Below are 57,671 nucleotides of genomic sequence, written 5' to 3'. Positions count from 1 at the left end.
ATATGACAGCATTTGCCGGTATCGACTGGGGCGGGGCTTATCACCAGGCCGCAGTCGTCGATGACTTGGGGCGGGAGCTGGTCAACCGGCGTTTCGCCCATGACCGGGCGGGCGTCGACGGTCTCGTCGCTTTGCTGGGAGATCACGACGGGCTCGTGGGGGTCGCGGTCGAGCGAAGCGAGGGGCTGCTCGTCGAGCGGCTCCTCAGTGAGGGCTTCGCGGTGTTCGCGGTGAGTCCAAGGGTTTCGGCTGCTGCTCGTGAACGCCACCAGGCCGCGGTTCGCAAGAGCGACCGCTTCGACGCGTTCGTGCTGGCTGATCTGATGCGCACCGACGGCTGGAAGTGGCGGCCCCTGGCTGCGGAGTCCGCGCTGCAAGCCGAGCTGCGGGCGGTGACGCGGCACCGCCGTCAGTGCGTGGACAGCCAGATCGCTGTCGAGGCGCAGCTTCGAGAGACCTTGGTCGCCTATCACCCTGCGGTGACCGCGCTGTTCTCCAGCGTCGACCGCGACGCCACGATCGCGTTCTTGCGCGGCTACCCGACCCCAGAGGCCGCAGGCCGGGTCGGCGACAACCGCATGGCCGGTTTCTGCAGTCGCATCGGCTACTCGGGCCGGGTCCCGGCCGGTGTGCTCGCCGAGCGGCTGCGCGCCAATCTGCTGTGCGCAGCACCCGGCAGCGTCGCCGGGCACAGCTACGCAGCCCTGGCGCTGGCCGACCAGCTCGAACTGCTGAACCACCAGATCCGGTCCTACAACCGGCGCATCGGCGCACTACTCGCCGACCACCCCGACCATCGGATCATCGACAGCTTCCCCGCCGTGGGCCGCGTCACCGCAGCCGAGCTCATCTCAGAAATCGGCGAGGACCGCGGCCGCTACCCCACAGCACAGGCACTGCTCGCCGAGGCAGGCGCCGCGCCGGTCACGCTGTCATCAGGCAAGATCCAACGCGTGCGGGTCCGGCGGGCCTGCAACCGCCGACTGCGAGCCGCCACCACCAGCTGGGCCTACACCCTCAAGCGCATTGACCCCGTCTCAGCAGCCCGCTACGCCAAAGCCTGCGAACGCGGCGCCACCAAGCACACCGCCCTGCGTGCCGTAGCGTCGAGCTGGCTGCGCGTCCTGTGGCGCTGCTGGCAAGATCGCACCCTCTACGACCCCGCGATCCACCGACCCGACACGCCACGCTGAACCGGCCGCCCAACACCAATCCGGCTCCCGCCGACACAACGCCGGCCCCGCCAGCGCGCCCCCGCACAGCCCGCTCCCCGCCAAAAGGTTGACAACAGGAGTCTGCGTCGTGCACATGGTCCCCAACAGCCTGCGGTACGCGTCCCCCAAGCACTGGAGCCCCATCACCAAAGCCATGCGCGACATCTACACCTCAGCGACCGTCGAGGCCGCCGAGCAGCGCTTCGAGAGCTTCGCCGACGACTCGCAGGACACCCTGCCCCGCGATGATCCGGTCGTGGCGCAACTCCTGGGACGAGTTCGTGCCGTTCGGGGAGTTCCCCGCCGAGCTGCGCAAAGTCGTCTACACCACCAACGCCATAGAAAGCCTCAACGCCAGATTCCGACGGGCAGTGCGCCATCGAGGGCACTTCCCCAACGAACAAGCAGCGATGAAGGTCCTCTATCTTGTCGCCACCGCCCGACCCAAGAACCGAACCAACCTCACCGGCAAGACCAACGGCTGGAAAGCAATCCTCAACGCGCTCACCGTCCACTACGGCGACCGAATCGCCGACCACATCCGATGAAAACCACCACGACCGGATACACAAAAAATATGACAGGCCCCGCACCGCATCGCCCGACGACGCCCGCTACAACACCTGGCAGCGATGGGAGCTCTACTTCACCGCCCGCTGCGAACGCCTCGAAATCCTCTACAGCGACACCAACCTCGACGTCGAAGCCACCTTCAAACGGCCCACCGGCAAAGGCGACAACGACCCCACCACCAGCGCCGACATCAACAAAGCCAGCCCCCAACCGGCCGCAGCAGGCAGACCCCAGGCCCTCTGCAAACGCAACACCTGATCTCGCTGCGCTCGTCGTACGTTCCCGAGGCCGAGACGCTGCCCGCCCGGCCCATCCCGGCCAGCGACGCTCGTGCCCCGCCTACAGTGCTCGCCGTGGTGGCCGTACCGATACGACGCCTCGATCCGGGCCTCCCGCTGCCGAGCTACGCGAAGCCTGGAGATGCGGGATGCGACCTGCTCGCCGCTGAAGCGGTCACGCTTGCTCCGGGCGGCGGGCGTGCCATGGTGCGAACCGGCATCGCGGTGGCCATCCCAGAGGGTTTTGCGGGTTTCGTGCAACCCCGCAGCGGGCTGGCGCTGCGGCACGGTGTGACCTGCGTGAACTCACCCGGGTTGATCGACAGCGGCTACCGGGACGAGCTGCGGGTACTGCTGCTGAATACCGACCCGGCCGAGCCCTACGAGATCCAACGCGGCGACCGCATCGCCCAGCTGGTGATCCAGCGCATTTCCCAGGCCGAGTGGTACGAGGTGGATGCGCTCGACGAGACCGAACGCGGTCTCGGAGGATTCGGGCACTCCGGTCGCTGAGCGCGTGCGATCATCCCGGCTCGGCCCGCCACTGGACCGTCCGCGAGCTTGGCCGGAATGCGACCGCGACTGGTGGCTGCTCGTGCCCTAAGGCGCCACTACATGGGTCTCATCAGGCGGCTCGACCAAACGCACCGTGCGCATCGCAGCGCTGCCATGGACGGACTTCATCTACGGCTGAGCGGCGCCCGGCTGCGGGACCCACCACTGGTCGATCTGCTGCTGATACACGACATGCGCTGTGCGTCCACGAGGGAACCATGCAAGTTCGCGGTTGCCTCCTGGTGCCGCTGATCTGCAGTCGACTCCGTCCAGTTGGGCATCGAAAGCGGCCTGGCCGATGGGCTGGCACTGCTCGTGTGGGACTGCTGCGCTCTTGGCATCGAGCGGATAGGTAGCCGGCAGCCCGAGCGCTTGGACTCCTTGGGGTGTGAATGCGTCGGCGGCGATCCCCTCCGGCAGTCCGACTTCGACGATCATCGGCGCCGTTTGCGGGTCAAGGAGGGTTGCGAAAGGCTGGATGTCGATCTTGCGCCGGATATTCGCTTGGGCGGTATGCCGGTCGTGGTTGAGATACAGGCACGGCATCCCGGGCGGATTCCATCGCTGCCCGTTCCCGCGAGCTGCGTACGACGCGTCGACCGGATCGTCCCACTCAGGGTCAGCAACGCGAAAGTACGTGCCTCGGATCTCTGCCGTTTGCATGTTCAGGCCACGTCGCTGAAGTCGAAGCTCCACCGGATGAGGTCCAGCAGCCATTGATACTCGTCGTCCCTGAACACTTCCAGAATGTTGCGGCCCCCATAGGTGTCCGACTTCATCCGTACAGCGGCTGGCTGAGTCCCTTCGCGCAAGCGGTACTTCAAGGTCTCAGCGATCTCCGCGAGAGCGCCGATCTTCTCGAGTCGGTCGGCCGGAGGGCCTGAGACGAGCCATTTGTCGACGGCTTGGCGACTCACCCCCATCATCTCCGCGACATCGGCGCTTGAGAGGTCACAGATGGCCATCGCTCGTTTCAGCGGCCCGCCATGTGTGCGCTCAAGCTCCACACTGGCGACCGCCTTGCGCGCCCGAGCGAACTGATCCTCATCGATGTCGTCACGCGTCGTGACGCACTCATGGGGGATGCCGCCGAAATGGCCACGCAGGCGATCCACGACAATCTTCACGAATCCCGCGCCATCAGGAGTCGGGGCCATCCACAAGTACACCGGGATGTCTCGTTGCAGCAGTTGAAGGACAACTCTCGGATTCGTCTCGCTCAGTGCGTCCGCGGCCACTCCTTTGCTGGTGCCCACTGGTTTCTCGGCGAGCGCTCGGATCGCGAGGTCGGCCATCTCGTAGTAGCGGTGCCAGATGGCAAGACTGCCCTCATGCACGACACGCGGCACAAGCAGGTCGAAGGCAGCTACGACGTCAGGGATCTCCTTGGTGGCTGCCGCGGTCGCCTCATCAAGGTCGCCCTGCAGCAGCTGGTCGACATTCCACATGACGACACGCTACCCCGCGCGAGCCTCTAATGCAAGTTCATTCGGTTGCTCACAGGTTGCGACAAATGCCATTGGTCTCTGCCGGCGCTGGTGGTCGAAGGCATCCCGGCCCGTCACACCCAGGCCCGAACTGCTGACCCCAAGATCATGACTGTCACACCCCATCGGTAGCCATGACGCCATGACGACGAAGCCGCCGACACGGCAACCGCTGACCTTGTTCGACGTCTCGCAGTTCGAGTTCGAGGACGACTGCGCTGCCAAGACGCCGGCTCGGCCGTCGCTCAAGGGGGCCCGAGCCAGCGGCTTTGCTGTCGCAGGCAGCGCCCGGAGGGTCGCAAGTGCCGAGGCGGCCCAAGCCCGCAGGCGCCGCGCCCGGGCGCGACTGGCGAAACGTCGCTACCTCGCCGACACCGACGGCTACGAGCGCATCGAGCAGACTCGTCGGGCCCTGCACCTCGTGGCCGACTAATGCTCGCCGTCTGCGGCTGCGTCCTGGTGCAAGGCAGCCGCGGCCATGTGCGCTCCGCCGATCAGGTGGGGGTTGATGACGCGATCGGCGCCTGCTTGTTGCAGTTTCGGCAGCGCGTCCGCCGAGTTTGCTCTCGCCACTATGAACAGATGTGGGCACAGCGCGCGAGCGCTCAGGGACACGTAGAGATTGTCGACATCGGAGTCCATCGCCAGCACCAGCGAATCGGCCCGCTCGATGCCGGCATTGCGCAGCGTTGCGTCGTCGGTGGCGTTGCCGAGCACCATGAAGCGATCCTCAGGGCCCACGTCGGGGTCGCGGTCGATGACGACCACCTCGGTGCCGGCGTCAGCCATGACCGCGGCGATAGCCCGGCCGACCTGGCCGTAACCGCAGATGACCGAGTGACCGGACAGGTTGTCAATAGAACGCTGCATGCGTCGCCTCCTGACGTGATCGTCGAGCCGCCCCTCGAACAGCATCTCGATGACAACGCCGATGGTGTAGAGCGAAGTGCCGGTGCCGAGCAGGATGAGCACGATCGTGAAGAGCTGGTAGCGACCTCCCACGTCCTCGGGGTCGCCATAGCCGACGGTCGAGACTGTGATGACGGTCTGGTACAGCGCGTCGAGCACATCGAGGCCGAGCAGCACATAGCCCGTCGTGCCGGCCGCCAAGATGGCCAGCAGCACCGAGAGGCCGGCAACGAGCCGCTCGACAGGTTCAAGCCCTCCCGAGACAAGACGCCGCCGCGATTCGCTTCGGGTTCGCGAACGGCGGCGCGACCGTCGTCGTCGCAGCACGCCTTTCATCGATTGCACGCTATTGCGGTCGACAGCGCAGGTCGTGCCTACGATGCAGCCCGTGATGGTCTGGCTGGATCTGGAGATGACCGGGCTGGATCATCGGCGCCATCGAATCGTGGAGATCGCGACCGTGATCACCGACGATGCACTCGACGTGATCGCCACGGGTCCGTCGTTGGTCATCGGGGCGTCACAGGCCGATCTCGATGCGATGGATCCCGAAGTCCACACGATGCACACCAAGACCGGGCTGCTCGGCGAGATCAGGGCGTCGCAGATCTCCGTGGCCGAGGCAGCCGAGCGCACGCTCGCGTTCGTGACCGAACACATCCCGAAGCCGCGCACGGCGCCGCTGTGCGGGAACTCGATCGGTACCGACCGCCGCTTCTTGGACCAGTACATGCCGGCGCTGGAAGAGCACCTGCACTACCGGGTGGTCGACGTGTCATCGATCAAGGAGCTCGCCAAGCGTTGGCGACCAAACGTCGCTGAGGCGTGGGCAGAACAGAGCCGATCCCGGGCCGGTACCACCAAGCATCGAGCCCTCGACGACGTGCTCCAGAGCATCGACGAGCTCCGCTTCTACCGAGACCAGTGGCTGGAGCCGGTCGCGACCGGTGCGATCGCCGACGTGGCCGACGAGCCCGGCGCAGAATCGAACGCTCCTTAGAAGTCGAAGGCCGTTCGCTAGCCTGCACCCCGTGTCACGCCCGACGCGCGAGGAGCAGATGCCGCCCGACGGCAAGGTCACTGAGCTCGCGCCGGACGTGCGCCGGCTGCAGCTGCCGATGTCGATGCCAGGACTCGGCCATGTGAACTGCTACATCCTCGACGACGACCGCGGCGCCGCCCTCGTCGATCCCGGCCTGCCGGGCCCGGCCAACTGGAAGGCGCTCATGGCAGGGCTGGCACAAGCTGAGGTGCCGCCCGAGCGGGTCCACTCGATCATCGTCACCCACAGCCACCCGGATCACTTCGGGGCGGCGGGACGCTTCGTCCGTGAATTCGGTGCCGATCTGGTGACCCATCGCCGATTCCGGTTGTGGTGGGACACCGCGGACGAGGACGAGGAAGCTCTCGAACCGGTGTCGTCCGACGGCGAGAACAACGAGCTCGTCGCCGATCCGGTGCACAGCGGACGCGACACCGGACCAGGCGGCCCTACGCCATGGGGCGGCCAGCGTTACAAGATGCCCATCCGGGCGAAACTCGGCTACTGGGCGATGCGCAATGGGTGGGGCGGCCGCTGGTTCGCCACCCCGCACCCCACGCACCACGTCGAAGATGCCGACCGGATCAAGCTGGCGCGGCGTGAGTTCGTGGCGGTCCACACCCCGGGTCACACCATCGACCACCTGTGCCTGTTCGATCCCGAGGGCGGCCTGATGATCTGCGGCGACCACGTGCTGCCGACGATCACGCCGCACATCTCGGGCATCACGACAGCGCGCGACCCGCTCAAGGATTTCTTCTCCAGTCTCGATCGGGTCGCCAGCTTTGACGGCGTGACGATGGGTCTGCCGGCTCACGGCCAGCCGTTCACCGACCTGTCTGGCCGGGTCGAAGACATCAAGCGTCACCACAACGAACGTCTGGACCTGCTCCGTTCGTCGTCGGACCGGCTCGGTCGCGCACCCGTGCAGGACTACATGAAACAGCTCTTCAAGGAGCGTTCGTGGGGTCCGATGGCGGAGTCTGAGACCTTTGCCCATCTCGAGCATCTGCGCTACATCGGCGAGGTCGACGTCTCCCGGCGACCCGATGACGTCCTCGAGTACGAGTTCGACTGAAGACTGCCTCTGTTCGCAGCATCCGGAGCAGATGCCATAGCTGCGCAGGCGGCAGGAGACTCTGCGACGTTGCGACCTGCCGGATCGCTGGAGCAGAGGGTTCTGCCGCCTGCACAGCGAGCGCGCTGAAAATAACTTGACGCGGCCTGCGGTGAAGTGATGTTCTTGGCGCCGCTGCGGCCTATCGTCGGGATTCCGCAGCTGGCCACCAGCCCCGACCATTCGCTCGATTGGATCCTCGATGTCCGACCTCGGCACCTACACCACGGCGCGTGCCTGCGGGTACCGCGTACGGGTGCCTGCACCTGACGCGCGTTGCCGCTGGCAGCCCGCCACGCGGTCCCGGACGAGCGGCACGGCCATCGACGTGCTCACGGCGGTGGGTGCCATGCCGACCATGTTCCAACATGCGGTGCGCGGTCACGGTGCCAACCCAGCGGCAACCGTCAAGCGTCACCGCCTGCGGCCTTCGGAGTGTCTGATGTAGTCCACTGAGACACCAGAACTCTCCGAACGGCCGCCGGGACAACCCGGCGGCCGTTTCGCGTTTCTGCCACCTCGGCCGAGATCAGCACTCACTACCACCGACCACTTCACAAATCACAAGGCAGAGGAGAAAGCTCATGCTGGCACTCGTCATCGACAACACACCGACCCTCACCACTGAGGGTTGGCGCGCACAGGGCCGCTGTCGCGACCTCGTGGGCACCCTGACCCCCTTGTTCTTCTCGGAGAACTTCTACGAGATCGCTCGCGCCAAGGCCATCTGCTCGGCATGCCCAGTGATGAGCGAGTGCTTCGAGGCCGCGGCGCAGCGCCATGAACCTTGGGGCGTCTGGGGCGGCGAGCTCTTCGAGAACGGGCAGGTCCGCAGGGACAAGCGCCCACGCGGCCGTCCGCCCAAACGGTCCCGGCCGCCGATGATCATCGAGGAGGTGCCACTGCCCCCCGAATTGGTCCGCGCCTGAGTCTTCCCCTGCTCAGGCGCGTCCTCCGAGTGGATCCGTCCCCCTTGTCGGGTCCCTCCGCTGGGCTTGCCGCCCCCCTCCGGCAAGCCCAGCCGCCATGGCCTGCACTGCCCCCGCAGGCCTCATCAGACGGTCTGCTCCGGTGGACTGAGGCTGCCCGAAATGGGCGGCCGGCAGCCCCGGAGCAGGCCGTCAAGCGGTGATGCAATGCGGCCGTCACCCGACGATGCCGCAGCCATTTCACCGTCGGGTGCCTGAACTAGCGCCGCGTCAGCGAACGTTTGCGGGGTTGCAGGTGCTGTCTCGCCGCTTGGAGTTGGGGGGGTTCCCGCAATCGCGGGCACTTCGAGCGCTGCCTCACGCGGCACTGGCCGCTCCCAAGAGCGCAAGTAGCCTCACGTCTGCATGGAGGCACCGAGAGGCGCGAGCTGGCGAGCACATCTCAGGGGTTGGCGCGGGGGCTTGTTCGCCCTGCTCGGCCTCTACGCGCTCGGTGTGGCGGTATTCCTGCTCGCCGGCGGCGCCCAGCCCGCGATGACCTCGCTCGTGGCGATGGAAGCCGAAGTGGAAAGCGGCGAAGTCGGCGTCGCCGCCGGCCAAACCTCTCCGGACGACTCAGCTTCCTCCCAGAGGACGGCGACCGACGCGACGGAGGCTGCTTCGACTGCGGCCACAACGACGGAACCCCCTCCGGCGTGCAGTGACATCAACCCCGTCGATCACGGCGTGAATCCGGGCCTCACCGGCGTGCACGCGCTGGAATTTGTCACGCTCGAAGAACAGCCGGCAGCGTTCGCCGGGTACGAAGGCTGCCCGCTCATCGTGAATTTCTTTGCGTCGTGGTGTGTGCCATGCGTCACCGAGATGCCCGACTTCGAACGTTTCTGGAATACCCACGGCACACAGGTTGCAGTGCTGGGACTGGCGGCGAATGATCGGCTGGAAGACGCCATTGCTACGGTCGCTGAGCGGGGCGTGACCTATCCCACCGGGCTCGATGAGGGCGAGCTGTTCATCGACTTCGGCGGGCTGGGAATGCCCACGACAGTGTTCGTCTCGCCCCAAGGCCAGATCCTCGAAACACACAGCGGCCTGCTCACTCTGGAAGACATCACCACCCGCGCAGAGGAGCACTTCGGGCTATGAGCCCGAAGCAACAACACAGCGGGCTATGAGCCCGAAGCAACAACACAGCGGCCTCCAGGCCGAAACGGCCAACACAGCGGCCTCCAGGCCGAAACGACCAACACAGCGGGCCATACACCCAAAACAACAACACAGCGGGCCATACACCCACAGCAAGGAGACAGCGGACTATGAACGGCGCTCGCCTCACCTTCGCCTTCACCGCCGGCATTGTCGCGACGGTCAACCCGTGCGGGTTCGCGATGCTGCCCGCCTACCTGTCGTTCTTCCTGGGAATCGACCGCAGGGCTGGTGAAGGCAGTTCCCGAGCAGGTGTCGGCAGGGCACTGGCGACAGGCGCCGTTGTCACCACCGGCATCGTCGTTGTCTTCGGTGTCGTCGGCATCGCCCTGTCGGCGGGGTTGAGCGCCCTGCGCGACTACGTGCCGTGGGCAGCCATCGTCATCGGTGTCGGACTCATCGCGCTCGGCGTCGCCATTCTCGCCGGCTTCCGCTTGACGGCATACCTGCCCAAGTTCGAGCGCGGCGCCTCGGGGCGAGATGTGCGCTCGCTCTTCCTGTTCGGCGTCAGCTACGCAGTGGCATCGGTGTCGTGCGGGTTGGCGACGTTCCTCGTCGTAGTCACCGCGTCGGCCGGCGACGACAGCTTTGTCGGCGGCATCGTGTCGTTCGTGCTGTATGCGCTGGGCATGGGCCTCGTGCTCACCTCGCTGGCAGTCAGCCTGGCGCTGGCCCGCGGCTGGCTGCTCGGCAAGCTGCGCGTGCTGATGCGTTACACCGACGCCATCGCCGCTGTGCTGATGATTGCCGCCGGCGCCTTCACCATCTGGTATTGGTTCATCGACCTGACCGACCGCGGCGGCGACGGACTGGTGGTGACGGTCGAACGCTGGAGCAGCAGCCTGAGCAACTGGGTCGCCTCGGTCGGCGGATTGCGGCTGGGTCTGGTCATGAGCATCGTGCTCGCCATCGGAGGCATGGCAATGCTCGTGTCAGGCCGTGGCGACGAGCCAGCCACGGCGTCGGGCGTCTCCGATGAGTCCTCCGGGCCAGACCAAGCGGGCACTGCCACTGAGGTGCTGAACTAAGCCACTGTGGCACTGCACCTCAAGGACCGCACGCTCCTCGATGCCGAGCGGCCCTTCGCCGAGCTGCTGGGCCGTCCCGGCGTGACTGAGGTGCGCCAGCTCGGCTCGCGATTCGGCTTCATGGCGTTTCACGGCGGCTGGCTCGAGGAGATCACCGACGACATCGCCACGTCCGCCGCCGAGCGCAGCGGGGCCTCGATGTACGCCTGCCTGCAAGGCCCCGACGATCAGTGGCACCTGCCCAGCCATTGCTTCGATCCGGCCGATTCGCCGGTGCTGCGCGAGTTCCTCGATCACGTGGATGTCGTGGTGGCAGTCCACGGTTTCGGCAGCCCTCGCCTGCTGCGGGCAGTGCTGCTCGGCGGACGCAATCGGACGCTGGCCGCCCATGTCGCCGTACACCTGATCGGTCGGCTGCCCCACTATGAGATCCTTCACCGTCTCGACGAGATCCCCAAGTCACTGGCAGGCCAGCATCCCCGCAACCCGTGCAACCTGCCCCGCGGCGGAGGGGTCCAGATCGAGTTGCCCCCGCGCATCCGCGGCAAGAGCCCGATGTGGACAGGATTCCGTGGCCCCGGCCGTGTACCGCATCACGAGGCACTTATCGAGGGTCTCGCGGCGGCGGCTCGCGCCTGGACGTTCTCGGAGGACCCGGCCGTCGAACATAGCGGCCTGGTTCGTGAACCTTCGATCGCCGACTGAGTGATCCCCGGGCGCTCTTTCACGATGTCGTTTGGGGTCGTTCCCGAGCCTTCGATCGCTGACTGAATGATCCCGATGCCGTCGCGCGTCGCTGTGGGGGTGGCTGCGGCGGGAATCGTCGGCGCTGCCGTCCGCTGGGGCGTCGCCGCACAGGCCGACGACACATGGGCGCTGCTCATCGTCAATGTCGTCGGATGCGGCATCGTCGGCTGGGCCACCGCCCGCCGCGAGCGAGTCTGGACGCGCCGGCTCACGCAATCCAGCATCCCCAGTGCCGGCCGCGTCGATGGCGGCCCGTCGCCTTGGTTGACTGCCGGCTTCTGCGGGGCGCTCACCAGCATGTCGGCACTCGCCCTGCAACTCGCCAGATACCTCGACGACGGCCGCTTCGCGTCTGCGGGAGCATGGCTCGGTGTGACCGTTGCAGCCTGCACTGCCGCATTCGTGGGGTGCCGCATTGCCGTCATCGCCCGCTGGAGGCGATCATGACGGCGTTTGTCGTGGTGGTCGGCTTCAGCGTCGCAGCCGCCGCTGGCACCCTCGTGCGCTGGCGAGTGAGCACAGCACTCGGTCCAGGCGGCACGTTGATGGTCAATGTCGCCGGCGCCTTCGTTCTGGGCCTGCTCGCCGCCACGTCTGGCGCTGCCGCGACCATCATCGGCACCGCGGGCCTCGGCGCTCTCACCACCGTGTCAGGCATCCTGCCCGAGAGCGCCCGCCTCAGCCGAGCCAGCCCTGCGCTCGCCCTCGGCTACGTCTCGCTGACGATCACCGGCGCCACCATTGCTGCCTACGTCGGCCTCGCGCTCGCCTAGGAACGTGGTCGGAAAGTCGGCGGATTTGCACATGCGGCGGTTGGTGGCGCGGGACGATGCCGGGGGTGCGCGGTTCGGATGTGGATCTGGCCGTTTAGTCGGTGGTGGTGTCGTGGGCGGCTTTGGCCTCGATCTCGGTGACGACCTGTGCCCACACGGGGCTGCTGTACTTGCGGGTGTTCTGCTTGGCTTCGGCGAGGGTGAGCGCGCCGCCGGCGATGCCGGCGGGGTCCAGTGCGCCGATCGCGGCGAGCGCGCGCTGCCAGCGGTTCACGTGCGCGAAGCCGTGATGGGTCTGCGACGCCAGATACCGCACCGCAGCGACGACCTGGGGGTCCGCCGCGTACGGCGGCGGCGGGTCGGCGGGGTCGGTGTCGGGCACGACTTCGGGCACCGGCGGCGGCGGGTCGTCGTCGTCGGCTACGGCCACCGTCGCCGCGGCGGCGCCGACGGTGTAGCCGTCGCCTGCTGTGACGGTCGCGGTGACCGACCCGTCGGGCTCGTCCGTGGTGTCGCCGACGGTGGGCACGCTCAGCGTCTTCGATGTCGTGCCTGCGGGGATCATCACTGTGCGAGCGCCGGCGGTGACGCCGTAGTCGCCTGAGGCTGCCACTTCGACGATGACCGCCAGGTCGGCCGCGGGCGCAGCGTCCGCGGTGACGGTGAAGGTCGCCGGGTCGCCCTCAGTGACGTCGCCGTCGGCGGTGACGGTCACTGTCGGCACTACCGGCGGCGGCTCCTCGGGTTGCTGGACCGGCTGCTGCTGCTGTTGCTGTTGTTGTTGTGCGGTGTCGTGGGCGGCTTTGGCCTCGATCTCGGTGACGATCTGTGCCCACACGGGGCTGCTGTATCTGCGGGTGTTCTGCTTGGCTTCGGCGAGGGTGAGCGCGCCGCCGTCGATGCCGGCGGGGTCCAGTGCGCCGATCGCGGCGAGTGCGCGCTGCCAGCGGTTCACGTGCGCGAAGCCGTGATGGGTCTGCGACGCCAGATACTGCACCGCAGCGACGACCTGGGGGTCCGCCGCGAACGGCGCCGGCTCGGGCTGGGAGTCCGCAGGCTGCTGCGGGTCCGCAGGCTGCTGCTGGTTGTCGGTCTGCTGAGGGTTGTCGGCGGGCTGCTGTTGCTGGTTGTCGGTTTGGGGGGTGCCGTCGCCGTGGGCTTGGGCGTTGTCGGGCACCCAGAAGTCGCCGCTGTTGTCGTCTGCTTCGGCCCAGGAGCCGACGTCGTCAGCGGACGGCGCGTAGTCGGGCAGCGTGTCGGGGTTGGCGCCGTAGCTGACTCTCAGCTTGCGTTTCGCGGACGGCTCGCCGGGTCGGGTCAGGCTCATCGACACGTCGTAATGGCCGTCGCTGCCGCCGATCACCGAAGCGTCCAAGTCGACGTTGACTCGGAACGTGTGATCCCACGTGTCGGGGGTGACACGGATCGCGTGGAAACGGCCGCTGGGCGACACCTCCTCGAAGCTCGCTCCTCCCGGCGCCCAGCGCGTCACCGACGCCGTCATCGGCGCATTGTGGAAACTCACGACCTTGTGGCACTCCAAAGCCCGCGGATCGGCGTTCTGGCCCCTCACATTGCCCTGTATCGCAGCGAGCGCGGAGTCTCTTCGTGACGGCAGGCTGTTGATGATCGGCAGCCACTCACAATAAGTGCGCGTCACATTGCGGCCGCTGATGGGCAGCGTCCGCGTCACGTTCACCTCGATGCCGTGACTGTTCACCCACCCCCCGTCAGTGCGGGACTGCAGCCGCACATACAGCGTCTCATAGCACGGCGTCGCGATCGGGCCGACACCCTCTTGCAGCTCCGGGCCGTAACGAGGCCGCGTCTTGGACGAGCAGTCCAACGGCTGATTCAGCCTCACGTCGAACGAGCCGCGCCCCATCCCCGCACTCGAATCGACCTTCACCTGCGCCGTCGCCGCACCGTCCAGCCGGTCGTCGTGCGCACCGGCGTTCGCGAACGTCGCAAAGCCCAGCTTGTCGTCGTCCGCGACGCGCACCGCCATGTCGAACTGGCTGTCCTGCTGCGCCTTGGAATAATGAAACGCCCGCGACGTGTCCAACAACGCCTCGCTCAACGCACCGTTGGTGTCCCAGTTGTCGCTGAACACATGACGAATCACCACCGTGCGGTCCTTCGCGTCCGCGTCGTGGGCGGCGGTCACCGTGATCGTGCGCTCCTCGCCGAAATCGTCAACCGACGACCACGACACCGACGACGGCGAGAACGACAGCCCCCCGCCCAGCGCCGTAGGAGTGACCGTCAACGGCGAACCCGGCTGTGGCACCACGAAATTGCGGACCGTGTACGACGTCGAACCGCCCTCCACCACACTCAGACACTCCACCAAACGGCACTCCGCGTCCCCGAGCGGATCAGGATCGAACCGCGGATCGAGAGCACCCTGACCGCGCTGCACCACCACCTTCACCGACGGCAACACCACAGACGAATCGGTCGACGACAACACCAAATCGAACACCGCATCCGGCGACGTGCCCGGCTGACCGCCCGCACCCGAACGCAACGCCGAGATCTCCACCACCCGAAAGCCCCTCACAGAATCAGGCCCGTAACCCGCCCAATCCTGAGCATCGAAACCGAAATCGATCGACCCCGACGGCGCCAACTGCCGCATCCCGTAATCAACACCCCGCGTTCCCACGCCGGACCCCCACGCCTCAAACTGAGACTGCACCCGACGGCCCCCCGGCATATGCAAAAACCGCGGATGACTCACCAAGAAACGAGAAGAATCAGACGACGCCGCCGACACCGCCACGCTGGCCGTCACCTCCTGCGCCAAATCCAAACGCACCGACACCGTCTGACCCTCACGCACAAACACCACAGACGGCGCCGACACCAAATAAGGCGTCTCCACGCCGTTGATGCCGATCTTGCGAGAGGCAGGCCACGACGTCCAGCTGCCGTCACTGGCCCGGTCGCGGTACAGGCCCGTGTCGGCAATGCTCCAACCAGACGCCGCGCCGGCGTCCTCGCCGTCCGACGCCGTGGTCTGGACCCCGTGGAGATTGAACAAGATGCCAGAGACGTCGAACACCACGAAATACGTGGACCCCGCCGCAAGGCTGATGCCGCCCACAGGCGCCGAGAGCCGCAGGGTCTGGGCGCTGTTGATGAACGGCGTGAAGGCGGGCCACGCCAGCGTGCCGACCACCGCGCCCGGGCTGCCGCCCGCATCAGCATTCACCGTGACCGACACCTGCGAAGCCGTAGCAGAACTCGACAACGCGTTGAACTCCACATCGACACTGTGCAACGTCGCCGCGTTCCCGGTAGTGAACGCCTGCGCCAAATCAAAGCCAAGGCCAGCGTGGCCGCTGGAGGACTGCCCCACATTGCTCACCAGCACCGACGCAGTCGGCGTCTGCGCCCCAGCCGACGACAACGGCACCGACGCCAACAACGCGCCCGCCACCGCGACCGCTACAAGGCTGCTAAGAACCCCCCCCCCCGCAACTTCCGCGGGGACTCAACCTTGATCATTCGATGGCTCCTCGTTGCCGCCTGTGGGCGTGTCGGACAACCTGGCAGGTTACTACCGCGCACAAATCGTCGTGACGATTAGAGGCGCCACGTTCTGATGCGCGGGCGACACCGCCTTCAAGTTGTTCGACTCGTCATTCGTGGCGGTGGTGCCGTGAGGGCTCCTGCCGCCGGGCTCAGGCGGGGGCGGGAATCTCGGTGAAGTTGAGCCAGGGGTGGAGCACTTCGGGCACCGCGATGGCGCCATCGCGACGCTGGTGGTTCTCCATGATGAATACGAGCGTGCGCCCGACGGCGCACGCTGTGCCGTTCAGGGTGTGGACCAGGCCGGTGCCGTCGTCGTCCGCCCAGCGAGTGCCGAGACGCCGGGCGGAGTAGTCGGTGTAATTCGAGCACGACGTGACCTCGCGGTAGGCCTGCTCTGATGGCAGCCAGACCTCGAGGTCGTACTTCTTGGCCGCCGCGGCGCCCAGGTCGCCCGCTGCCACGTTGATGACCCGGTAGGGCAGGTCCAGGGAGCCCACGATCTCCTCTTGGACGGCCCGCAAGGCCTCCAACTCGTCCCAGCTGGTCTCAGAGTCGCAGAACGAGAACATCTCGACCTTGTCGAATTGATGCACCCGGAAAATGCCGCGGGTGTCCTTGCCGTATGTTCCGGCCTCGCGCCGGAAGCACGACGAGAACCCCGCATAACGCAGCGGCAGCCCGGCACGGGCCAAGCGCTCGCCCCGGTGCAAGCCCGCCAGCGCCACCTCGGAGGTTCCGATGAGGAACAGGTCGTCGCCGTCGATCTCGTACACTTGGTGACGGTCTGCGGGGAAGAACCCAGCCTCGACCATCAATTCCTCACGCACCAGCACCGGCGGCACCACCGGCACAAAGCCGTCGCGCTCCAGCAGGTCCATCGTCCACTGCACGAGGGCGAATTCCAAGCGCACTGCGGCACCCTTGAGGTAGGCGAACCGCGAGCCGCTGTTGGCGGCCCCGCTCTCAGAGTCGACCAGGCCGGTCAGTGCGCCGATCTCGGCGTGGTCATGGGCGGGCGCCTCGCTTCGCTCCCCCACCTCGTGAACCGTCTCGAAGTGCTTCTCGCCGCCGGAGGGCACATCGGCCGCGGCGGGGTTGGGAACCTGCAGCGCCAGCTCGTTTCGTCGCTCAGCAGCTTCCCGCTCTGCCGCCTCGAGGCGCTCCACCTCTTCCTTGAGGCGTCCGGCTTCGGCGATCTTCGCCGGGCGGTCGTCGGGGGCCGCGCGCCCGATGTCTCGAGACGCGGCATTCTGGGCGGCCCGCGCCTCCTCGGCCTGATGGGTCACCGACCGCCACGTCTCGTCGGCCGCGAGAACCTCGTCGATGACATCGGCGGGGACACCCTTGCGGACCGCGCCGTCGCGATAGGCAGAATCCTCTCGAAGTCGCCGCAGGTCAATCACGCCGGGTGAAGCTACCGGCCTTGCACGTCGCCGGGGGGTTGCCGCAGCTTGCGCGCGCACCCATCGGCCGCGAGGATCGCCCGATGGACGAACACGCACCTGCTGGCGGCGGGCACATTCGCTTCGAAGCCGACGACAAGCCCCCGCTGCCGCTCACCGCCGGACTGGGCTTGCAGTTCGCCATCCTCGCCATCGCCGGCATCGTGCTGACCCCCGCGATCGTCGTGCGAGCCGCTGGCGGCACCGACGCGTACCTGACGTGGGCGGTGTTCGCAGCAGCCGCGATCAGCGGCGTCAGCACCATTGTCCAGGCGGTTCGGTTCAGGCGCATCGGTGCCGGCTACGTGCTGCTGATGGGCACCTCAGGCGCGTTCATCGCCGTCTGTGTCACTGCGTTGACCGAGGGAGGCCCGGGCCTGCTCGCCACGCTGGTCATCGCTTCCTCGCTCTTCCAGTTCCTCCTGGCCGCCAAGCTGTCGCTGTTCCGGCGGCTGCTGACCCCGACCGTGGCGGGGACCGTGGTCATGCTCATCGCCGTGACTGTCATGCCGCTCATCTTCGACATGGTGGCTGCCTCGCCCGCCGACAGTGCTGCGGCGAGCGCACCCGTGAGCGCGCTGGTCGCCATGTGCGTCATCGTGGTCATCGCTTTGAAGGCCAGCGGCGCCCTGCGGCTGTGGGCGCCGGTGATCGGCATCGTGGCCGGATCGGTCGTTGCGGCGTTCTTCGGGCTGTACGACTTCGACCGGGTCGCCGAAGCCGCATGGTTCGGCCTGCCCGACGGCGGCTGGCCCGGCTTCGACTTCTCGTTCGGGGCCGAGTTCTGGCGCCTGCTGCCGGCGTTCGTGTTCGTCACGCTCATCGGCGCCGTGGAGACCATCGGCGACTCAGTGGCCATCCAGCGCGTGTCGTGGCGCCGGCCCCGTGCCGTCGACTACCGGTCGGTACAGGGGGCCGTGGCAGCCGACGGTGCGGGGAACCTGCTGTCGGGCCTCGCGGGAACCGTGCCGAACACGACCTATTCCACGAGCATCTCCATCACCGAGTTGACCGGCGTGGCAGCGCGCCGGGTCGGCGTGGCCATCGGCATCTCGTTCATCGTGATGGCGTTCGTGCCCAAGCTTCTGGCGCTCGTGCTCGCGGTGCCCGATGCGGTCGTGGCTGCGTACGTGACGGTCCTGCTGTCGCTGCTGTTCGTGGTGGGCATGAAGATCGTGATCGCCGACGCCACCGACTACCGCCGCGGGCTGATCGCGGGCTTCTCGTTCTGGATCGGCGTCGGCTTCCAGAACAACCAGATTTTCCCCGAATATCTGACGGGCTTTGCCGGCGGCTTCCTGGAGAACGGCATGACGGCCGGCGGGCTGACGGCGATTGTCCTCACGCTGTTCACCGAGGTCACCCAGGCACGCCCCCAGCAGATGCGCTGCGAGCTGGCGACATCGGCATTGCCGCAGGTGCGGGTGTTCCTGGGCAGCTTTGCCGACCGCAACGGTTGGAACCGCACGATGTCGGATCGTCTCGACGCCGTCGCCGAAGAAGCACTGTTGACGCTGATCGGCGCCGAACCTGCGGTGGGCGCTGACGCAGCTCGTTCCATGCGCCTGACCGCGAGCAAGCAGGACGGCCGTGCCGTGCTCGAATTCGTCGCTGCCGCGAACGGGGACAACATCGAGGACCGGCTGGCGGTGCTCGATGAGCAGCACCTCGAGCGGCCGGTCGAACGGGATCTCTCGCTGCGGATGCTCCGGCACCACGCCTCGACCGTGGCACACCAGCAATATCACGAGGTGGACATCGTGACCGTCCACGTCGACGTGCCCGCATCGGCCCCTCGCAAGGTGTCATAACCGCCGAACGGCACTCCCGCACCGTCGTCCGCCTAGCCCGGAGGCTCGTGGCTGAGGCTGCTGGCGCCGATCCTCGGTGCGGCGCGCGAAGGACTCGCAGCGCCTTTCGCTCTTGGCGCTTCCGGCAACGGCGGCAGCGGCGGCCTCGCGTGCGCTGGCTGACACAGCGTGGGGTGCTACTGGGTGGTGGTGACGCGGACGGGTTGGTGGGTGACGGGCGGGGAGATTTGCTGGGCTGCTCGGATCCAGCCCTGTTCGGGGTGCTCGATGAGGGTCTGGCGGTAGATGAACGGGTCGCCGGGGGTGGGGTGGGCTTGGGTGCGGTGCCAGATCTGGGGGCGGCTGGCTGCGTAGGCGGCGGCGCAGGCGATGTCGACGGTGACGGTCTGAGGGGTGTCCCAGTTGTCGCGGCTGAACCACAGGCGAAGGCTGCCGGAGCGGTTGTCGGCGACGGTGACTGCGTTGTCGGGAGCGTTGAAGTCGAAGGCGCCGCGGCCGAGGGCGTCGGTGATGGCGTTGATCTGCTTGCGGGTGAGATCGGCGCGGTCGAAGACGTCGACATAGACGGTGCGACCGGGTTCGGGCTGCTTGTTGAGTCGCACCGTGTAGGTCGCCTCTGCGGTGGCGGTGTCGTCGCCGGCGCAGTCGGGGTGCGCTGCGGCGGTGATGTCGTCGTTGTCGAACACGGCCCGGTAGCGCATCACGACCTCAGGGTCAGGGGAGGTGTCACGTGCGACGCGGACGTGCTCGGCGGTGCCGATGCGCACCCCTGCGGACACGCTGGCGATGCGCACCACGAACATCTTGTCGCCGTCGGGAACCTGGTCGTCCAGCACGGGCAGGCTCACCCAGGTCCGAATACTGCCCGCGTCGATCACCACCTCCCACTGGCTGTCGGCGGCGACCCACTTCGCTCTGGTCGGGTCGCCCAAGTCGCCGGGCTGGGTGGGCCACCGGCCCCACCCGGCGACCTCGAAGCGCACCACCGTCGGCGACGACCGCGTCTGCGACAGCGTGAACAGCGCCGTCAGGCTCTTGCCCTCGTCGATGCTGTCTTGGTTGGCGTGTGCCCACAGGTTCAGCACCGGCTCGGGGGCCGCACTGTCTGCGATGTAGAGCGTCTTGGCGTGCTCGTCGCCGATTTGGCCCTGCGCGCCTTCCACGCCCGACACCGACGCCAGCGAGAACGGCACGGCGCGCGCCGCCTCGACGGCGCCGTCCACCGACCCTGCCGCAGCGGTCACCGTCACCGTTGCCTCGCGCGGCGCCGACGGCCCTGAGAACGTCACCCGCACCGCGGACGCGTCATAGGAGACACTCGCAGGCGAACCGGCCAACGCGAACGCCCACACCCCGGCGTCCACGTTCGTGCGGTCCAAGCCGACATGGAGCGTCTCGCCTGCCTCCAGCGCCCTGCTCAGCCGCAGCCGCACCGACCCCGAAGCGGCGCTGTCGCCCTCGGTCAGCTTCGAGTCGACAACGTCGAACACCACACTCATCGGCGCAACCGTCGGCGGGTCGTCGTTGTCGCCGACCCACACCGACGCCCTCGACGCGTCGGCATCCACCACATAGCCGGCCCCGTCCAGCAGCACCGTCCGGATCGCGCCGCGGCCCTCGTCCACATCGTCATCGTCGGTGGGAATGCTCAGCGTCTCCGTCCCCGACACGCCCACCGTCACCTCATACTGCCCCTGAGTCCCGCTCAGATACCTGCCCTGCTGCGACACGCTCAAGGTCACAACGATCGGTGCCGAGGGCACAGGCGACGCCGACAGCGTGAACACCGCGTCCTCGCCCTCGACCACCTCAGGCGCCCCGGCCACGCTCACCACCGGCACCTCGCCGCCCGGCACCACCACCGGCGGATCGTCGTCATCGACAATCGTCACTGCCACTGACGCCGGAACGCCTGCCGTGTAGCCCGTCGGCAGGGTCCCGAGCTCAATGATCAGCGTCTCCGAAGCGCCCTCGTCGATGCTGTCGTCGACCGCCATCAGCGTCGCCATCCCTGATGTCGATCCCGACGCAACCGTCACCGATGAGGCCAGCGTGTAGTCCGCCGCGCCAGCCGTGGAGCCCAACGAGCGACGCTGCACCGGGACGGTCACGCCGCCCGTCGGCGCCGCGGACGCGAGCGTCACCGTCACCGTGATCGACTCGCCCTCGGCGACTGTCGGCGCGCTCGCCCCCAGCGTCACCGCCACATCGCTGGGCGCCGGATCGTCGTCGTCGACCACCGTCACCGACACCGTTCCCGCGTTGGTGATGGTGTAGTTCGTGTCGGTCGATGTCGCTTCGTGGGCAATGGTCACCATCCGAGACGCGCCCTGATCGGCGGAATCGTCCACGCCGTGCACCGTCACCGTCTGGGGGCTGCTCCAGTTCGACGTCGAGAACGTCAACGTCACCGAACCGCCCGCTGACCCGCCGCCAGTGCTCACCGTCGCCGCGGCCGGTGTGCCCGACGTGGCCGTGACCATCACCGGATGGGTGGGCTGAGAATCCAGCACCACGGCGTAGGTGTCAGTGTTGGCAGGTCCTGACGCCTCCGTCACCGACGTCGATCCGTTGGTCTGGGTGATCGTCACATCCGCGGTGTCGTCGTCGGTGACGGTCACGTCCACGTTCCCGATGTTGCGCGAGCTGCCGTAGTTCGTGTCTGACGACGCCGACGCGTGCGTGATGGTCACCGTGCGCGTCGCGGGCTGATCGACGTTGTCGTCGTCGCCGAACACTGTGACGGCCTGGGCGCTGCCCCAATTCGTCGTGGTGAACGTCAACGTCTCGACCCGGGTGCCCGTCGAGCCGAGGTCGGGGCCGTCGACGAGCACACCGGCGGCGGCCGTGACCGTCACGGTCACCTCATGGGTGGGCTGAGAATCGAGCACCACGGTGTAAGTGTCGGAGTTGGCGGGGCCCGCCGCCTCGGTCACAGCCGTCGAACCGCCCGACTGCGCGATCGTCACCCCGGCGGCGTCGTTGTCGGTGATGGTGACGCTGTGATGCGACGGCGTGCCTGCCGTGTAGCCCGTCGGCAGGGTTCCCAGTTCGATCACGAGCGTCTCTGAGACGCCCTCGTCGATGTTGTCGTCAGCCGCGGCCAGCGTCGCCGACGCCGACATCGATCCCGACGCGACCATCACCGACTCTGCCAGCGTGTAATCGTCCGCCGCAGCTGTCGAGCCCGCAGCGCGGCGCTGCACCGGCACGACTACGCCGCCGACCGGCGCCGCCGAAGCCAGCGTCGCCGTGACCGTGATCGACGCGCCCTCTGTGACTGTGGTGGCGCTGACCCCCAGCGTCACCACCACATCGCTGGGCGCCGGATCGTCGTCGACCACCGTCACCGACACCGACCCCGCGTTGGCAATCACATAGTTCGTGTCGGTCGACGACGCGGCGTGGCGGATCGCCACCATCCGAGACGCGCCCTGATCGGCGGAGTCGTCCACGCCGTGCACCGTCACGCTCTGGGGGCTGCTCCAGTTCGACGTGGTGAACGTCAACATCGCCGACGTGGCCGCTGCGCCGCCGCCGGTGCTCACCGTCGCCGCGGCCGGAGTGCCCGACGTGGCCGTGACCATCACCGGATGGGTGGGCTGAGAGTCGAGCACCACCGCGTAGGTGACAGTGTTGGCAGGTCCTGACGCCTCCGTCACCGACACCGACTCAGGCGACAGCGTCACCCCCGGGACGACAACGACGGCGCCCGACGTGAAGGTCTGCGACATCGCATAGAACGGCAGTTGCGTTGTGCGCGCCGCGGTGCCGCCCCCGAATGGGTTCTCCCCGGCAGTGGCCGAGTTCAGCTTGCCGATGGCGACGGCGGCCGAGCCTGACCCCGCGCCCAACTCGCGACCGGTGTGCCCCTTCGCGTTGTCGAGGGAGCCCGTCCAGTATCCCGCGGCGTTCACCGTCGCCGACGCTCCGGATTCGTCGGTCACGCCGGCCTCGTTCTCCCAGGACCCGTCGATCAGGCTCGTGTAGTTGGCGCCTACCCGGTGGTTCGCCGACGTGGTGGGGCGCAGCCAATAGGTCGGCTCGCCCACCCCGTCGTGCAGCGGGTTCGCGTCATTGTGGTCATGGGCATGAACCGACGCCGTGCTGGCCAGCACCCGGAAGAAACCGGCGTAGGGCACCACATCGGCATGGCCCATCGCCGCATGCGCCCGCACGAAACGGTCGTAGTCGCCGATGTCGGCCGACGTCGCATCGCGAGCACCCGACGTGGCGAACAGCAGCCGGAAATCCCCACCCGGGCCCACTGCCATCGGCAGCAGCGGCCAGTCGCCGGGCACCACGATGTCGCCGGTCTCGTCATCGGTGATCACGAACGACACCGGGCCGCCCGCCGACGCGCCCAGCGTCAAACCGGTCCCAGCAGGCGCACGCCCCGCGGTCCCGTAGGCGATCGTCACATACGGCTGCGTGCGCACAGCGTTCGCGGCCGCGGTGAAGCGCAGCACAGCCGACGACGCTCCCGCCGCCAATTGCACCGCCGGGTTCTGCGCGCTGTGCGAACCCGCCGTCAGCAGCGTCACGCCCGTCTGGGCCGACGGCGCCAAGCCGAACGTGAATTCGTCGGCCACCGTCGCCCCGACCACCGACAGCGGCACCGTCACGACCTCCGAGCCCGACAGCGCCCGGCTCAAGGCGATGGTCACATCCTTGGTGCCCGAAGCCTCCGCGACATCGCCCGACGGCGCCGACAGCGTGACCGCCACCGTGTCGTTGATGGTCAACGGCGCTGCATTGTCGATTTCGCGCGGCGTCCCGTCGGCATAGGCGCCTGCGAAAATGCTCGCCGACAAGCCCAGGTCGGCTGTCTCGGCGTCGTCGGCGTTCGCGTCATGTTCAGCCGTCAAGGTGAGGGCCAGCGACGTGCCCGCGAAGCTCGAGGACAACACCACCTGTCGAGTGGCCTCGGTCATCGTGCACGTCACACCGGCAGGCACCGGATCTGCGCACGCCAGCCGGTAGTCGTCCCACCAAGCAGCCGTGCCGCCCGCCGCCAACGTCGCGGTCACGCTCTGGCCGGCCCCCAGCGCTCGGCTCAACGTGAGGGCGTAACCCAGCGAGGCGCCCTCGTCGATGCTGGCCCCCGCATCACGCGACAGCGTCAGCGACAGCGAATCGTCATCGGACACCGCCACCGAGTCCGACGAGTCGGTACCGCTCACCGTGTAGCCCGAACCGGCCGCCACCGTCACTGACACCGCGCCGTCGGGCTCATCGACCGTATCGGGCACCGTCGCGACGATGAACGTCGCTGTGGCCTGGTTCGCCCGGATCGTCACCGTCTTGCCGCTGCCTTCATTGGCCGCAGCGACGAAATCGCCGCCGCCGGTACTGGTCTCCGTCACGGTCAGATTCACCGTCAGATCGGCACCCGGTGCAGGGTCGGCTGTCACCGTGAACGACGCGCCGGTGCCCTCCGTCACCGGCGAAGTGCCTGCAGCGATCGAGATCTCCGGCCCCGACGCGATGGTGAACACCGGCGACAGGGCGTAGAACGGCAGCGCGGAGTTCTTGGCGGCAGTCTGAGCAGCAGCACTGAGCGGGCCGATCCCGGCGCCGCTGTCATTGAGCTTGCCGATGCGGACTGCGGCATTGGCGGCGCCGGCGGCGCCGAGTTCCTGGCCGCTGGCGGCAGTGCCGGCGGCCACAGAGCCGGTGAAGTAGCCGCCCGCACTAAGCGCTGCCGCAGCGCCGGTCTCGTCGCGGGGGGCGTCCTCGTTGGCCCACCCGCCGTCATAGAAGTCCTCGTAGTCGTCGGCCACCTTGGCGGTATCGGCAGTGGCCGCAAGCCAGTACACCGGGTCGCCCTTGTCGGCGGGGGTGAACGTGGTCGACGTGTGGTCGCGGGCATCCACCGCAGCGGTGCTGGCCACCACGTTGAACAGGCCCGCATAGGGCACGACTGCCGCGTGGCCGACCGACACGAGCGCCTGGGCGAACACGTCGTACTCGCCGATAGCGGCCGAGGCCGCGTTGCGGGCCTGCGACGTGACCGCCAGCAGCCGGAACGAATCGCCGCCGCTCAGCCCCCTCGGCACCAGCGGCCAATCCGCGGGTACCACCACGTCGCCGGCCTCGTCGTCGGTCACCACGAACCTCACCGCACCGCCGTGTACCTCGCCGAACGCCACCCCGCCCGTCGCAGTGCCGCCCGTCACGGTGATCGTCACATACGGCTGTGAGCGCACATCGTTGTCGACCGGGCTGTAGCGCAGCGTCGCCGTGCTGGCCCCGGCAGCGAACCTCACCGCCGGGTTCTGGACACTGTGCGCACCCGAGGTCAGCAGCGTCACCCCCGTCTGGCTGAGCGGCTGCAACGCGAGCGTGAAGTCGTCGGCGGCGGTGACGCCGGTCACCGACAGCGACACCGTGATCGTCTCGTCGCCCGCCAGCGCTCGCCCCAAGGAAATCTCGACGTCCTGATGGCCCGACGCCTCGCCGACTGCGACCACTGCCGCCTTGCGCATCGTCGCGTCGATCTCCGGCGTCAACGCCACCGACGCCGCATTGGGCGACCCGATCGCGTACGCGCCCGGTCGGACCGTGGCGCTCACCGACCCCTGCGCGAGATTCGCCGCATCCAAGGTGTTCACGCTGTGGCGGGCGGTGCCGCTGCCTGCCGCGATCGTCACCGTCTTGTCGCCGGTGTCTCCTGATGAGACATGGCCCCCGATCTCGGCCACCCCCAGCACCACTGCCAGGTCGGCGGCGGGCATCGGGCTCGCCGACACCTCGAACACCGCCGCGTCGCCGACCAGAGCCGTTGCCGCTACCGGCGCGACCGTCACCGTCGGCGTGTCCTCAGAACTCACGATCGCCGCCGACGCCGAATTCCCGGTCGTCGTCGGCGCCGCGCCGCCGGGCACATTGGTGTCGGTGTCGGCCCGGAATGCCGCCAAAGCGCCCAACGCCACCGTCGCCGTCTCCGCGCCCTCGTCGACTCCGTCAGCCGCGGCGGTCAGCACCACTGTCGCGGTCTGCGCGCCCGCGCCCCGGAAGCTCACCGTGGGCGTCAGCGTGCCCTCGTCCTCCAAGCTCACCCCGGTGTTCACCCCGGTTCCGGACGCCAACGACAGCGAATAATCAGACGTCGACACCCCCGACACCACCAGCGGCGCGTCCACCCGCTCGCCCGCTTTCAAGCTGCGCCCGAGCGTTATCTCAAACACAGCCTCGCGATGCTTGCGCGCCGCCGTCGCCGCCTCCAGCACCGCCTCCTCGTCCGCGGCGTCGTCCTCACGCTCCAAGCTCACCGGCACCAGCGGATTGTTGATCACAAAGACGATCGCAGCAGGCGCCACCGTGAACCCCGCAGGCACCGACGCTGCCAGATTGAACGCCTTGCTGGACAGCGAAGCCGAATTCAAGGCCACGATCTCCGCGGTCTCCTCCGACTGACCCGCCGGGATCGTCACCGACGACGGCCCCGTGAAGTCTGTGCCTCTCACACCCAAGGCGCCCGAGTAACTCAACGTCACCGTCACCGGACCCGTGCCCGACACCAACGCCGCCTTGAACGAGAATGTCGAACCCTTCTGGATCGTCTGCACGGCCCCGAGACGTGCGTCAGCACTGTCGCGCAACTCCACCACCCGAGCCGGCGGCTGTGCGACCTCGAACACTGGCGACAGCGCAAACAGCGGATACCCGTTCGCCTGAGCCCGCGAGTTGTTCGACGTCAGCGACCAAGCCGAGTCGAGACGGCCTGTGCGCGGCGTGGCATGACCGAGGTGCCGGTTGGCCGCGGCGGTGCCGTCAGCGCTGCTGCCGGTCCAATAGCCGCCAGTGTTGCGGGCTTGAACCGTCCCGAGCTCGGAACGGATATTGGCAGCCGACCGGTTGTCCCACTCGCCGTCATAGAACCCGGCGTAGTCGTCGGCCAGCTTCGCGCCCGCGCCTGACGCGTCGAGCCAATAGATCGGCTCGCCTGCGCCGTCGGAGTTCACGTTGGAATCGGTGTTGTCGCGGGCATCGACTGCCGCCGTGCTGCCGACCACCTTCACCAAACCCCCATAGGGCTTGAACGCGCCGGGACTGTTGCGGGCCACCAGCTCCTGCACCCAGTCGTTGTACGCCTCGATATCGGTCGGCACCGCGTTTCGTGTCTCAGAAGTCACGAACATCAGCCGGAACGACCCGCCCGCCGCGACACCCGCAGGCTTGAGCGCCCAGTCGGACGGCACTTCGAGCGTGCCGGTCTCGTCGTCGGTCACCACGAACGAGACCGGACTGCCCGACAGCGCGCCGAGCACCGCGCCGCCGCCGCCTGAGGGGGCGCGGGTGGAGGTGCCGTAGGCCACCGATATCGCGGGCTGGGTGCGGTCAGTGTTGGCGACCGCAGTGAAGCGCAGCACCGCAGAGGACGCGCCCGCGGCGAAGCTGACGGCCGGATTCTGCGTGCTGTGCGGCGCCGTTGTCACCAGCGTCACGCCGGTCTGGGTCGCCGGCTGCAGGCCGAGCGTGAAGTCGGCGCCGACAATCGCGCCGGCCACCGTGAGCGGCACCGTCACCGTCTCGGTACCCGACAGCTCGCGACCCAACGTGACCGTGATGTCCTTGGTGCCCGCATTCTCCGCAACGTCGCCCGACGGCGCCGACAGCGCGACCGTCACATCGGGCGCGGCATCGGTGATGGTCACTGTTGCGCTGCTCGCCGCGGGATCGGCTGATGCGCCCCCGCCGACGTTGGTCGCCAGCCCGCGCGCGCCCAGATCGCCGAGCGCAACGACCACTGTCTCGTCGGCTGCGTCGTCATCGCTCCCCGACGCAGCGGTGAAGGTCAGCACCGCGGTGCGGGCCCCGGCGTCGGCGAACACCAGCTTCGGCGTGGCAGTGTTCGCCCCGCTCAGCGTGACGCCGGCACCCGACTTCTTGGTGATCGCGAATGCCGCCGCGCTGCCCGAAAGCGTCGCGCCCGTGGTCGAGCTCAGCACCAGCGGCACTTCGATGGTCTCGCCCGCGACGAGCGCTCGACCGAGTTGCACCGTCACCTCGGCGGCGGTGGTGGTGTCGCCCTCGGTGATGGTTCCGCCGCCGCTCAGCGACACCGCCGTCGGATCGTCGTCTGCAACGATGCCGGTCACGGTGTGCTCGGTCGCCGAGACCGACACGCCGGCCACTGGCGTCGGCAGCGAGACGGTGACCGTGAATCGCTTGTCGGGATCGTCGGTGTCGTCGCCGACCGCGAGCGGGTCGACGACCGTCACTCGGGCCGTCACAGATGCCTGAAACGCTCCGATGCTGAGATCGACGCAGGACGGATCGGATTGGCCCGCCACAGCGGTCCCGTTGGCGAAGACGTAGTCGGTGCCGTAGGTGGCAGTGCCGTCGCTGGCACAGAAGCGAACGTCGGCGGGACCCCGGCCCGACGTCAGCAGCGCGGTGAAGAATGCCTCGGAACGCTGCGTCGCAGCTTGATGGGTCTTCGGCGGCTCATCGACAACGGCATCGACCGACTTCAGCGCCAGCGTCCGTGCTCCCGTGCCGCCGTGGAGGTCTACGACGGTGATGAGTGCGGCACCCCGTACCTGGGCGCCGTCGGCGATGCCGGTAACTGTCGCCGCACCCAACGAGACAGTGACCACCTCGTTGACCGCGTCCGCGTCAGGCAGCGCCAGCAGCGTCACCACTGCCGCGAGCACATCTGTGCCGTGGCCGCCGCTGAAGGTGATCGCCGAGCCCGACAGCGACACCCCCCCAGGCGAGGACTCCGACGACAGGGACAGCACGAAATCGGATGCAGAGCGGTCGCCGCTGAACACCAGCGGCACCGACACCTGCTCACCGGCCAACAAGGCCCTGCCGGTGTCGACGGAGAACCTCCCGAGCGTGCTCGCGACATACCTCGCGGGAGTGATGGGGACTCCATCGGAATCGGTCTCCCGCTGTCCTTCGTGGGCGACGCCGACGGCGGGGACCAAGGTCACCGTCGTCGGGTCAGCGTCGGTGATCGTCAGATCGGCAGTGCCGGCGCTGGGATGGGGGCGGACGCCACCCAGGTTGCGGCCGAGGCCCACGGTGAATACCTCGTCGATCTCATCGATGCCGTCGGCGACGACGGTCAGCTTGGCCGTGGCCGTTCGCTGGCCGGGGGCGATCTCTATCTGCGCCGGCAGGTCCACGTCGTCCACGCCGGCGCTGCCAGCCATGCGCAGAAGCGGGATCGTCACCGCTGCCGGCGGCGAGACCGCAGCGGACAGCGTCGCCGTCAAGGTGAGAGTGTCGCCTTCGCTTGCGGTGCCGTCGCCCGATATCGACAGCGACACGGTCGGCAGCGACTCGTAGTCGGCCACCGTCACGGTCACCGACGGACCTGACACCACCGCTCGGTAGCCCGAGACCGTGTGGGTCACCGTCACGGATTCATCGGCGGCATCGGCGTCGGTCACCGGCGTCACCGACACCGACTGCTTCTTGCTCCAATTCGTCGAGTCGAACGCCAGCGGTGCACCCACCGTCACCGCGCCCGCATCGCCCGACGTCGGCGTGACCGTCACCTTGCCGCGTGGATCAGACTGCAGCCAGACCTCATATGAACCGGCCGGGCCTCTCTCAGCCACCGACACCGACACCGGTGACACCAGCACAGCGGGGTCGTTGATGGTCAGCGGCCGTGCATTGTCGATGTCACGCGGCGTCCCGTCGGCATAGGCGCCTGCAAAAGTGGCCGCCGACAAGCCCAGGTCCACGGTCTCTGCATCGTCGGCGTTCCCGTCGCGTTCAGCCGTCAAGGTGAGGGCCAGCGACGTGCCCGCGAAGCTCGAGGACAGCACCACCTGTCGAGTGGCCTGAGTCATCGTGCACGTCACGCCGGCAGGCACCGGATCCGGGCACGCGAGCCGGTAGTCGGTCCACCAAGCGGCCGTGCCGCCCGCCGCCAACGTCGCGGTCACGCTCTGGCCGGCCCCCAGCGCTCGGCTCAACGTGAGGGCGTAACCCAGCGAGGCGCCCTCGTCGATGCTCGCCCCCGCATCACGCGACAGCGTCAGCGACAGCGGATCGTCATCGGACACCGCGACCGAGTCCGACGAGTCGGTACCGCTCACCGTGTAGCCCGAACCGGCCGCCACCGTCACCGACACCGCGCCGTCGGGCTCATCGACCGTGTCGGGCACCGTCACGAAGACGAACGTCGCAGTGGCCTGGTTCGCCCGGATCGTCACCGTCTTGCCGCTGCCTTCATTGGCCGCAGCGACGAAATCGCCGCCGCCGGTACTGGTCTCCGTCACGGTCAGATTCACCGTCAGATCAGCATCCGGTGCAGGGTCGGCTGTCACCGTGAACCACACCGGCCGCCTGCCCTCGATCACTGGCGACGTACCCGCAGTGATCGAGATCTCCGGCACCGGCACCGGCGGCGGGTCCGCGATGGTGAACACCGGCGACAGGGCATAGAACCGCAGCGAGGAGTTCTTGGCGGCAGTCTGGGTCGCGGCGCTGAGCGGGCCGACCCCGGCGCCGCTGTCGTTGAGCTTGCCGATGCGGACCCCGGCGCTGGCTGAGCCTGCCGCGCCGAGCTCCTGGCCGCTGGCGGCGGTGCCCGCAGCGACAGAGCCGGTGAAGTAGCCGCCTGTGCTGAGCGCTGCCGCAGCGCCGGTCTCGTCGCGGGGGGCGTTCTCATTGGCCCATCCGCCGTCGTAGAAGTCTTCGTAGTCGTCGGCCACCTTGGCCGTATCGGCAGTAGCCGCAAGCCAGTACACCGGGTCGCCCTTGTCGGTGGAGGTGAACGTGGTCGACGTGTGGTCGCGGGCATCCACCGCGGCGGTGCTGGCCACCACGTTGAACAGGCCCGCATAGGGCACCACTGCGGCGTGGCCGACCGACACGAGCGCCTGGGCGAACACGTCGTACTCGCCGATAGCGGCCGAGGCCGCGTTGCGGGTCTGCGACGTGACCGCCAGCAGCCGGAACGAATCGCCGCCGCTCAGCCCGTTCGGCGCCAGCGGCCAGTCCGCGGGAACCGTCACGTCGCCGGTCTCGTCGTCGACGATCGCGAACCTCACCGAGCCGGCCGGCTCGTCGCCGTCCGCTATGCCGCCCGTCGTCTGGGCGCGGCCCGCGGTGACCGTCACCAGCGGCTGCGAGCGTCGGTCATTGTCGACCGGGCTGAACCGGAGCGTCGCGGTTCGCGCGCCTGCCGCGAACCGCACCGCCGGATTCTGCGCGCTGTACAGACCCGACGTCAGCAGCGTCACCCCTGTGGGGTCCGCGGGATGCAGCGCGACCGTGAGATCGTCGCCGACAACCGCGCCGGTCACCGACAGCGACAGCGTGTAGGTCTCCGCGCCCGCCAGCGCCCGCGGCAGCGCGATCTCGACGTCTTGATGGCCCGACGCCTCGCCGACCGCGACCGACGCCGCCTTGCGCATCGTCGCATCGATGATCGGCCGCACCTGCGCGGTCGCCGAGCCGGGCGACCCGATCGCGTACGGGCCTGGCCGGATCGTGGCCGACACGGACCCCTGCGCGAGGCTCTGCCCCCGCTCAGTGCGCATGATGAGGTAGGCGTCGCCGGTGCCGGCCCACACCGTCACTGTCGTGTCGCCTGCCGGAGTGAACCGCCACAGATGGCCCCCGGTCTCGGCCACCCTCACCGACACCGCCAGATCCGCAGCCGGCATCGGGCTCGCCGACACCACAAACAGTGCTCCGCTGCCGGCGCGCACCGACGCCCGCTGCGCCGTGACGGTCACGGTGGGTGTGTCCTCAGAGCTCACGATCCCCACCTGCGCCGAATTGCTCGCCGCCGGAACCGCACCGCCGGCCACATTGGTATCGGTGTCAGCCGCGAACGCAGCGTCACTGCCCAGCGCGATCGTCGCGGTCTCCGCGCCCTCATCGACGCCGTCGGCCGCAGCGGTCAGCACCAGCGTCGCCGTTTTCGCCCCCGCCCCTCGGAAGCTCACCGTGGGCGCCAGCGTGGCACCGGACTCCAGGCTCACCCCCGTGTTCACACCGTCTCCCGACGCCAGCGACAGCGAGACCTCCGACGCTGACACTCCCGACACCACCAGCGGCGCGTCCACTCGCTCGCCCGACACCAACGCACGATCCAGCTCCACCTCCAGCACCGCCTCGCGGTACTTGCGCGCAGCCGTCGCCGCCTCGAGCACCGATGCCTCATCGGCAGCGGTGTCGGTGCGCGACAGCGAGACCGTCACCGGCTCGGCGTCGTCGCTGTCGTCGTCGGTGATGGTGAGGGTTGCTGTGCGCGCAGCGGTGTCGGCCGCGAGACCGCCGGCGAGGTTGGTGGGCCGAGGGGCGTAATTGAGGCTGGGACCGATCGAGATGTTGACCGTCTCGTCGGCCTTGTCGGGATCGACGCTGGTGGCGGCGAAGGTGATGGTCGCGGTGCGGGCGCCTGTGCCGGTGAAGCGCACCGCCAGATTGATGGTGGTCAACGGCGGGCGTTTGGTCACCGAGTCGCCGACGATGCTGACGCCGGTGCCGCTCGCCGTCCATCGCAGCGGCCTGAATCGAGACGGCGCGGAGAGCCGCGCCCCGGTGGGGCTCGCCAAGGTGAGCGGCACTTCGGCTGTCTCGCCCGCGGCCAGCGCTCTGGACAGCGTGACGGTCACCGTGGCGGTGACGGCGGAGTCGCCTTCGCGCACCGTGCCGCCGCCGCGCAGCGACACGGTCGTCGGCGTCGTATCGACGATCTGAACGCTCAGCGGCGGCCCTGCGACCACGGCCCCGTACCCCGACACGGTGTGCGTCACCTGCACTGTCGTCGAGGGACCGGGCGGGTCGGCGGCATCGAGCGGTGCTCGTACCGACAGCGTCTGGGGCTGCCACCAGGTCGCCGCGTCGAAGCTGAGCTGCGCGGAGGGGCCCCACGAGCCGCCGGCCGCGCGGACCTCGAGCCCACTGGGCGCCGTCGCAGTGACTGTCACTGTGCCGGTCGGCGCTGTCGCGAGGCGCACCGAGTAGGTGTCGGCATCGGCGCCCTCGACGACGCGCGTCCCGCCCGCTGTGGTGGTCACGAGGACTGCGGGGGTGCCTGCGTCGTCGTCCACGATCTCGACGGTCATCGCAGTCGGCCGGTCCGGGTCGGGCGTTGCGCCTCCCCCGACGCTGGTGCCGCTCTGCGCGTCGAGCGCTGCCTGGGTGCCCACAGCGATGCGGATCGTCTCGCCGTTGCCCTCGTCGACAGCGTCGGACACCGCGGTGAGCACGAGCCGCGCAATGCCCGACCCGGCGGTGAACTCGATCACCGGCGCATCGCTGGTCAGCGGCGCCGTTGTCGACGCCGACGCCGCGTCGTTGAAGCTCATGCCCTCTTCGCGGGCCTTGAACGTGAGCGTGTAGTCGCCGCTGGTGATGCCGGCGCCCGAAATCGACAGGGGCACGTCGATCCGCTCGCCCTCGCCCAGACCACGGCCCAGCGCCACGTCGAACTCGGCGGTGCCGCCGGATTCGAGCACAGCTGCGGCCTGCGAGATGATGCGCACGGTGGTCGGGTCGTCGTCGATGACGGTCACGGCCACGTCGGCGACGGCGACCAGCGCGTCGGCTGCCTGCACCGCGGTCACGGTGTGAGACACGACGGCGGTGCGGGTGCCGGCCTGCACGTCGACGTCGTCGTCGGGCGCGGTGACGGTCACCGTCTGGGGCACGCTCCAGTCTTGGGGAGTGAATTGCAGCGAGCCAGACACGGTCGCCGCTGCCGTGGCCGACGACACCGGCGTGATGGTCACCGTGCCGGTAGGCCGGCTCGCGAGGCGGATCGTGTACGAAGCTGACGAGCCCTCCACCGGAGACACCGCCACGGCGCTGAGCACGCTGCCGGTGTCGTCGTCGGTGATCGCGATGCGGGCCGTGCCGGTGCCGGTGATCGTGTCGGCGAGACCCTCAGCGGTCATGCCTGCCGCGGTCGCCGGGATCGTCGCCGTGATGCGCTCGTCGGCTGAGTCGGGGTCGTGCAGCGGCACCGCCGACAGCGATGCCGACTCAGCGGACGGCCCGGTGAACGTCACCGTGCCCGCCGCGAGGCTCACGCCCGCAGGCGTGCCGTCGAGCGCGAGCGCGAATTGCGACCCGATGGCGCCGCCGGTGAACGCCAGCGGCACCGACAGCCGCTGACCCGCGATCAGCGCCCGCGACAGCGTCAGCGTCAGGCCCACCGCAGCGTCGGAGGCGCCCTCGGCTACGGGTGTCGCGCTGCCGCCCGACAGGGTGACCACGAGCGGTGCGTCGGCGTCGGCGACGGCGACCGTGGCACTGCTGGCGGTGGGGCTCGGCGCGGCGCCGCCGTCGATGACGCTGCGCGCGGCGGCGAACTGGGCCCCGCTGGCGAGGCTGACGGTGAGCGTCTCGGCGGGCTCGTCGAGGCTGTCACGCACTGCGGTGACCACAAGATGAGCGGTCTCCGCACCAGGGCCGAACGTGAGGACCGCGCTGAGCGTGCCGCCGCGGACCAGCCGCACCGCACTGCTGCGCCCGTCGCTGGTGTCGAGCGCCAGAGCGAAGTCGTTGCCGGTCACGCCGGTGCCGCTGAACAGCACCGGCACCACGACGGTCTCGCCGCCAGCGAGCTCACGAGCCAGCGACACCTCGAACACTGCTTGATCGGTCGCGCCGGCCTCGACGATGCCGCCCGAGTCGGAGCGGGCCAGCGACACCTCCGTCGCGTCGTCATCGACGACGGTCACTCCCACCGCAGCCGCCGACGAGGCGCCGTATTGGGCATCGTTCACCGCAGTGACAGCGTGGGTGACCGTCACGTCACGGCGCGGCGTGTCGGCGTTGTCGTTGACCGCGGTGAGCGTCACGTACTTGTCGGCGCTCCAGTCGTCGGCGTCGAAGATGACAGGGCCCGAGACGCTCACGCCCGAGCCTGCGGGCACCGCGGGCATGACGATCACCGTCCCCGACGGCCGCGTCGAAAGCCTCAGCGCGTAGCGGGCAGTGCCCGACGGCTCCGACACGACCAGTGCCCGCCGCACGCCGCCGGCCACCACGACCTTCGCATGGCTGACGTCGTTGAGCACGAACAACGCCGACGACCGAGCCGTCACCGGTACCGGTATGGCTGTCGCGGTCGGCGTTCCCGCCGCGACGGTGACCCGTTCGGTCACGGCGTCGTCGTCGGCTAGCGCCGTGACCGTCAAGTCGGCACTGCGAGCCGACGGGCCGGTGAACGTCAACGTCCCCGCCGCGTAGCTCACTCCGGTGGGCGACCCCAGCAACGACAGCGACATATCGACGCCCAGCGAGCCACCCGACAGCACCAGCGGAATCACCAGCGTCTCGCCCGACAGCAGGCCTCGCGGGCTCAACGACACCCGCAGCAGCCCGTTCGAAGTGCTCGCCTCGGTCGCCGTCGAGTCCCTCGACAGCAGCCTCACCGACAGCGACCCGTCTTCAGGCGCCGCGGCGGCGTCGGTGACCGCCAGCGAACCTGTCGTGCCGGCGACCAGGCCCGCAGGCAGGTTCCCGGTCGCCACTGTCCACGACTGCGGCCCCTCTTCGACGTCGTCGGCAAGCACCTCGAGATCGGTCGCCGCCTCATCGGCGCCGGCGCGGATCAGCACTGGCGACGCCAGCCGGTAGTCGTCGGCCGACACCCCCGTGCCCGACACCGACAAGGGCACCGACACCTCGGTGCCCAGCGGACCTCCGGGAAGGCTCACCACCACCGCCACCGACGTGCCCTCCGATGCCGACGGCGACGCCAGGCTCACATTCACCACCCGGGCCCCCGCAGGCTCGGCCAGCACCACCGTCGACGGCCCTGCGACGCTGCCGTGCAGCATCGCCCCGCTCAACGTCGGCCCCGACGCCGTGAGCGTGCCCGTCGACACCGACAGCACCCGCTTGAGGGCGTCGCTGTCGGCCAGCGCCGACAGCGTCACCCACGCCTGCCCCGAGACAGGGCCGGTGAACGTCACCCCGCTGTTGCCGACCGTCGTGCCCGTCGCGGAGGCCGCGCCGCGCGCCAGCGAGTAGTGCGTGCCTGCGGTTCCGCCGGAGAACACCAGCGGCACCGTGACCGACTCGCCGGCGAGCAGCGTCGCGTCGAGCGCGACCCGCAGCACCGCCACATCGGTCGCCGAGCCCTCGGTCGCCACCGCGTCGATCACCCGCACCGTCGCCGAGACTGCGCCGAGGCCTGCCACCGGCACCGGGTCGGAGTACACCGTCTCGGTGGTGCCGCCGCCGTCCACGTAGACCACCCGCAGGCGCAGATGCTTGCCCGCATCCGCGGCGGCGACCGTGTACGTGCCCGTCATGGCGCCCGCGCCCGTCGCGCCAGCCCATGTGACGCCCCCGTCCGACGACGCCTGCCACAGCAACGACAGGTCCGCGCGGCTCGTCGCCACGCCGTCGGGATCGCCCGACAGGCCCGCGAACGACACCGACGAGCGCCCCGCCACCGGCGTTCCCGACAGTGCCACCGAGGCGTCGCCCTCATCGACGTCGGTCACCGTCACCGTCACCTGCTGACGCACCGCCGTCGGGGCACCGCTCACGCCCAGCGATGTGGCCACCACCGTGAAGGTGAGCGAGCCGTCGACCAGTTCCCGATCGACGCCTGTGCCCGTATAGGAGATCTGGCCCGTGCCCGCGTCGATCACGAAGCCCGACGGCACCCGAAGACCCCGCCGAAGACCCTCGAGCGAGTAGACGATCGGGTCGTTGTCGGCATCGGTCGCGGTCACCGGCGAGCCCACCTGGAGCGCCGTCGTCGAACCGTCTGCGTTCTCCGCGAGCACCAGATCCGACGGCACCGCGCCGAACACTGCATCGGTGCCCTCGTCGTCGGTCACCGACACCGTCACCGACCGCACCTGGAGCCCGTCGTAATCGGCGTCGACCGAGGCCACTGTGTGGGTCACCGTCACGGTCCGCGCGTTGCCCGCGTTCGCGACCGAGTCGTCCACCCCGCGCACCTGAACCGTGCGCGGCGTCCCGAAATCGGTCGGCAGGAATCTCAGCCACACCGTGCGCGCCCACAACCCTGTCGTGCCCTCGCGCACCAACAGCGCATCTTGGTCGGAGGACTGCACGCGTACGTCCACCGCAGACGCCGGACGCGTGTCGAGCACCACCGTGTAGGAATCCACACCGTCTTTCTCGGCAACCACCGTCGAGCCGTTCGACTCGGCGATCGTCACCCCCGCCGCGCTGTTGCCCACGACGGTCAGGTCGAAAGCGGCCGAGTCGAGCGTGTAGCCCGGCGGGTCGCTGCCGCCCACCTTGAGCACCTCGTCTGACTCTGCGGTGGCGTCGGACTTGGCGGCAATGACGACCGTGCCTTCGGTCTGGCCGTAGGGAATGAATATCGATGCCGGCAGGGCGTCGAAATCGGCAGCCGAGGTGGACGTGTGGTTGTAGGTGAGCGGAATCTCGACCGGGCCGGTGGCACCGGTCGGCAGTACTGCTTTGAAGGTGAACGACTGGCCTTCGTCGACCGAGGCGGCGCTCAGTGCTGTGCCGTCGGCGTCGGTCCAGGTGATGACCCCATCGTCGGCCTCGTCGTCGGCGATCAGCACCGCGGTGGTCGCGTCGTGGGTCGTCGCCGCATCGCCGTCGTCGAAGGAGGCGACGTCGAGTCCTTCGGTGGCCCGCGGCAGCAGGCCCGCGTTCACGTTGACGGTGACGACCTCATCGTCGCCGTCGCCGTCGCCGCCGGTGCTGGGATCGCCGCTCTGGTCGCCGGCGTCGCGGCCGGTGGAGGCGAATCGCAGCACGGCCCGCTGCACCGTGTCGGAGTCGCTGCCGGTGAAGGTGACCTCCCAGATCGCTCTGGTAGCCGTGCCGGAGAAACGGCTCGAGGCAACGCCGTCGCCGCTGATCGTCAACGCCACGTCGGGATTCGAGTTGCCCGGCAGCGCGGCGGCGGTGCTCGTGTCGAGCTGCACCCCGACGGTTACCGATTCGCCGGCGGTCAGCGCGCGCGACAGTTCGACCACCGCCTCGGCGGTGCTGCCGGGGCCGCTCGACAGATGCCCCTCGATGCTGCCGCCGCCGGTCGCCTTCACGGTGATCGTCTCGACGCCGGCGCTGTCGATCACGGTGAACGAGGCCGTGCCCGACCCGCTGGCCCCGCCGCCGAGGCGGGTGGCAGTCATCTGGGGCGAACCGGTCTGCGACGATGCCGGGATCGAGACCGTGACCGACTCGTCGACCGTGTCGGCGTCGGTCATGCCGGTGATGTGCAGGTGCGCCAGTGTTCCCGATGTGGCCGTGAAGGTCACTTGTGCCGACGCGGCGTCGGCGAAGAAGATCTGCTTGGTGCTCAGCGGGTCGAAGCCCGCACACGGGGGGCCGCGGCACTCCACCTTGATGTCTGTGCCCGGCGTGGCGCCCGCGAACCGGATCGGCACCACCAGCGTCTCGTCGCCGACCAGCCTGCGGCTCAGCTCCAGTACGAGATGCACGTTCCGGTTGTCTCGATCGTTGGTGCGGTCCTGGCTGGGGTCTTCGTAGATGCTGGCGATCTGGTTCATGCGGCGCAGCGTCACCGTGGTGGGGTCGTTGTCGATGATCTGCACCGCGGCCGAGCTGGCGGTCTCGGTCTCGCCGATGGCGCCGTTGTGGTCGGCGTCGCCTGCGTCGAACAGGCCCGCGGGCAGGGTTCCGAGCCGCAGCGTGGCGACCTCAGCGCCGGGCTCGTCGACGCTGTCGTCGGCGGCGCTGAGCACGAGCGTGGCGACCTGGGCGCCGGGCCCCGCGAACTCAAGCGACGGCGTCGCGGTGGTGGCCCCCGTCAGCGTCACCCCCGTATTGACGCCGGCGCCGGTCTGGGCGGCGAGCGTGAAGTCTGCCGCTGCCACCCCGGAGACGGCCAGCGGCACGGTGAAGCTCTCGCCCGCGAGCAGCGCTGCGCTCAGGGTCACGGTGAAGACGGCCTCGCGGTCGGCCTTCGCCGCGGCCCCTTCGGTGATCGCTCCGGAGTCGGTGCGGGCCAGCGTGACCGTCAGCGGGGAGTCGTCGTCGGTGACGGCCACCGTGGCTGTCGGTGTTCCTTGGAGCACATAACCGGATCCGGCAACGATGGTGACCGTCACGGCGCCGTCGGGCTCGTCGACGCTGTCGGCCACTGTGGCCACCGTGAAGGTGGCGGTCTTGGCGTTGGCCTTGATCACCACCGACTTGCCGCTGCCCTCGTCGGATGCCGCCACGAAGTCGCCCGCGCCCTCAGCGACGCTCAGGTTCACCGTCAGATCGGCAGCGGGCGCCTGGGCCACCTCGACGGTGAACGACGCGGCGCTGCCCTCGGCCACCGAGGCGGCAACCGGGCTGATCGTGATGGAGGGTTCGGCGACCGTGAGGTCGAATGTGGCACTGCCGAAAGTGAAGCCGGGCGGATCAGCGGCGCCCACCCGCAGCACTTCGTCGCCATCCGCGGTGCTGTCAGCCACAGCAGAGATCGTGACCTCGGCGCTGGACTGCCCGTAGGGGATGAACACCGACATCGGCAGCGGGTCGAAGTCTGCCGCCGATGTGGTCTCATGGGTGTAGTTCAGCGCAGCGAGCACCGGGCCTGTCACGCCGGCGGGCAGTGCCGCGGTGAACGTGTAGTCGGCGCCCTCGTTCACCGTGGCCGCGCTGAGCGCCGCACCGCCCGCCGTCGTCCAGGAGATCACCTGGTCTGTGGCTTCGTCATCGGCGATTCTGACCGCCGTCGTGGCATCGTGGGTGGTCGCAGGGTCGTCGTCGCTGTACGCGACCACGTTCAAGCCGAACGTCGCCTTGGTGTCAGAGTCGGCGGCGAGGTCCGGTGAGATCGTCACCACCTCGTCCGAACCGTTGTTGTCGCCCCCGACCTTGGGGTTCCCGCTCTGGTCTCCCGCATCGAGGCCTGTGGAGGCGATCCGAAGGCGTGCCGAGCGAACCTCGACGCCGTCTTCCCCTGTGAAGATCAGCCGATGCGCAGCTGTGCCGGACCGGGCGCCGGTGCCGCTCACGGTGACCGTGGCATGGCCGTTCGCAGCCTTCGCCGGCAACACGAACGACACTGACTCAGAAGCAGGGTCGGTCACAAAGTCCAAGTCGAGTTCGACGATCTCGCCGGCGGCGAGCGCGCGGGACAGTTCCACCCCCACGTCGATGCTGCTGCCCGAGGTGGCGCCCTCGATGGTGCCGCCGCCCGTGAGCTTGACGGCGATGTCGGCGTTGTTGTCGTCGTCGTCGATGCGGAACGACACCTGCCCGGTCCCCGACGCACCCCCGCCCAATCCGGTTGCGGCAATCCTGGGCGAGCCCGACTGCGACGACGCGGCAAGGCTGATCGTGACCGATTCGTCGATGGCGTCGTCGTCGTCGGCGCCGCGGAAGACCAACTGCGCCCGTGGCATGTCGGCTGGGCCGGTGAAGGTCACCGTCCATCCCGATGCAGTCGCTGAGGCGAAATCGCCGCAGGTCGCTCCTGACATTGCAATCGGCAGGCACGTGACCGCGAGGCCGTCGCCTGGGGATGCACCGGCGAAGACCACCGGAACGGTGAGCGACTCGCCCGCAACGAGCGCCCGCTGCACCAGCACCGCCGCCAGCACACCCGTGTGGCCCCCGACAGGCGGCCGTTCGGGAACCTCTCCGATCACCGGATTGCCCGCGCCGAGAAGCAAGATCTGCACCTGCGTCGCGTCGTCGTCGGCGATCTGCACCGACGCCGAAGTAGTGGTCTCTGTCGAGTCGATGCTGCCGTCGAGATCGGTGTCGCCGGCGTCGCGCAGCGGCGAGGGCAGCGTGCCGAGCGTGAGGGTCGCCGTCTCGGTCGGCTCGTCGTCGCTGTCGTTCGCGACGCTCAGCGTCAAGGTGGCAGTCTGCGCGCCGGGGCCCGCGAAGGTCGCCGTCGGCGCCAGACCCGACAGCGCTGCGAGTGTCACGCCGGCGTTGACGCCGAGCCCGGTGGCTGCGGCCAGCGTGAAGTCGCTTGCGGTGATTCCGCTGCCGGCGATGGCGAGGGGGACGGTGTAACGCTCTCCCGCGACCAGCGGGCGGCCCAGCGTGACGGTGAACACGGCTTGGCGATCCGCTGTCGCCGCTGCGCCCTCGGTGATCGCGCCCGAATCGGTGCGCGCCAGCGTCACGCTCAGCCCGTCGTCGTCGAAGATCGTCACCGTGGCGCTGTTGGCGGAGCTGTGAGGCGCCGCGCCGCCGACGACGTTGGTAGCGGTCTGGGCGTCGAAAGCGGCCTGGTTGCCAAGCGTCACCGCGACGGTCTCAGCCGTCGTGTCGCCGTCATTGCGGCCGGCTGCGGCGCTGATCGTCACCACTGCGGTTCGCACCGACTTGCCCTTGGCGCCGGTGAGCGTGACCACCGGCGCGGCGGTGGTCGCCCCCGACAGCGCTGCGCCGGGCTGGCCCGCTTTCAGCGCCAAGGTGAAATCGCGGTTCGTGGTGCCAGACACGGTCGCGCCGGTCGAACTGGCAAGCACCAGCGGCACCGCCACCACCTCGCCTGGTCCGAGCGCTCGCCCGAGCGTCACCGTCACCTCCGCCGTGGCAGTGGCGTCGCCTTCGGAGATCGTGCCGCCTCCGCTGAGCGAGACCGTGGTCGGGTCGTCGTCGGTCACCGCGGCTGATACGTCTGCCACGGTCACGCTGGAATAGCCGCCGCCGGAGAAGCGGTGGCTGATCGTGGCCGTGCGAGCCCCGCCTGCGTTGTCGGCAGTATCAGCCACCCCGGTCACCGTCACGGGCTGCGGGCTGGCCCAGTTCACGGTGCCGAAGGTCAGCACCGCAGTGGCGCCTGCTGCGCCTGTCGTGCGCACCGTGGCGGCGGTGGCGTCGTCGCTGGTGACGGTGACGGTGACTTCGCCGGTCGGCTGGCTGCCCAGCACGATGGTGTACGAATCGGTGTTGCCTGCGCCTGCCTCGGTGACCACCGTCGAGCCGTCGCTTTCGAGGAGCGTGGCCGAGACCGTCTCGTCGTCGGCGACGGTCACCGCCACCGACGGCCCGGCCACGACGCTGCCGTATCCGGTCACGGTGTGGGAGATCGTGACGCTCTCATTGTCGGCGTCGCCGTCGTCGAGAGGTGTCACGGTGACCGTCTGCGGTGTGGCCCAGCTGCCCGCGACCCCCCCCGTGAATGTCAGCGCGCCGCTGACATTCACGGGGGGGGTCGCGACATCGGGCAATACCGGCGTCACCAAAACCGTTGCGCCAGTGCCCGGATCGGTGGACAGCACGACGGTGTACTCGCCGGGGGCCCCGCCTTCGGTCAGTTCGAGCGTGGTCGGCTTCACCACGACTGCGGGCGCCGTCGCCGAGACCGTGAAGGTGCCCGAGATGGCGGCACACGCCGTCTCGTCGGCGTCTCGGGTGCCGTCGCAGGGCTGCGGCGACTTCGCCCCGCCGCTGCGCGACAGGAGTGCCCCGCCCACGTTCACGGTGACCGTCGTGTCTGCGGTGATGGCCGCGCCAGAGTACGAGAGCACCAGCACGGCATTGGCGCCGGTCGACTTGTCGGTGGTAGTCGCGCTCTCGTCACGGGTGACCACCAGGCGGGCCGATGAGATCGACAGTCCTGCGGGTGCTCCGCTGAGCGTGATATGGGCCAGCCCGGCGGCGGTCAGCTCGCCGGTGGTCGCTTTCCAGAGCTGCTCGCCGACGTTGCGGCCCGAGGTGCCGCCTCGCCCGCCGCCGCCGCCTGCGCCGGCGAACGACACGCCGAGCGGCACCAGTTCCACGTTCAGCGTCGCCCCGCCGGAGAACAGGTTGGCGGGCAGTTCGGCGGGCACCACCACCAAGCCGGAGGTGTCGGTGCTCTCGTCGTCGAGCACGACGATCAGCACCACCGGCGCCGCGCTGACACCCGTGTATCCGGTGACGGTGTGGGCGATGAACACCTGCTCGTGGTGTGCGTCGGCGTCCTCGGCGGGCGTGACGGTCACGGCTTGCGGCGTGGCCCAGGTGCCGGCAGCGCCGCCGGTGAAGGTGAGCGTCACGGGGCTCACGCCGACTGCTGCGGTGTTGCGGGAGACCGGTGTGACGGTCACGGTGATGCCGTCGCCGGGATCGGTGCCCAGCTGGACGTGGTAAGTCCCCGCTGCGTCTCCCTCGGTGAGGCGCATGCGTTCGACGGACACTTCGACGCCCGCCGCCGCCGGCTTGTCGTCATCGACGATCAGAAAACTCAGCGACCCCGAACCGGTCGCCCCGCCGCCGAGCGTCGTGGACGCCGACAGCACCGTCTCGCTGGGCCATCGAGCGGGCAGCGAGATCGTGACCGACTCGTCGTCGGCATCGCTGTCGTGCAGCAGGGTCACCGTGAGCGTCGCCTTCGTGACGGTGCTGCCGTCCGCGCCGGTGAACGTGACCGAGCCGCCAGACACAGTCACCCCGGCAGGCGCCGGGGCCTTCAGCGCCAGCGACAGGTCGGTGCCCACGACGGCACCGGTCACCACCAGCGGCACTTCGAGCACCTCGCCGGCGGTGAGCGGGCGGCCCAGCGAGATGTCGATCTCGCGCGTGCCCGAGGTCTGGCCTTCGTCCCAGGCCACCCGCGACGTGCCCTCGGAGTTCTCAAAGCGCCCCGCCAGCGTCACTGCGGTCGGGTCGTCGTCGGCCACGGTCACCGTGCGGGCCGCCGGTTCGGCGATGGTGTAGCCGGTGCTTTGCGCCACGGTCGCGGTGACCTGTCCGTCGGCCTCGTCGTCGCTGTCGCCGACGGTCGCAACCATGAACGACGCCCTGCCTGAGGCCGGCACCGAGATCGTGCGGGCGGTCGGCGTGGCCGTGGTCGGGGCCCCTGCACCGGTCACCGTGATCGTCACCGTCACGTCGAGGGCTGTCGCCGGCTTGGGCTCGACGCTGACTGTGAAGCCGGCGGGGTTGCCCTCGGTCACCTCGGGCCCTGGCGTGAGGGTCACCGTGGTGGAATCGTCGTTGGTGATGGCCACCGTCTTGGTGCCGCCCGCCGCGCTCACCCCGCCGCCCGAGCCGCTCACCGTCATGGCCCGGCTGCCGCTGCCGTGCGCGATGGCAACGCTGCGCTCCTCCGCATCGTTGTTGGGCACCGCGGTCAATGCCAAGGTCGCCACCCGGGCGCCGGCGCTGAAGCGCAGCGCCGGGTTCTGGGGGCTGTGCGGGGCGCTGATGTCCAAGGCGACGCCGGTGTTGAGGCCTGTGCCGCCCTTGAGCGCCAGCGTGTAGTGCTCGCCTTCGGTGGCCCCGGTCACCACGAGCGGCACCACGACCTCCATGCCGGTGCCTGCCACCGAGCCCAGCGTCACCGTCACATCGACGGTGCCCTTGTTCTCTGCCACGGTCGTGCCGCTCACGGCCAGCGTGGCCACCGTGGGGTCGTCGTCGACGAGGGTGAACGTCACCGGCGCCACGCCGAGTGAAGCGAACGCGGCGCCCGCCGGCGTGCCTGCGAGGGTGACAGTCTCGTCGGCTTCGTCGACGGCGTCTGACACTGCGGTCAGCGTCACTGATCGCGACGCGCTGGCTCGTTGCCCCGCAGCGATGACGAGGCCGAAGCTGGGCACCGCTGTGAAGCCCACCTTGGCTGATCCCCCCGCTGGGGTTGCGCGCACGTTCACCGTCTGGGCGACATCGAGCAGCGAATCGCCGGTCAACTCGGCGGTCAGCCCGAAGGTGAGCGGGGTGCCCTCGGTGACGGTGCGGGCAGACGTGTCGGGCTTCAACGCGAAGCCCGAAGGTCTCGGGTCGGTGTCGATCACGGTGATGGTGTGGGGATCGGGCGCGGCGCCGCTGGTGGCGGCATAGTCGGTGCCGGGGGGGCCGACCGTGTAGCCGGTCGTGTAGGTGACCGTCGCAGTGCGCGGACCTTTCGAGTTGAAGGTCGCGTCGTCCACAGCGGTGACGGTGATCGTCTGAGGCTGGTTCCAGTCGGTGGCGCCGAAGCGCAGCGCCGCTTGCGTCTGCTCGGTCTGTTCTGGGCCCGTGAGAACCGCAACGCCGGTCGGGCGCACGGTGGCCACGACGCGCACGGTGTCGCCGGCGGCGGTGAGATCCGGCGCAGTGTTGAGCACCACTTGGAAGGTGTCGGTGCGCCCCGAACCCGTCTCGTGCACCGTGGTGCCGCCATGCGTCTCGATGACGGTGACCCCCGGCTCGCTGTCGATGAGGGTGACGTTCAGCGCTGCCGTGGTGCCCTGGTAGCCGCTGTCGACTCGGCCCAAGCCGCCGGGGTCATGGGAGGCGGTGGTGTGGGTGATCGTCCATCGGCTGTTGCCGGCCTCGGTGATGTAGCTGCCGCCCTCCACTTCCAGCGTCTTGGGCTGGTCCCATGTGCTGCGGTCGAAGACCAGAGCGGTGCCCGAGTTCAGATAGTTGGTGCCGCCAGCGGCGCGCTTGCCGTCCTGGATCTCATAGACCTTGAGCGGCGAGCCGTTCGGGGCCGTCAAGGTGACACCCACTTGGAAACCGACCGCAGGCTGTGCGCCGAGCACCAACGTGTAGCGGTCGGTACGGCCGAACGCGCCGGCGTCGGTGGCCCGGGCGGCCTCGGTCACCACGGTCGAGCCGCCGGTGTGGGTCACCCTGACCTCTTTGGCCTCGTCGTCGGTGACAGTGACGCTCACCGACGGTCCGCTCAGGCCCGCGTAGCGCGTGTCGCTCGCCGATGCGGCCCGGTGGGTGATGCTCACCCTGCGGGCATTGCCGGCGTTGTCCAGCGAGTCGTCCTGGCCGGTGACGGTGACCGTCTGGGGCTTGTCCCAGCTGGCGGCGGTGAAGGTCAGTGTCGCCGAGGCCCCCGCCGCCCCGCCGCCCACGCTCACCCGCGCCGCGGCGGCGTTGGCCGAGGTGGCGGTGACGGTGACGGCATGGGTCGGTTTCGACGCCAGCGCGACCGTGTAGGTGTCGGTGCCGCCCTTCTCGCCTACCGTTGTCGAGCCGAGCGTCTCGGCCACCACCACGCCCACGTCGGGGTCGTCGTCGTCGATGCGCACGTCAACGGCGGCAACGGCGATGCCGTGGTACGGGTTTGCGGTGTCGTTTGAGGTCGCGGCATGGGTGATGCGCGCGCTGCGATGGTCGACGGAGAGATTGTCGAGGTCGTCGGCCACGCCGGTGACGGTGAACGTCCGGGCATGGCGCCATGTGCCGGACCGGCCGCCGGTGAACGTGAATGACGCCGAAGCCGCCGGCACGGCGGCGCCCACGCTCACCAGCGCCGCCGCGGCGTTGTTCGACGACGCGGTGACGGTCACCGTCTTGCCGGCGCCGGGGTCGGTGTTCAGCGCGACCGTGTAGGTGTCGGTGCTGCCGTCGTCGGCGACCCGGGTCGATCCGCCGGTCTGGGTGACGGTCACCCCCGCGGAGTCGTCGTCTACGACGGTCACGGTCAGTGCTTTCGTTGCACCGCTGTAGTCGGGGTCGGCCGATGCTGCGGAGTGGCCGATCACGACGCTGCGGTTGCCGCTGTTGTCGACGCTGTCGGCGACACCGGTCACCGTCACCGTCTGCGGCCGGTTCCAGGTGGTGGCGGTGAACGTCAGCGTGGCGCTGGCGCCGGCCGCCCCGACGGGGCCCTGCACGGTTGCCGCTGCCGGTGTCGGCGAGGTGACCGTCACCATCACCGCTTCGGTCGGCTGGCTGTCGAGCTGCACCGTGTAGGTATCGGTGCTGCCGTCGTCGGCGACCTGGGTCGATCCGCCGGTCTCGGTGATGGCGATGCCCGCAGTGTCGTCGTCGACGATGGAGACCTTGACCGCGACGACGGCGGCGCCGTGATAGCGCGGGTCGTCGGAGGTGACCGCATGGGCGATGCTCGCCGTGAGGGCGGCTGCGGGGTTGTCGATCTCGTCGTCGACGGCGGTCACCGAGATGGCTACCGGACGGTTCCAGTCCGCCGGCTTGATCGTCACTGCTCCCGAAACGGTGACACGCGCCGAGCTCGAAGTAGGGGTGATGGTGACGTCCGCGCTCGGACGCGAGTCGAGCACCACGGTGTAGGTGTCGATGCGTCCGGCGCCGGGGGCCTCGGTGACGGTGGTGGCGCCGCCGGATTCGACGAGCGTCACCCCGGCTGCTGTGTCGAGCACTCGCACCGCCACGTCGGGGCCGACGCTGACCGCACTCCAGCCGGTGACGGCGTGCGAGAGCGTCACCGACTCTTCGTCGACGGTGTCGTCGGCTGCTGCGGTCAGCTGCACGGTCTGCGGTGTGCTCCAGGTGCCGCCGCTGCCGCCGGTGAAGGTGACCTCGGCGGGGCTCACCGTCAGGATCGAGCTGTCCGATGAGGCGATGGCAACCGTCACAGTGGCATCGTCGCCAGGGTCGGCGCTGAGACGCAGCGTGTAGCCGCCCGCGGGCGAGACCACGCTGGAGGTGCCTTCATACACTTCGACGTCGAGCGCTGAGGGCCACACCGACGGGTCGTTGTCGTTGATCTGCACCGATGCCGCATTGTCGCTGGGGTGCGGCACCGCCCCGCCGGCGAGGTTGGTGCCGCGCCGCGCCGCCAGCTCGGCAGCGTCGCCGAGTTCCGCCGTCAGCGTCTCGAAACGGCCCTCGCCGAGCGTGTCGTCGGTGAAGCGCAGGATCAGCATGGCCTCCTGCGGTTTGGGCGCCTCGGCAGGGCCGTCGCCCGCGGCAGGGTCGTCGAACTCGGCGGCGTCGAACACTGCGACGAATTCGAGCGCGGAGGCGGGCAGTTTCTGGAGGTCGAGGGTGAACTGATCCCCACGGCGGGTTCCGCCGTGCCAGTCCCATGTCGAGGTGTCCTGACGGGGCCGGTAGACGCGCCCATCGTGGATCCAGGCCACGCCTGCGTTCACGGGGTCACGGGCTTGGTGAAGATTCCCGGTGGCGGCAAGCCCGGTCTGCCAGACCAGCTCCGCTTCGATGTCGTCGGCGGTGATGTTGGTTCCGCTGATCCGAACCGGCACCTCGAGCCGTTCGTCGCTGCTGTTGAGCGCCCGGCTCAGTGCGATCTTGAAGCCGACGTAGTCGTTGTCGCGCACTGAGTCTGCGTAGGTGTTCTGGCCTTCGGTGACCGGGCTGACGCCCGCATAGGTGAGCGACACCACGGTGGGTTCGCTGTCGAGGACGGTCAGCGGCACCGGCGGGGCGGTGGCGGAGCTGTAGGCGGGATCGTCGGAGGTCACGGCGTGGCTGATGGAGGCCGTGCGGCGCCCGCCGCTGTTGTCTGCGCCGTCGTCGACGCCGAGCACCGTGACGGCTTGGGGCTGGTTCCAGTTGGCAGCGGTGAAGGTGATCTTCGACGGCGACACCGTTGCCGCTGCAGTGCTGCTGGAGGTGGGCGTGACCACCACCGAGGTCGAGCTCGCAGGCGCCGACACCAGCCTCACGGTGTAGGTCTGCGTCGCGTTCTCGGCCACAGTGAGCGCGCTCGCCGACACCAGCACGGTCGCTCCGGAGCCTTCGTCGTCGATGAGGCGCACGCCCACCGACGCGGCCAGCGGGTCGGCCGCCAGGCCGCCGCTGAGCTCGCCGAGCTTCACGAGGACCTGCTCGTGGATGGCGTCGGCATCGTCGGCTGCGGTCAGCGACAGCACCGCCGGGTCGCTGCCTGGCCCGGTGAACACGACCACCGGGGTCAGCGTGGCGGTACCGGTGATGCTCACCCCGGCGCCTGAGGTGACGGCCAGCGTGAGGTCGCCTGCGGCCAGCCCGGTGCCCGACAGCACCAGCGGCACCCGGTAGGTGTCGCCCGCCGAGCGAGGCCGTGACAAGGTGATGAACAGCGTCGCAGCCGAGGAGCTGTCGCCTTCGACCGCCTGCCCGCCGCCCCGCAGCGCCGCCACCACGGCTGGGTCGTTGTCGTACAACGGCACCGACGCCGACTGGGCCCCGATGGGGGCCTCGCCCAAGGTCGCCTTCACCGTCGTCGCGGCTGTAAGCGTGTAGCCGCTGCCGGCGGCGACGGTTGCGGTCACCGCGCCGTCAGGTTCGTACAGGTCGTCGTCGACGGTGGGCACTGCAAGCGATGCTTCGGTCTTGCCTGCGGGGATGGTCACCGTCACGGCGCCCTCGTCGCCCGATGCCACGAAGTCGCTTCCGGCTGTCTCGGTGATGCTCAGCGTCACGTCGAGGTCGTAGGAGACCGCAGGGGTGGCGGTGACGGTGAACCGCGCCGGCGTGCCCTCGATGACGGCGAGCGCGCCGACGCTCTCGCCGGGCTGTGTCAGCTGGCGTGGGGCCAGCGACCATGCCACAGCGATCACCGGATCGGTGTTGGCGTCGGTGATCGAGACCTCGATGTGGTCCGGTGTGCCGGCCGAGACGTCGGCGGGCAAGGTGCCGAGCTCGAGGGTCAGCGTCTCGGTGGGCTCATCGGCGCTGTCGGCGGCTGCGGTCACGGTGAGCGTGCCGGTCTTGGCGCCCTTTGCGATGCTGATGCTGCCGCCGCCCGACAGCGTGACGTCGCCCGCCGAAGCGGTGCCGGCGCCTGCTCGCAGCTGCACCGGTATCGACAGGGCGGTCGCTGCGGGCGCCAGCAGCGTGGCCGTCACCGTCAGCGTCTCGCCCTCCGCCAGCGAGGTCTTGTCGGCCGACAGCCGCACCGACTGCCCGACTTTGTCGTCGGTCACGGTCAGCGTCACCGCGCAGCTGCCGCGTGTGGTGTCGCAGTTGGCGCCTTTGCCTGCTGCCCCGCCGTCGAGGGTCTCGGAGCCCGAGCGTTGCGTCACGAACTTGAACGCGGCATCGCCGCCGGTGCTGACGGTCGGGATCTCCGCGGTGACGGTGGTGTCTTCCACATCGGCGTCGCTGTTGGCGGTGGCGATCAGATCCACGGCGGCAGCCGCGCCGCCTGCCCGCCCGGTGAAGGTGACGGTCGATCCGTTCAAGGTCACGCCGGCCGGCGTTCCCGACAGCGCCAACGCGAACGGCGGGTCGGCCCCTCCGGTGAAGCGCAGCGGCACGTCGAGGTGCTCGCCGGCGACCAGCGCCCGGTTGAGCACCAGCCGCAGCGTGGCGGTGGCTGAGGCGTCGCCTTCGGTCGCAGTGTTGTCGGGCGCCGAAAGTGTCACCGTGGTGGGGTCGTTGTCGGTGATCGTGACGGTGGCTCGGGCCGGTTCGCCGATCTTCGCCGAGGATGTGGCTGAGAGCGCGACGGTGAACGTCTCGGCCGTCTCGTCTGCGGAGTCGTCGAGGGTGGTGACGGTGAGGCTCACGCTGGCGGCGCCTGCCGCCAGTGTGAGCGTGCCTGAGGCCGCAGTGAAGTCGTCGCCGGCTGTCGCGGTGCCGTCGGCGCCTGTGGCGTACCCCACCTCAACATCGACCGCTCGGGCGTCGGCGGTGGTGATGGTGAGCGTCGCAGTGCCGGCTTCTGTTGCTGCCGCGGCGGTGCTGGAGAACTTCAGCGTGGGGATGTCGGCCGAGTCGGTGATGGTGCCCACGGCGGTTGCGCCGCGGTTGCTCAGCGGCGGCGCGGTGCCGCTGGTCACCGTCGGCGTGCCCAAGGTGACGGTGAAATAGTGGCTGCCCTCGTAGGTCTCGTCGTCGGTGGTCGCCACGCTGATGGTGCCGGTCTTGGCGCCGCCGGCGATGGTGATCGAACCCGATGCATTGGCGTAGTCGGCTGAGCTGCCGTCCGCGCTGCCGGTGGCAACGGCGCCGGTCGCATCGGAGGTCTCGCCGCGGCCGTCGGTGAGCGTGTAGGGGATGGTCACATCGGTGGTCGCTGTGGCGGGCAGCGTCACGGTGAACTCCACCGCGCTGGCCTCTGCTGCGGTCGCCGGCGCGACACGCACGCCCTGTTCGGCGGTGAACACCGGCGACAGGGCGTACAGCCGTCGTTTCGTGCTCACAGCGCCGCGTTTGCCGCGCAGCGGGCCCACACCCGCGCCCGAGTCGTTCAGCGAGCCGTAGGTGACGAACGCAGCGTTGGCGCCGGTGGTGCCCAGCGGGTGGCCGGCGCTGTCGCCGTCGCCGAAGGCGATGCCGGTCCAGTGGTCGGCCGCGTCGTCGTTCGCGACCGTGAATGATCGGCCCTGCGCGGTGCGGGGGGCGTTCTCGTTGGCCCAGCCGCCGTCGTAGAAGTCGTCATAGTCGTCGGCGACCTTGCTGCCCTGCACCCAGTAGATGGGCGCTTCGGGGTCGGTGCCAGCGGTGGCGGTGTTGCGGCGCGCGGTCACCGCGGCGGTCGATACGACGGCGGTGAACTGCTGTGCGTAGGGCAGGATGGCGTGCGGGATGGAACTGGACAGGGCCGCGTCTGCGCGGACGAAGGCGTTGTAGACGGCGACGTCGGCTGAGGTGGCGGCTGTTCTGGCAGTGGAGAACAGCAGCCTGAAGCTCTCGCCCGCTCCGACGCCGGAGGGGATCAGCGGCGAGTCCAACGGGATCTCATCGATCGGCGGTGGCTCGGTGATGGTCACCTCGACGGAGGTGACGTCGCCGCGGTAGATGCCGGCGGGCAGCGTCCCGATCTCGAGGGTCAGCGTCTCGACGCCTTCAGCCATGGCGTCGGCTATCCCGTCGACCCGCAGCTTCAGGGTTCGTTTGTCTTTGGCGAACCTCGCGATGCCGCCGTTCTGCAGGCGCACGTCAGCGGCCGAGGCGGTCCCGCCCTGGGCTTTGATCTGCACTGGCACGCTGTATGCCCCAGCGGCCTCTCCAAACCCGGAGTCGATCGTGACGTTGATGAAGCTGCCCTCGATGATCTCGGTGCTGCTCGCGGCCAGCGTCACCTCCGGTTCGTGGCCGCCGAGAATGGAGACGATCGCGAGTCGCGGGCTGCCGAGCTTTGCGTGCTCGGACACCAGCAAGCTGACCCGCAGCGACTCGGTCCGTTCGTCGATGATGTCGTCGATGATCGTCAACTCGACGGTCTTCTCAGCAGTGCCCGGGGCGAAGGTCACCGTCTGACCGTTGACCGCCTCGTAGTCCTCGCCTGCGGTCGCCGAGACGTCGATCGTCTCCCAGAGCAGTTCGGAGGACACCAGGCTGGTGCCCTCCTTGACGATCGTCAGCGACTGCGTGCCCTCGGTCTCCGAAACGGAGAACGAAGATTGTTTCCAGTAGAAGACGGGCGTGTCGTCGGCGTCGGTGATCGTGCCCACCGCAGTGCCGGCGGTTGCCTTCAGCGGCGGAGCGGCGCCGCTCGACACGGTGGGCGCGCCCAGGGCGACGGTGAAGCGATGGTCGCTCTCATAGACCATGTCATCGGTGGTGGGCACCGATATCGGGGCGCTGCGGGCGCCCTTGGGTATGACGACCGAGCCCGCCTTGTTCGCGTAGTCGGCGCCGGTGCCCTCCGCGCTGCCGGTCGCGACGCTGTAGGCGGGATCGGCGGGGGTCGAGCGGCCGTCGCTGAGGGTGTAGGGCACCGTCACCGCCGCAGCTGCCGGCACCGGCAACGAGACGGTGAACGTCACCGGGTCGCCTTCCTCGGCGCTGGCCGCGGCGATGCTGACGGCGGGGTCGATCACGGTGACGGTCACCTGCGGGCCGCTGGTGACGCTGCCGTAGCCCGACACGGCGTGGGAGACGACCACCTCTTCGCCGGCGGTGTCGCTGTCGGACACCGGACGGACCCCGACGGGCATCGGCACCCACCATTTCACCGCGGTGCCGTCGTCGGGCAGCGGCCACGTCACTGTCAGCGAGCCGTCAGACTCGAGCACGGCGGTCGGCCCCTCAGCAGCCGGGGTGAGCGCCAGCAGCGAGACCGCGGCAGTGTCGGCTGAGGTGACCGTGACGGTGACCGCGCCCTGCGGCGCAGAGGTCAGGCTCAGGTGGTACTCGCCGTCACTGCCGCCTTCGACCAGGCTGATCTGTGTCGGCACGCCGAGCAGTGCCGGGGTGCTGCCGGCGTCGACGGCGAGGAAGCCGGCTCGGCTGCGCTGACTGTCGGCTGCGCGCATGCCGATGTTGGTGGCGAGCCCTGGGGCATCGAACGCTCCGATGCTCACGGTGATGTCGTCGTTGTCTGTGTCTGGGTCGGCGTTGGCCAGCTTGAGTGCGACCTTCGCCTGCTGCACGGTCTTGCCTGCCGCGGCGGTGAAGGTGAGGGTTGCGGCGGCGGTGCCCAGCCCGGTGGCGGTCACGCCTTCGCTGGCGCCGTTCGCGGTGGTGAGTTCCCACACGAACACGCCGCTGTCGGGCGCCTCTGCCGTTCCGAACGCGACGCCGCTGGTGCTCGCGAAGGTGAGCGGCACCGCCACGGTCTCCGCGGTTCCGTCGGGCAGCACCGCCAGCGCCCTCGAGAGCGACACGGTGAAGCCGGGCGGGTCGCCGCTGGGAATCTCGCCCTCGTAGACGATGCCGCCGCCGGTCAGCGACACCACCGTGGCATCGTCGTCGCGCAGGTCGACGGTCATCGTGCGCTGCGTGCCGATCCTGACCACGCCGACCGGCTTGGACAGCGACAGGCGCAAGCGCTTGACCGACACGTCGTCGACGCTGTCCGCGACGGCCTCGATGGGGACGATCACCTTGCTGGTCCCCGCCGGCCAGGTGACCTCGAGCGAGGTCCGGCCGCCGTCGCGGGTGACCGAGCCGTCGCCGGCGTAGCGGTAGTCGGTGCCGTAGACGGCGGTGCCGTCGGTCATCGTGACGGTCACACCGCCCGCCGATGCGGTGTCGCTGACGGTGAGCTCCACGCCGAGCGTGCCCGCCGGGCCGTCGCCCTCGGTCAGCGTCGCTGTCGCGGCGGCGAAGCTGACCACCTTGCCGGCGTCGTCGTCGTCGGTGACGGTGAACGTCGTGGGAGTCCCGGCCGCCAAAGCCGGTGTGGGAAACGGAATGATCTGAGGATCACTGCAGTACGTGGGATGTATCGCTTGGCTGGGGTTGCCAATACGCGCAGCTATGGTCTTGATGGGACCGTAACTGTCGTCGGCCGCGTCGTCGTCGTGGGCGAACGTCAGCTTGACCTTCGCGACAGTCGGCGACGGCTTGCCGTCGACTGGTTCGAATCTGACGCTCGGGCCGACGAATGTTCTGCGGGTCGCCCTATTGGTGACGGGGTCAGGCGGGCCGTCGTTGACGGATCCGACCTGTCTGGTGAGCGTGAGACCCTCGGTGCCGCCACCAGGAGTCAGCGGAACGAGTTCAGCCGTGTACTCCCGGTTCATCCAGGCGCCGTTGATTTCGAAGAACGCCGCGTGCCATTCGTTCACCGTCTCGTCGTCGCTGCACACCAGCGGCGTGTTGAGCTTCACCGTCACCATCATCACGTCGTCGGCGTCGCCCTCGGTGGCTGTGGCCTTGTCGACGGTCACGGTGGGTCGCACCCAGCGTCTGCCGAAGTTGTCCAGAGGCAGCGTGAATGCCGTCACCGGCGCCGAGTACACGGTCTCGGCGTTGCCGCCGCCGTCGGTGTACTCGGCCGCGACGCGGACCTGCTTGTCGGCATCACCGGCCGCCACCGTGTACACCGCGGTCTTGCCGCCGGCGCCGGTGGCGCTCACCCAGGTGGTGCCGCTGTCGGCGCTGGTCTGCCACTGGTAGGTCACCGAGCTCAGTTCGGCGTCGCCGTCGGGGTCGCCGCTCACCGCCGTCACCCGCATCGGCGACCCGGTGCGTCCGATGGAGTCGGCGCGCAGTGTGACCGTGGCGTCGCCCTCGTCGACGTCTGCCACCGTGACCGTCACCGCCTGCTCCACCCCTGTGGCGGTGCCGTCGGCGCCGGTCGACGTGGCCACCACGGTCAGCGCGATCTTGCCGCCTGGGGTGGTCTCGCGGTCGACTCCGGTGCCGCTGTAGGCGATCTGGCCGCTTGCGCTGATCGCGAACCCGGCGGGCGGCGTCTTCAGCGAATAGGCGACGCTGTCGCCGTTGAAATCGACGGCGATCACCGGCGACCCCACATTGACGGCGTCGGTGGAGCCGTCGGCGTTCTCGGTGAGCACCAGGTCGTCGGGCACCACCACGAACTCCGCATCGACCGGCGTGGTGACCAAGGGCGTCAGGTGGAACTGCGCTTGGACCGGTGCGCAGCGGCCTGGCCGGCTGAGACTCGCCGCCGACGCGCACAGGTCGTCGCTGTCGCCGGCGGGCGCCTTGCCGAACCGGTTCTTCTTGCCGTCGATGAGCGTGCCGCCGAGCCTCAGCGTCACTTCCGACGCTGCTGTCAGCGCCATCTTGGCGGCGTCGGTGAGTTCCAGCGTCAGCTTGGCGGTGGTGCCTGCGCTGGTGCCGGCGACGCGCAGCGCCGAGACCGTGCCGTCCGACGACGACGCCAGCGTCAGCCCGGTCGGTGCGTTCACGAGCGCTATCGACGGGTCGTCGCCGAGCGCGGCGCTTCCCGAGGCGAGGTAGCGGCACGGCTTCAATGCAGTCTCGAACACCGGGCCGCACGCCGCCGCCGTCGTGCCGCTGCTGAATCCGCCGCTGCTTACGTCGGCGAAGGCGTAGTCGCCGCCCACGATGACGTCGAGCGTGACCCGGTGCGGGCCGGTGGTGCCCGAGCGTGTGAACTCGGCGGCCTGCAGCACCTTCTTGCTCAACGCCAGCGTTCCGGCAGCGTTGTCGTCGTCGATGATCTGTGCGGGAATCTTGCTCTGCAGGCTCGAGTCGCTGTCGCCCTCGTAGTCGAGCACGACGTTGAAGTCCCCATGGTCGAAGATGTCGTCGTCCTCGAGCACGGTCAGCGTGACGGTCTGCGGCTTGAACCACGCGTTGTCGCTCGATGCGGCATGATCGAACGTCAGCGAACTCGGCGACAGCGCGACCGCCGAGGTGATGTCGCTCAAGTCGAGGAGTCTGTCGCTGCCGAGCTTGACGGTGACGTCCTTGCTTGGCCGTTGATCATTCACCAAGGGAGGGACCGCAGCGAGGCTGACCTTGAGTTCGGTCGCCGAACCCTCGGCCAGCTCGAGTTCGGTGCGGTCGACGACGATTCCCTCCGGGGTCCCCGAGTCGAGATGAACGAAGTCGGCCGAGTAAGCGCGCGAGACCAGCAAGCCGCCCTCGACATTCGCATCGAGCACGGCGCCAGGGCCTCCCAGGATGCGGATGCCGAACCGGTCCAGCTCGTTGTCGGCGTCGGTTCGGTTGAGTCGGTCCCAGAACCTCAGCGTTACTCTCTGGTGTGCGACGGTCGCGAAAGTAATTGTTCCGCGAACTGTGCCGTTGTCGGTTGCTGTATCAAAACCCTCCAATTCGACGCCCGTTGGGTTGGGTACCCAGCGATCACGAGCGCCTACTCTTCCGACTCCCATGCGGACCTCGGATGTGTTGGAATTGGTATCCAGGATGCCCAGGAGGCCCAGGCCGGTATCGCTGTAGAGTTCCAAAGGCACCACGAACTCTTTGCCGGCTTCAGGCAAAGAACTTACGTGCAAGCGGACGTCGGCCGACCTCGGCGTTACGAAATCACTTTCGCCGATGTACGCAACACCGTCGGCAGCGAATTGCTGACAGCAGCCAGTATCAGGAAGCTCCATGCCGACATAGGTCGATTCATCGTCAACGAAGTCGACCACCACGTCGGGCACGTCGGCTTTGCCGTAGAAGCTGTCGGTCGTCTCGACATCGTGCGTGATGGTGACGTCGGGCCATGTCGAGCCGCCCAAATTGTCCCTCGGGTCGCCTTGCCGACTGGTGACGGTGACGGTCTTGGTCAAAGCAGCACCGGTGTCGGAAGGCTGGAACACCACCGGGTCCGGGTCGAGTATGTATGCCGAATCGGACGACATCGGCGTGATGGTCACCGTGGCCGACGGCGCTCTCGCCAGCCGTATGGTGTAGGTGTCTTGTGCGTCTGTGGTGTCGCCGAGCACGGTGTTTCCGTCGCTCTCGGTGAGAATGAGGTCTTTGTCGGGAATCATCGACAGACCGAACACCAGCGGCCAGCAGTACGCGAGGTCGCCCCGCTGGCTGACAGTCGACAGATCGTGATCCGGGCAGCCGCTGAACAGCATGCCGCCCATCTTGATGTCGAAATCTCGGGGGGCATTGAACGCTGCCCTCCCCGCTGCGGACATGCGCAGCGTGATCGTTGCTGCTGTGTCGCCCGTGCGCTCGAGGCTGTGAATTGTCATGCCCTCGGGCGCGCCCTGCAGTTCGATCGACGGCCCGATAGTGAGTTGTTCGCTGTTGTGCGTCAGAGTGCCGCCACGCAGGGTCAGCGAACTGGCAACTACCTTGCTGCCATCGTTCTCGAAGGCGCCCCGCGAATCCCCTGTGGTGTTGAACGTGTGACCACGATGATGGAACCAATTCCCGCTAAAGGCAGTGTCTGGACGCATCCTGAATCGAAAACTGAAGTCATAGAACTCACTCTGGCCGTCTTGTCTGAATGCCGCCTCGTCCAGTACACCCCATGCTGCGTTGTGGGTATGCCGTAGGTCCCAGAGCTTTGAAAAAAGGTGTGAGCCGCCGGGTTCGTCATCGACCAATGTGATGGTGCCGCTGCCGCTGCCTGTGGGCGCAGCAGTGAATCCGGTGGATGTCAGCGAGGACGGGATGCTGAGCGTGAGCGTTTCATTGACGCGGTCTGCGTCGTCGAGGGCGCGCACGATGACCGCTGCCGACGGCACCGCCTTCTCCGCTCCGTCGAACGTCAGCGTGCTGCCCGACAGGCTCACCCCGGTCGCGGGCACCAGTTCCAAGTCGAAGTCGGTCCCGAGCACGAGGCTGTCCGGCTTGGTGATGATCGGCACCTCGAGCCGCTGCCTTGCGGTCAGGGGCGAACTGCTGCCTTGCAGCGCCACCGTGATACGCCCCGGAGCGGGTGCTGTCAGCGCCCGCTCGGTGGCGGTGTTGTCGGTGACAGTCAGCAGCACGATCGGGGCGGTCTGCGCCGCGGCCGGCTCAGCACGCAGCAGCGGCACATGCGACGCCACCGGCGCCAGCCCGCTCGCCACCAATGCTGCAACGGCAAGGCAGACCGCCAAAGAGCGAGCCGCCCGGCCCAAGCGCCAGCACTGCTTCATCGGTTCAGCCAGCCTCCAGTGGCGTCCGCACGACCGCAGTTCGGTCTCCGGACGCACGCAGAGCCACCGGGCCGATGCCGTCGCAGGCTACCGACGGGCGGCCCCGTCTCGATGTGCCCGATCTCGATGCACCCGCGACTTCCACACTCCGACTCCAGCGAGCACCGATGACGCCCATTCACAGGCTCTTCGGCCTTGAATGTCATATAGAGGCACAGCCACCTT

At 68.9% G+C, this 57,671-nt stretch carries 19 protein-coding genes and 1 pseudogene; 14 read left to right on the top strand and 6 right to left on the bottom strand.

The annotated features are described in order from the left end of the window. Positions 1-2 precede the first annotated feature (2 nt). The 3 genes and pseudogenes from ACOGJB_RS12290 (at position 3) to dut (ending at position 2,578) form a co-directional block, all read left to right on the top strand. On the top strand, positions 3-1,193 hold the full coding sequence (locus ACOGJB_RS12290; protein ID WP_419837406.1) for an IS110 family transposase: 1,191 nt from the start codon (positions 3-5) through the stop codon (positions 1,191-1,193). Positions 1,194-1,296: 103 nt separating this feature from the next. Continuing rightward, a pseudogene (locus tag ACOGJB_RS12285) lies at positions 1,297-1,762 on the top strand (transposase); the annotation flags it as partial. A gap of 369 nt (positions 1,763-2,131) precedes the next feature. After that, positions 2,132-2,578, top strand: a complete 447-nt coding sequence (gene dut / locus ACOGJB_RS12280) for a dUTP diphosphatase (protein WP_419837405.1) — start codon at positions 2,132-2,134, stop codon at positions 2,576-2,578. A gap of 171 nt (positions 2,579-2,749) precedes the next feature. Here dut and ACOGJB_RS12275 read toward each other — a convergent pair whose 3' ends face one another. Together ACOGJB_RS12275 and ACOGJB_RS12270 are read right to left on the bottom strand one after the other, a co-directional pair. Beyond that, positions 2,750-3,283, bottom strand: coding sequence for an RES domain-containing protein (locus ACOGJB_RS12275; protein ID WP_419837404.1), 534 nt, complete (start codon positions 3,281-3,283; stop codon positions 2,750-2,752). Between the two features lie 2 nt (positions 3,284-3,285). Then, positions 3,286-4,068 (bottom strand): helix-turn-helix domain-containing protein, encoded by a 783-nt coding sequence (locus tag ACOGJB_RS12270; protein ID WP_419837403.1) that lies wholly within the window; start codon positions 4,066-4,068, stop codon positions 3,286-3,288. Positions 4,069-4,249: 181 nt separating this feature from the next. Between ACOGJB_RS12270 and ACOGJB_RS12265 the strand changes: the two genes are divergently transcribed. Next, a complete protein-coding gene (locus ACOGJB_RS12265; RefSeq protein ID WP_419837402.1) occupies positions 4,250-4,540 on the top strand; it encodes a hypothetical protein in 291 nt (96 codons plus the stop codon). Here ACOGJB_RS12265 and ACOGJB_RS12260 read toward each other — a convergent pair. Beyond that, the gene (locus tag ACOGJB_RS12260) at positions 4,537-5,352 is read right to left on the bottom strand and encodes a potassium channel family protein (RefSeq protein WP_419837401.1); all 816 of its coding nucleotides are present in this window, start codon (positions 5,350-5,352) and stop codon (positions 4,537-4,539) included. The two genes, ACOGJB_RS12265 and ACOGJB_RS12260, sit on opposite strands and share 4 nt — an antisense overlap. Positions 5,353-5,407: 55 nt before the next feature. On the opposite strand from ACOGJB_RS12260, the gene orn reads away from it, so the two are divergent. From orn to ACOGJB_RS12215, 9 genes are all read left to right on the top strand, one after another. Continuing rightward, the gene (orn, locus tag ACOGJB_RS12255; RefSeq protein WP_419840733.1) at positions 5,408-6,016 is read left to right on the top strand and encodes an oligoribonuclease; all 609 of its coding nucleotides are present in this window, start codon (positions 5,408-5,410) and stop codon (positions 6,014-6,016) included. Between the two features lie 31 nt (positions 6,017-6,047). Beyond that, a complete protein-coding gene (locus ACOGJB_RS12250; RefSeq protein WP_419837400.1) occupies positions 6,048-7,136 on the top strand; it encodes an MBL fold metallo-hydrolase in 1,089 nt (362 codons plus the stop codon). A 241-nt stretch (positions 7,137-7,377) separates the two neighbouring features. Then, positions 7,378-7,623, top strand: coding sequence for a hypothetical protein (locus ACOGJB_RS12245; protein ID WP_419837399.1), 246 nt, complete (start codon positions 7,378-7,380; stop codon positions 7,621-7,623). Between the two features lie 136 nt (positions 7,624-7,759). Continuing rightward, positions 7,760-8,104, top strand: a complete 345-nt coding sequence (locus tag ACOGJB_RS12240; protein ID WP_419837398.1) for a WhiB family transcriptional regulator — start codon at positions 7,760-7,762, stop codon at positions 8,102-8,104. 405 nt (positions 8,105-8,509) lie between these two features. Next, a complete protein-coding gene (locus tag ACOGJB_RS12235; RefSeq protein ID WP_419837397.1) occupies positions 8,510-9,250 on the top strand; it encodes a TlpA family protein disulfide reductase in 741 nt (246 codons plus the stop codon). 170 nt (positions 9,251-9,420) lie between these two features. After that, positions 9,421-10,338 (top strand): cytochrome c biogenesis CcdA family protein, encoded by a 918-nt coding sequence (locus ACOGJB_RS12230; protein WP_419837396.1) that lies wholly within the window; start codon positions 9,421-9,423, stop codon positions 10,336-10,338. A 6-nt stretch (positions 10,339-10,344) separates the two neighbouring features. Continuing rightward, on the top strand, positions 10,345-11,043 hold the full coding sequence (locus tag ACOGJB_RS12225) for a poly-gamma-glutamate hydrolase family protein (protein WP_419837395.1): 699 nt from the start codon (positions 10,345-10,347) through the stop codon (positions 11,041-11,043). A 75-nt stretch (positions 11,044-11,118) separates the two neighbouring features. Beyond that, positions 11,119-11,532, top strand: coding sequence for a FluC/FEX family fluoride channel (locus ACOGJB_RS12220; RefSeq protein ID WP_419837394.1), 414 nt, complete (start codon positions 11,119-11,121; stop codon positions 11,530-11,532). Continuing rightward, on the top strand, positions 11,529-11,858 hold the full coding sequence (locus ACOGJB_RS12215; RefSeq protein ID WP_419837393.1) for a CrcB family protein: 330 nt from the start codon (positions 11,529-11,531) through the stop codon (positions 11,856-11,858). The genes ACOGJB_RS12220 and ACOGJB_RS12215 overlap by 4 nt, the downstream gene beginning before the upstream one ends. Positions 11,859-11,952: 94 nt before the next feature. Here the strand turns inward: ACOGJB_RS12215 and ACOGJB_RS12210 are convergent, their stop codons facing one another. Then, positions 11,953-15,303 carry a choice-of-anchor R domain-containing protein gene (locus ACOGJB_RS12210; RefSeq protein WP_419837392.1) on the bottom strand — a complete coding sequence of 1,117 codons (3,351 nt, stop codon included), beginning with the start codon at positions 15,301-15,303 and terminating at the stop codon, positions 11,953-11,955. A gap of 244 nt (positions 15,304-15,547) precedes the next feature. Next, positions 15,548-16,801, bottom strand: a complete 1,254-nt coding sequence (serS, locus tag ACOGJB_RS12205) for a serine--tRNA ligase (RefSeq protein WP_419837391.1) — start codon at positions 16,799-16,801, stop codon at positions 15,548-15,550. An 83-nt stretch (positions 16,802-16,884) separates the two neighbouring features. Here serS and ACOGJB_RS12200 point away from each other — a divergent pair, with 83 nt between their 5' ends. Then, positions 16,885-18,651, top strand: a complete 1,767-nt coding sequence (locus tag ACOGJB_RS12200) for a uracil-xanthine permease family protein (RefSeq protein WP_419837390.1) — start codon at positions 16,885-16,887, stop codon at positions 18,649-18,651. Positions 18,652-18,827: 176 nt separating this feature from the next. On the opposite strand, the gene ACOGJB_RS12195 is transcribed toward ACOGJB_RS12200, so the two are convergent. Then, complete coding sequence (locus ACOGJB_RS12195; protein WP_419837389.1) at positions 18,828-57,446, bottom strand: Calx-beta domain-containing protein; 38,619 nt, start codon at positions 57,444-57,446, stop codon at positions 18,828-18,830. Positions 57,447-57,671: the final 225 nt, after the last annotated feature.

Source organism: Candidatus Poriferisodalis sp. (assembly GCF_965208895.1).
Lineage (GTDB): Bacteria > Actinomycetota > Acidimicrobiia > Acidimicrobiales > Poriferisodalaceae > Poriferisodalis.
This window is presented reverse-complemented; position numbering and strand designations above follow the sequence as displayed.

What these genes read in the sequence shown, in the direction of transcription:
- orn (WP_419840733.1), top strand. Translation starts at nt 5,408, where the DNA reads ATGGTCTGGCTGGATCTGGAGATGACCGGGCTGGATCATCGGCGCCAT.
- ACOGJB_RS12240 (WP_419837398.1), top strand. Translation starts at nt 7,760, where the DNA reads ATGCTGGCACTCGTCATCGACAACACACCGACCCTCACCACTGAGGGT.
- ACOGJB_RS12235 (WP_419837397.1), top strand. Translation starts at nt 8,510, where the DNA reads ATGGAGGCACCGAGAGGCGCGAGCTGGCGAGCACATCTCAGGGGTTGG.
- ACOGJB_RS12290 (WP_419837406.1), top strand. Translation starts at nt 3, where the DNA reads ATGACAGCATTTGCCGGTATCGACTGGGGCGGGGCTTATCACCAGGCC.
- ACOGJB_RS12275 (WP_419837404.1), bottom strand. Translation starts at nt 3,283, where the DNA reads ATGCAAACGGCAGAGATCCGAGGCACGTACTTTCGCGTTGCTGACCCT.
- ACOGJB_RS12245 (WP_419837399.1), top strand. Translation starts at nt 7,378, where the DNA reads ATGTCCGACCTCGGCACCTACACCACGGCGCGTGCCTGCGGGTACCGC.
- ACOGJB_RS12265 (WP_419837402.1), top strand. Translation starts at nt 4,250, where the DNA reads ATGACGACGAAGCCGCCGACACGGCAACCGCTGACCTTGTTCGACGTC.
- ACOGJB_RS12220 (WP_419837394.1), top strand. Translation starts at nt 11,119, where the DNA reads ATGCCGTCGCGCGTCGCTGTGGGGGTGGCTGCGGCGGGAATCGTCGGC.
- ACOGJB_RS12195 (WP_419837389.1), bottom strand. Translation starts at nt 57,446, where the DNA reads ATGAAGCAGTGCTGGCGCTTGGGCCGGGCGGCTCGCTCTTTGGCGGTC.
- ACOGJB_RS12215 (WP_419837393.1), top strand. Translation starts at nt 11,529, where the DNA reads ATGACGGCGTTTGTCGTGGTGGTCGGCTTCAGCGTCGCAGCCGCCGCT.
- ACOGJB_RS12230 (WP_419837396.1), top strand. Translation starts at nt 9,421, where the DNA reads ATGAACGGCGCTCGCCTCACCTTCGCCTTCACCGCCGGCATTGTCGCG.
- ACOGJB_RS12260 (WP_419837401.1), bottom strand. Translation starts at nt 5,352, where the DNA reads ATGAAAGGCGTGCTGCGACGACGACGGTCGCGCCGCCGTTCGCGAACC.
- ACOGJB_RS12270 (WP_419837403.1), bottom strand. Translation starts at nt 4,068, where the DNA reads ATGTGGAATGTCGACCAGCTGCTGCAGGGCGACCTTGATGAGGCGACC.
- ACOGJB_RS12200 (WP_419837390.1), top strand. Translation starts at nt 16,885, where the DNA reads ATGGACGAACACGCACCTGCTGGCGGCGGGCACATTCGCTTCGAAGCC.